Origin of the sequence: Collinsella aerofaciens (assembly GCF_040926265.1) — a bacterium.
GTDB lineage: Bacteria > Actinomycetota > Coriobacteriia > Coriobacteriales > Coriobacteriaceae > Collinsella > Collinsella aerofaciens_BB.
Genome location: NZ_JBCOIL010000003.1, coordinates 1 through 57,671, shown reverse-complemented (window position 1 = coordinate 57,671; position 57,671 = coordinate 1). Strand labels below are relative to the sequence as shown.

General features: G+C 60.6%; 49 protein-coding genes and 1 tRNA gene (1 of these 50 running past the window's edge). 5 read left to right on the top strand and 45 right to left on the bottom strand.

Annotated elements, in window-relative coordinates; all coding sequences use genetic code 11:
• The 14 genes from mltG to ileS form a co-directional block, all read right to left on the bottom strand.
• Positions 1-477: the 5' portion of an endolytic transglycosylase MltG gene (gene mltG, locus AB5767_RS01400; protein WP_368132313.1), read on the bottom strand. It extends 957 nt beyond the left edge of the window; the window shows 477 of its 1,434 coding nt (coding positions 1-477); the start codon lies at positions 475-477; its stop codon lies off the left edge, out of view.
• Positions 470-898 (bottom strand): Holliday junction resolvase RuvX, encoded by a 429-nt coding sequence (ruvX, locus tag AB5767_RS01395; RefSeq protein ID WP_035138185.1) that lies wholly within the window; start codon positions 896-898, stop codon positions 470-472. The genes mltG and ruvX overlap by 8 nt, the downstream gene beginning before the upstream one ends.
• Positions 899-915: 17 nt before the next feature.
• On the bottom strand, positions 916-3,573 hold the full coding sequence (gene alaS / locus AB5767_RS01390) for an alanine--tRNA ligase (protein WP_368132312.1): 2,658 nt from the start codon (positions 3,571-3,573) through the stop codon (positions 916-918).
• 152 nt (positions 3,574-3,725) lie between these two features.
• Entirely contained in the window at positions 3,726-5,132 is a 1,407-nt protein-coding gene (locus tag AB5767_RS01385) for an AI-2E family transporter (protein WP_368132311.1), read from the bottom strand.
• Positions 5,129-5,920, bottom strand: a complete 792-nt coding sequence (locus AB5767_RS01380) for an RNA polymerase sigma factor SigF (RefSeq protein WP_022094589.1) — start codon at positions 5,918-5,920, stop codon at positions 5,129-5,131. Before AB5767_RS01380 ends, AB5767_RS01385 begins: the two co-directional genes overlap by 4 nt.
• Position 5,921: 1 nt before the next feature.
• On the bottom strand, positions 5,922-6,299 hold the full coding sequence (locus AB5767_RS01375) for an ATP-binding protein (RefSeq protein WP_006233993.1): 378 nt from the start codon (positions 6,297-6,299) through the stop codon (positions 5,922-5,924).
• A complete protein-coding gene (locus tag AB5767_RS01370) occupies positions 6,292-6,879 on the bottom strand; it encodes a hypothetical protein (RefSeq protein ID WP_138374846.1) in 588 nt (195 codons plus the stop codon). The genes AB5767_RS01375 and AB5767_RS01370 overlap by 8 nt, the downstream gene beginning before the upstream one ends.
• Positions 6,880-6,979: 100 nt before the next feature.
• Positions 6,980-8,329 carry a replication-associated recombination protein A gene (locus tag AB5767_RS01365; RefSeq protein WP_368132310.1) on the bottom strand — a complete coding sequence of 450 codons (1,350 nt, stop codon included), beginning with the start codon at positions 8,327-8,329 and terminating at the stop codon, positions 6,980-6,982.
• Positions 8,330-8,389: 60 nt separating this feature from the next.
• Complete coding sequence (locus tag AB5767_RS01360) at positions 8,390-9,637, bottom strand: deoxyguanosinetriphosphate triphosphohydrolase family protein (RefSeq protein ID WP_368132309.1); 1,248 nt, start codon at positions 9,635-9,637, stop codon at positions 8,390-8,392.
• 31 nt (positions 9,638-9,668) lie between these two features.
• Positions 9,669-10,091, bottom strand: a complete 423-nt coding sequence (locus tag AB5767_RS01355) for a prepilin peptidase (protein ID WP_368132308.1) — start codon at positions 10,089-10,091, stop codon at positions 9,669-9,671.
• Positions 10,092-10,172: 81 nt separating this feature from the next.
• Positions 10,173-11,468, bottom strand: a complete 1,296-nt coding sequence (locus AB5767_RS01350) for a glycosyltransferase family 2 protein (protein WP_368132307.1) — start codon at positions 11,466-11,468, stop codon at positions 10,173-10,175.
• A gap of 82 nt (positions 11,469-11,550) precedes the next feature.
• Positions 11,551-12,564: an RluA family pseudouridine synthase gene (locus AB5767_RS01345; protein WP_368132306.1), complete on the bottom strand. Its 1,014-nt coding sequence runs from the start codon at positions 12,562-12,564 to the stop codon at positions 11,551-11,553.
• A complete protein-coding gene (lspA, locus tag AB5767_RS01340; RefSeq protein WP_368132305.1) occupies positions 12,564-13,091 on the bottom strand; it encodes a signal peptidase II in 528 nt (175 codons plus the stop codon). Before lspA ends, AB5767_RS01345 begins: the two co-directional genes overlap by 1 nt.
• A 294-nt stretch (positions 13,092-13,385) precedes the next feature.
• Positions 13,386-16,163, bottom strand: coding sequence for an isoleucine--tRNA ligase (gene ileS / locus AB5767_RS01335; protein ID WP_192924118.1), 2,778 nt, complete (start codon positions 16,161-16,163; stop codon positions 13,386-13,388).
• Positions 16,164-16,674: 511 nt separating this feature from the next.
• On the opposite strand from ileS, the gene AB5767_RS01330 reads away from it, so the two are divergent.
• Both AB5767_RS01330 and AB5767_RS01325 read left to right on the top strand, forming a co-directional pair.
• A complete protein-coding gene (locus tag AB5767_RS01330; protein ID WP_368132828.1) occupies positions 16,675-17,757 on the top strand; it encodes an iron-containing alcohol dehydrogenase family protein in 1,083 nt (360 codons plus the stop codon).
• A 511-nt stretch (positions 17,758-18,268) separates the two neighbouring features.
• On the top strand, positions 18,269-18,871 hold the full coding sequence (locus AB5767_RS01325; protein WP_368132612.1) for a Type 1 glutamine amidotransferase-like domain-containing protein: 603 nt from the start codon (positions 18,269-18,271) through the stop codon (positions 18,869-18,871).
• 198 nt (positions 18,872-19,069) lie between these two features.
• Here AB5767_RS01325 and AB5767_RS01320 read toward each other — a convergent pair whose 3' ends face one another.
• Together AB5767_RS01320 and ftsH are read right to left on the bottom strand one after the other, a co-directional pair.
• Positions 19,070-19,561 carry a 2-thiouracil desulfurase family protein gene (locus tag AB5767_RS01320; RefSeq protein WP_368132610.1) on the bottom strand — a complete coding sequence of 164 codons (492 nt, stop codon included), beginning with the start codon at positions 19,559-19,561 and terminating at the stop codon, positions 19,070-19,072.
• A 76-nt stretch (positions 19,562-19,637) separates the two neighbouring features.
• The gene (gene ftsH / locus AB5767_RS01315) at positions 19,638-21,530 is read right to left on the bottom strand and encodes an ATP-dependent zinc metalloprotease FtsH (RefSeq protein ID WP_368132829.1); all 1,893 of its coding nucleotides are present in this window, start codon (positions 21,528-21,530) and stop codon (positions 19,638-19,640) included.
• 122 nt (positions 21,531-21,652) lie between these two features.
• Here ftsH and AB5767_RS01310 point away from each other — a divergent pair, with 122 nt between their 5' ends.
• Positions 21,653-22,108, top strand: a complete 456-nt coding sequence (locus AB5767_RS01310) for a cob(I)yrinic acid a,c-diamide adenosyltransferase (protein WP_368132031.1) — start codon at positions 21,653-21,655, stop codon at positions 22,106-22,108.
• Between the two features lie 84 nt (positions 22,109-22,192).
• On the opposite strand, the gene AB5767_RS01305 is transcribed toward AB5767_RS01310, so the two are convergent.
• From AB5767_RS01305 to thyA, 4 genes are all read right to left on the bottom strand, one after another.
• Positions 22,193-23,542, bottom strand: coding sequence for an MATE family efflux transporter (locus AB5767_RS01305; RefSeq protein ID WP_368132029.1), 1,350 nt, complete (start codon positions 23,540-23,542; stop codon positions 22,193-22,195).
• Positions 23,543-23,666: 124 nt separating this feature from the next.
• Positions 23,667-24,581, bottom strand: coding sequence for a TrmH family RNA methyltransferase (locus AB5767_RS01300; protein WP_368132028.1), 915 nt, complete (start codon positions 24,579-24,581; stop codon positions 23,667-23,669).
• Positions 24,582-24,690: 109 nt separating this feature from the next.
• Positions 24,691-25,209, bottom strand: a complete 519-nt coding sequence (locus AB5767_RS01295; protein ID WP_368132027.1) for a dihydrofolate reductase — start codon at positions 25,207-25,209, stop codon at positions 24,691-24,693.
• A 9-nt stretch (positions 25,210-25,218) separates the two neighbouring features.
• On the bottom strand, positions 25,219-26,067 hold the full coding sequence (thyA, locus tag AB5767_RS01290; RefSeq protein ID WP_055309513.1) for a thymidylate synthase: 849 nt from the start codon (positions 26,065-26,067) through the stop codon (positions 25,219-25,221).
• Positions 26,068-26,233: 166 nt separating this feature from the next.
• On the opposite strand from thyA, the gene AB5767_RS01285 reads away from it, so the two are divergent.
• The gene (locus tag AB5767_RS01285) at positions 26,234-26,998 is read left to right on the top strand and encodes a NifB/NifX family molybdenum-iron cluster-binding protein (RefSeq protein ID WP_368132026.1); all 765 of its coding nucleotides are present in this window, start codon (positions 26,234-26,236) and stop codon (positions 26,996-26,998) included.
• A gap of 116 nt (positions 26,999-27,114) precedes the next feature.
• Here the strand turns inward: AB5767_RS01285 and ffh are convergent, their stop codons facing one another.
• The 24 genes from ffh to rimP form a co-directional block, all read right to left on the bottom strand.
• Positions 27,115-28,590, bottom strand: coding sequence for a signal recognition particle protein (gene ffh, locus AB5767_RS01280; protein ID WP_022093830.1), 1,476 nt, complete (start codon positions 28,588-28,590; stop codon positions 27,115-27,117).
• A gap of 10 nt (positions 28,591-28,600) precedes the next feature.
• Positions 28,601-29,518: a signal recognition particle-docking protein FtsY gene (gene ftsY, locus AB5767_RS01275; RefSeq protein WP_368132025.1), complete on the bottom strand. Its 918-nt coding sequence runs from the start codon at positions 29,516-29,518 to the stop codon at positions 28,601-28,603.
• Complete coding sequence (smc, locus tag AB5767_RS01270) at positions 29,518-33,054, bottom strand: chromosome segregation protein SMC (protein WP_368132024.1); 3,537 nt, start codon at positions 33,052-33,054, stop codon at positions 29,518-29,520. Before smc ends, ftsY begins: the two co-directional genes overlap by 1 nt.
• 10 nt (positions 33,055-33,064) lie before the next feature.
• Complete coding sequence (gene rnc / locus AB5767_RS01265) at positions 33,065-33,790, bottom strand: ribonuclease III (protein WP_117716046.1); 726 nt, start codon at positions 33,788-33,790, stop codon at positions 33,065-33,067.
• A gap of 3 nt (positions 33,791-33,793) precedes the next feature.
• Complete coding sequence (locus AB5767_RS01260) at positions 33,794-34,036, bottom strand: acyl carrier protein (RefSeq protein ID WP_006234023.1); 243 nt, start codon at positions 34,034-34,036, stop codon at positions 33,794-33,796.
• A 124-nt stretch (positions 34,037-34,160) separates the two neighbouring features.
• The gene (gene plsX / locus AB5767_RS01255; protein ID WP_195234545.1) at positions 34,161-35,180 is read right to left on the bottom strand and encodes a phosphate acyltransferase PlsX; all 1,020 of its coding nucleotides are present in this window, start codon (positions 35,178-35,180) and stop codon (positions 34,161-34,163) included.
• An 87-nt stretch (positions 35,181-35,267) separates the two neighbouring features.
• A complete protein-coding gene (gene rpmF / locus AB5767_RS01250) occupies positions 35,268-35,447 on the bottom strand; it encodes a 50S ribosomal protein L32 (protein WP_022094017.1) in 180 nt (59 codons plus the stop codon).
• A 64-nt stretch (positions 35,448-35,511) separates the two neighbouring features.
• Entirely contained in the window at positions 35,512-36,066 is a 555-nt protein-coding gene (locus AB5767_RS01245) for a YceD family protein (protein ID WP_368132023.1), read from the bottom strand.
• A complete protein-coding gene (locus AB5767_RS01240) occupies positions 36,066-36,563 on the bottom strand; it encodes an ATP synthase subunit B family protein (RefSeq protein ID WP_040358176.1) in 498 nt (165 codons plus the stop codon). The genes AB5767_RS01245 and AB5767_RS01240 overlap by 1 nt, the downstream gene beginning before the upstream one ends.
• A 68-nt stretch (positions 36,564-36,631) precedes the next feature.
• Positions 36,632-37,129: a pantetheine-phosphate adenylyltransferase gene (gene coaD, locus AB5767_RS01235; protein WP_349104232.1), complete on the bottom strand. Its 498-nt coding sequence runs from the start codon at positions 37,127-37,129 to the stop codon at positions 36,632-36,634.
• Positions 37,122-37,778 carry a 16S rRNA (guanine(966)-N(2))-methyltransferase RsmD gene (rsmD, locus tag AB5767_RS01230; protein ID WP_368132022.1) on the bottom strand — a complete coding sequence of 219 codons (657 nt, stop codon included), beginning with the start codon at positions 37,776-37,778 and terminating at the stop codon, positions 37,122-37,124. The genes coaD and rsmD overlap by 8 nt, the downstream gene beginning before the upstream one ends.
• Positions 37,775-39,952, bottom strand: a complete 2,178-nt coding sequence (recG, locus tag AB5767_RS01225) for an ATP-dependent DNA helicase RecG (RefSeq protein WP_368132021.1) — start codon at positions 39,950-39,952, stop codon at positions 37,775-37,777. The genes rsmD and recG overlap by 4 nt, the downstream gene beginning before the upstream one ends.
• Positions 39,953-39,962: 10 nt before the next feature.
• A complete protein-coding gene (locus AB5767_RS01220) occupies positions 39,963-41,624 on the bottom strand; it encodes a DAK2 domain-containing protein (RefSeq protein WP_368132020.1) in 1,662 nt (553 codons plus the stop codon).
• A gap of 27 nt (positions 41,625-41,651) precedes the next feature.
• Positions 41,652-42,041, bottom strand: a complete 390-nt coding sequence (locus AB5767_RS01215) for an Asp23/Gls24 family envelope stress response protein (protein ID WP_187361832.1) — start codon at positions 42,039-42,041, stop codon at positions 41,652-41,654.
• Between the two features lie 161 nt (positions 42,042-42,202).
• Positions 42,203-42,277 (bottom strand) — tRNA-Asn (locus tag AB5767_RS01210).
• A 160-nt stretch (positions 42,278-42,437) separates the two neighbouring features.
• Positions 42,438-43,787 carry an RNA polymerase sigma factor RpoD gene (gene rpoD, locus AB5767_RS01205; RefSeq protein ID WP_055286388.1) on the bottom strand — a complete coding sequence of 450 codons (1,350 nt, stop codon included), beginning with the start codon at positions 43,785-43,787 and terminating at the stop codon, positions 42,438-42,440.
• A gap of 110 nt (positions 43,788-43,897) precedes the next feature.
• Positions 43,898-46,006 (bottom strand): DNA primase, encoded by a 2,109-nt coding sequence (dnaG, locus tag AB5767_RS01200; protein WP_368132019.1) that lies wholly within the window; start codon positions 46,004-46,006, stop codon positions 43,898-43,900.
• Positions 45,999-47,006 (bottom strand): riboflavin biosynthesis protein RibF, encoded by a 1,008-nt coding sequence (gene ribF, locus AB5767_RS01195; protein WP_368132018.1) that lies wholly within the window; start codon positions 47,004-47,006, stop codon positions 45,999-46,001. Before ribF ends, dnaG begins: the two co-directional genes overlap by 8 nt.
• Positions 47,003-47,935 (bottom strand): tRNA pseudouridine(55) synthase TruB, encoded by a 933-nt coding sequence (gene truB / locus AB5767_RS01190; RefSeq protein WP_271757867.1) that lies wholly within the window; start codon positions 47,933-47,935, stop codon positions 47,003-47,005. Before truB ends, ribF begins: the two co-directional genes overlap by 4 nt.
• 15 nt (positions 47,936-47,950) lie before the next feature.
• The gene (locus AB5767_RS01185; protein ID WP_271757869.1) at positions 47,951-48,994 is read right to left on the bottom strand and encodes a DHH family phosphoesterase; all 1,044 of its coding nucleotides are present in this window, start codon (positions 48,992-48,994) and stop codon (positions 47,951-47,953) included.
• A complete protein-coding gene (gene rbfA, locus AB5767_RS01180; protein WP_117647311.1) occupies positions 48,987-49,397 on the bottom strand; it encodes a 30S ribosome-binding factor RbfA in 411 nt (136 codons plus the stop codon). The genes AB5767_RS01185 and rbfA overlap by 8 nt, the downstream gene beginning before the upstream one ends.
• Positions 49,398-49,408: 11 nt before the next feature.
• Complete coding sequence (infB, locus tag AB5767_RS01175; protein WP_368132017.1) at positions 49,409-52,123, bottom strand: translation initiation factor IF-2; 2,715 nt, start codon at positions 52,121-52,123, stop codon at positions 49,409-49,411.
• A gap of 91 nt (positions 52,124-52,214) precedes the next feature.
• On the bottom strand, positions 52,215-53,462 hold the full coding sequence (nusA, locus tag AB5767_RS01170; RefSeq protein WP_368132016.1) for a transcription termination factor NusA: 1,248 nt from the start codon (positions 53,460-53,462) through the stop codon (positions 52,215-52,217).
• A 1-nt stretch (position 53,463) separates the two neighbouring features.
• A complete protein-coding gene (gene rimP / locus AB5767_RS01165) occupies positions 53,464-53,958 on the bottom strand; it encodes a ribosome maturation factor RimP (RefSeq protein WP_368132015.1) in 495 nt (164 codons plus the stop codon).
• Between the two features lie 369 nt (positions 53,959-54,327).
• On the opposite strand from rimP, the gene AB5767_RS01160 reads away from it, so the two are divergent.
• Entirely contained in the window at positions 54,328-54,900 is a 573-nt protein-coding gene (locus AB5767_RS01160) for a hypothetical protein (RefSeq protein WP_195503198.1), read from the top strand.
• A gap of 104 nt (positions 54,901-55,004) precedes the next feature.
• On the opposite strand, the gene leuS is transcribed toward AB5767_RS01160, so the two are convergent.
• Positions 55,005-57,581 (bottom strand): leucine--tRNA ligase, encoded by a 2,577-nt coding sequence (leuS, locus tag AB5767_RS01155; RefSeq protein ID WP_368132014.1) that lies wholly within the window; start codon positions 57,579-57,581, stop codon positions 55,005-55,007.
• Between the last annotated feature and the right edge of the window lie 90 nt (positions 57,582-57,671).

Genomic DNA, 57,671 nt, shown 5'->3' with positions numbered 1-57,671 from the left:
GGCTGGCACGACAAAGAAAACGATCGCGACAAGCGCAAGCACGGCAACAACGCCACCGATAATCATAGGCACCGGGGAGCTTTTCTTTTGAGCACCGCGACGAGCATGCGTGTTGTAGCTCGAGCGGGTCGCCGGAGCAACGCCATGCGAACCACGAGCGTGATGCGAATGCGATTGGGGGGCCTGCGTTCGCTGGGTAGGTGCCTGCTGCTTAAAGCGGGTGCCGCCTGCAGGCTGGGCCGTACGAGCAGTGGGCTGCTGAACCGCGTGAGAAGCCGAATGCTGAACCGAACGAGCAGAAGGCTGCTGACCCGTCCGTTGAACAGGTTGGGCCGAACGAGAGAAGGACTGCGCCGGGCGCGCGGCAGGCTGAGCTGCGCGCTGCGTCGGCTGTGCCGGACGCTGGCCAGGCTGGGCAGGGCGCGACGCCGGCTGCTGTGTACGATTCGGCTGGCGCGGATCGGAAGCACTAGGCATGCGAAACCTCCTCGTTTTTACGATCGAGCCACGTCTGCAAAAACAGGCTGGCGGCAATCATGTCGATCTTGCCCCTCATCTGCTTTTCGTTGAGTCCCTGCTCGCGCAGGATACGCTTGGCCTCTTGCGAGGACAGACGCTCGTCCTCAAACTCCAACGGAAGATCGAGCTCGTCGGCAATCTTTTGCGCCACAGCGGCAACGCGCTCGGCCTGAGGGCCGGGCTCACCGGCCATGGTCAGGGGACGTCCGCTTACCAGGATGTCGGGCTCATAGTCCTCAACCAGGTAGCGGAACGTCTTGGCCATACCGGTGACCTCGGCAGCCGGAAGCACCTTGACAGGCATCGCCATCTTGCCATCACGGCTCGAGACGGCGATGCCAATCCTGGTCTCCCCTATGTCCAGCGCGAGCGCAACCACAGTGACTTCTTAGATTCTTAGGCGCCGAGCGCGGTCTTAGCGGCCGCGAGGGCATCGGCGATGCCGGCAGCATTCTTGCCACCGGCCTGGGCCATGTTGGGACGACCGCCACCGCGACCGTCGACCAGACCCGCGATCTGCTTGATCACGTTACCGGCGTGGAAACCGGCCTTGACGGCGTCATCAGAGCCGGCAGCGAGCAGGGCCGGAGTGCCCTTCTCAGTCACGCTGGCGACGACACAAGCGACAGGGCCGGCGACCTTCTGATGCACGGTATCCCATACGTTGCGCAGGTCGGCAGCCTCAAGGCCCTGGAGCTCAGCGACAACGAGCTTATAGCCGTCGAGCTCGACGGCGCCCTCGATGGCACTGGAAATGGCGTCGGAGGAGCCACCGGTCAGAGCCTTTTTGAGCTTATTGGACGTCTCGCGCAGCTCGGCCTGCAGGTTCTTCACACGAGCGGGAACCTCATCCACGCGGCACTTGAGCGCAGCGGCGGCGGCGTCAACGAGTGCCAGGCGGTCGGCCATATAGTCGAGGGCACCCTTAGAGGTCACGGCCTCGATACGGCGGACATTGGAGCCCGTGGAGGACTCGGAAATGATCTTGAACAGGCCGATCTCGGCGGTGTTGGCAGCGTGTGTGCCACCGCAGAGTTCGCGGGAGAACGGCTGGTCCTCAGCGCCCACGGAGACAACGCGGACGACGTCGCCATACTTCTCGCCAAACAGGGCGACAGCGCCGGCAGCCTTAGCCTCGTCGATGCCCATGACACGGGTCACGACCGGCTTGGAAGCGAAGATCTGCTGGTTGACCAGGTCCTCGACAGCCTTGAGCTGCTCGGAGGACAGGGCCTCGAAGTGCGTAAAGTCAAAGCGCAGGTGCTCGGGCGTCACCAGCGAGCCGGCCTGGGAGACGTGCTCGCCCAGGACCTGCTTAAGGGCGGCGTCGAGCAGGTGCGTGGCGGTGTGGTTGCGGCGCAGGAAGCCACGGCGCTCGGCGTCGAGCGCGGCGGTCACGGTAGCACCGACGGCCAGCGTGCCCTCGGCAATGTGGGCGACGTGAGCATACAGGCCGTTGTGGTTCTTGGTATCGGAAACGGTCAGCGAAACGCCCTCGGCGGAAAGCTCGCCGGTATCGCCCTGCTGGCCACCCATCTCGGCATAGAACGGAGTGCGGTCGAGAACGACCTCGACGTCCTCGCCGGCGGCAGCGGACTCGACGGACTCGCCGTTGCGCACGATGGCAACAACCTTGGCGCCCTCGATCACATCGTTGTCATAGCCGTCGAACTCAGTCGCGGCGACCTTGTCGGAAAGCTCGACCCAAACGTCGTTGAAGCTGCCCCAGGCGTCGCCTTTGGCATTGGCGCGGGCGCGGGCCTTCTGGTCCTCCATGCAGGCAGTGAAGCCGTCCATATCGACATCGTGGCCAGCGGTGCCGGCGATCTCGACGGTCAGGTCGATGGGGAAACCAAAGGTGTCGTGCAGCTTAAAGGCAACGTCGCCCGGAAGCACAGCGCCCTCGGCAAGCGCTGCCAGGGCCTCGTCCAGGTAAACACGGCCGTTGTCGAGCGTCGTGGAGAAGCGCTCCTCCTCGGAGGCGACGATACCCTTGACGAGGGCGACGTTCTTGAGCAGCTCGGGATAAGCCTCGCCCATCTGAGCGTTGACTTCGTCGATGAACTTGGTCAGGAAGGCGCCCTCGATGCCCAGCAGGCGACCGTGGAACACGGCACGACGGAGCAGGCGGCGAAGGACGTACTCACGACCCTCGTTACCGGGAAGGATGCCGTCCGAGATCATAAAGTCGACGGCACGGGAGTGGTCGGCGATGATACGCAGGGAGCGGCTGGCGCCGGAGTAATCGTCGGCGTCATAGGTCTTGCCGCTAATCTTCTCGCCCAGCTTGATGAGATGCTGCATCAAGTCGCCGTCGTAGTTGGCGGTCTTGTGCTGCATGATGGCGGCCATGCGCTCCAGGCCCATGCCCGTATCGAGGTTGCGGTGCGGCAGCTCCGGCATGGAGCCGTCCTCCTGGCGGTCGTACTGGGTAAAGACGAGGTTCCAGAACTCCAGGAAGCGGTCGCAGTCGCAGCCAGGCTTGCAGTCGGGGCTGCCGCAGCCGACCTCCTCGCCCATGTCAAAGTAAATCTCGGAGCACGGACCGCAGGGGCCGGTGGGGCCAGCGGCCCAGAAGTTGTCGTCCTCGCCCAGGCGGGAGATGTGGTCCTCGGCAACGCCCAGAGAACGCCACACGTCGTGGGTCTCGTCGTCCTCGGTAAAGACGGTAAAGTACAGGCGGTCGAGCGGCAGCTTGAACTCCTCGGTGATGAGCTCAAAGGCCCAGGCGCAAGCCTGCTCCTTGGAGACGCCGCCAAAAGAGAAGTCGCCGAGCATCTCGAAGAAGGACAGGTGACGGCCGTCCTCGCCGATGCAATCGATGTCGTTGGTGCGGACGCACTTCTGGCAGGAAATCGCGCCGATCTCCTTCATGGTCTTCTTGCCCTGGTAGTACTCCTTAAACTGGTTCATGCCGGCGTTGGCAAGCAGCAGCGAAGGATCGTCGGGAACAAGAGACGAAGAAGGATAGAGCTTAAGACCGCGCTCCTCAAAGAAGTTGAGGAACTTGGAGCGGATCTCGGCCGTAGTCATTGACGGGTAGTCAGCACTCATAGAGGGAATCTCCTCGGTTTCACATCGAAACAGTTCAAACGTAACGATATTACCATCCCACCGCGCAAGTGCAAAAAAGAGGGCCGGCACAATGCCGGCCCTTCAGCGAAATTGCATGTTAGCGCGTATGAATATTAATCCGAATTACCCCGCTAGTTGTCATCATCGTCCATGGAGCCGTCGATGCCGGTTTTGGTGTCGTCCGTGTTGGAATCGTCATCCTTGGCAAAGGGGTTCTTGAAGAAGCCCGTGGAATCGGGTTGCAAACCCAAGAGCTTGATCCAGGGATTATCGAACTCGGGCTTAGGCATCGCCTGGGCCTCGGGCGCAGTCTCGTTACCGATGAGCTCGGACTCATAGATGAAGGTGTCGTCACCGAGCGCGTCGTAAGCGGCGACCGGGTTGCCATCGGCATCGCGGTACGGCGTGCCCTTAAACACGGCGCCGTCATAGGCCACAATCTGTCGGCCGGTCTCATTCTCGAAGTAGTACACGAAGATGCCCTTGAGGGCCGCACAAAGCGGGATGGCAATAATCATGCCGATGGGGCCCATGAGTGCCGAGCCAATAACGAGCGCCGTGAGGCTCATGATGGGATGCACCTGCACCGAGCTCTGCATGACCTTAGGAGAAATCACGTTGTCGGTGACGTTTTGCGCGACCATCGTCACGATGAGCGTCCATAACGCCAACATGGGGCTGAACATGAAACCGAGCACCGTGGCGATTGCTGCGCTCACCCAAGGACCGACGACCGGAACCAAATGCATGATGCCGGTAAAGATAGCCATGAGCGCCGCATACGGATGGCCGATGATCATAAAACCGATAAAGGCGAGGAAACCACCGCAGATGGACGTCACGACCATACCGCGCATGTAGCCGCCGACAGAGCGAGAAAGGATGGCGACCATAAAGCGGTACGAGGTCTCCTTCTCCTGACCGATGATGGTGCAAATCTCGTGATGCATGCGAGGGTAGTCGCAGGCCATCCAGTAGGCAAGCACCAGACCAAGGAAAATCACGAACAACTGCGAGGCCGTATTGGTGATGAGCGGGAACACACCGCGGCCAAGCTCGGCAGCAATCTGAGACACATACTTCGATGCCACGGTAACCAGCGACGAAAGATTATCGTCCAAATACTCCTTGAGCGGCGTGTTATTGAGCGTCTTGGCATGCGAGATCATCTCATTGAGATCGCCACCCGCAACACGAAGCTGCTCGGGCAGGCGGCTCAGGACTTCCATGATCTGACCAAAGAGAATCGGCGACAAGATGCAAACGACACCGACGAGCACGGCAACAACAACAATAAGCGCGATAAGCGAACCGATGCCGCGATTCACGCCATGGTGCTCGAGCCAGTTGGTGATCGGGGACATCACAAAGGCAATGATGGAACCAACAGCGAGAAACTCGATAACCGGCGCCAGGATGCCCATAAGGTTAAAGATGACAGCGGCGATGACAATGCAGCCGACAACAGCCCAAATGCGAAGCGTCAGAATGCGGGTGTCGCGCAGCACGCGATCGGTTTGTTGAGGGTGTTCACTCATGAACGAATCATCACTCCGTCGGGGTCGATCTTGTCCTGAATCTTCTTAAGCGTGCGGCGCAGCAGACGCGAAACCTGCACCTGAGAAATACCCAGCTTCTTGGCGATCTCGATCTGGGTCATGCCCTTCACAAAGCGCAGCTCGATCACCTCGCGCTCGCGCGGCGAGAAATCACGGATGGCTTCCTCGATCACTAGGCGGTCATCGGTAAAGTCGAGCTCGTTGTCGTCGTCGGCGTAACGGTCGAGAATCGAAGGGGCATCGTCGGAATCGGACGCACCAGGAGCCTCGATGGGCACCGAGGTATAGGCCGAAGACGATTCCATAGCCTCGAGGACCTCATCGACAGTCACATCTAGATACTCAGCGATCTCCTCAACCTTGGGCGAACGCTGCAGCTCGTTGGTAAGTTTGTCAGTAGCCTGGTTGACCTTGGCCGAGAGCTCCTGCAGACGACGCGGTACGCGCACACTCCAGCCCTTGTCGCGAAAATGGCGTTTGATCTCGCCCAGGATAGTGGGTGTCGCAAACGTCGTGAACTCGAGTCCGCGCTCGGGGTCAAAACGGTCGATAGCCTTGAGCAAGCCCAGATAGCCGACCTGCATGAGGTCGTCGAGCGGCTCGCCGCGATTCTTAAATTTGTTGGCAAGAAACCTTACCAGGTTCATATGGGACATGACGAGCTGCTCACGGGCGTCCGGATCACCGGTCTCCTTGTAACGACGAAACAGCTCGCGGGTTTTCTCCTTGTCCCAAGCGGTCTTGCCGCTCCGGGAACGTTCGGTCATATTAGATATCCGCCTTGAGGTCGAGGGAAAGCGTCAGGGGCGCCGTAGTCTTTTCGTAGGAGTCGCACACGCTTGCGAGGATGAGCTCGGCATACACCGCAGCCTGGTCGTCTTCATCGACCGTAGCCTGATCGCCAAAGGTAATAGTCATGCCAACGTGGGTCTCATCGACATCGAATTTGATGGTGATGTCATCGCAGTCGACCGCGGTGCAACCAAAGATGAAAGCCTCCTCGGCAGCCATGCGGATGTCCTCGATGCGATCGACAGACATAGAGCACAGGGCACCAACGTTGGCTGCCGTCATGCGCACAAGGCGAGCGAGACGCGGGTCACCGGCAACGGTCAGCGTGATAGGGCAGGTTGCTTCGCTACTCATCGCAGGACTCCTCAGAGGTCTCGGCGGGCGTATAGGTGTAATACTGAGCCGGCTTGGATACAGACTTCTGACCATCATCGTCGCCCGCGGCAGCCTCGTCCTCGCCAATTAGGACGCGCTCGGTAGGCTGCTCGGCCTCCGCAGCGGCAGCGGCGAGCTTGCGATCGGCGTCGGCTGCAGGAGCCTTCACCTTATTGAAGAGCTTCTGCACAGCACCGGCGGCAGAGTCGGTCACGCTAGACACAGCATTGCTGGCCTCGGCCATGCTGCCCGTAACCTCAGAAATGTCGCGAACCACGGCTTCGACCTCTACGAGATTGGAGGTAAGGGCATCAACTGCCGTCTTGCTCGACTTAAGCAGCGGCTCCATCTGGGCAAGCGCCGGCGTAAGCTCATCGACAGCGCCATCGAGCTTTGCCACCACAGGCTGAGCCTCGGCGATGGTGTTGTTGAGGTCGTTCACGGTCTTATCGAGCGAGTCGACAACATTGCGGGTCTTGCGCAGGGTAAGCGCGAGCTCAGCGATGGCCCACACGCCGGCAACGGCGAGCAGCAGCAGGGCGATTTGAATGGGACTCATACAAGCCTCCCGGAAGAATCGAAATACAGACGCTTTTCATGGTACCCCAAAGGGGACCGAACATGCCAAGAGCAGCAACGTGGGACAAAATTATCAGCAGCTACTTCGGTGCATTCCCGCTGCGGTCACGTTCGCTTTGCTCCACGCGCCACTCTTCCCAGCCGCGCCCGGCAGGCTGCCAGAACGCACCGCGCTCCAGCCCCTCGGGCAAATAGCGCTGATCGACCCAGCCTTCAGGATAATCGTGCGGGTATTTATACACACCGTATTCATCGCTGCCCGGGCGATGGCGATCGCGCAGATAACTCGGCACCTCGCGAAGCCCACTAGAATGTATATCGGCCAGCGCCGCATCGATCGAAGCCTCACACGCGTTGGATTTTGGCGCCAAGCACACATAGAGTGCAGCCTGAGCCAGGTTAATGCGGCACTCGGGATAGCCAATGACCTCGGCAGACTTAAACGCGGCATGCGCCACCAAAAGCGCCTGCGGGTCGGCGTTGCCAACATCCTCAGAAGCGTGAATCATAATGCGGCGAGCGATAAACTTAGGATCCTCCCCAGCATCGATCATGCGCGCGAGCCAATAGATCGTGGCATCGGGGTCGCTACCGCGCATGGACTTGATGAACGCACTGATGATGTCGTAGTGCATGTCGCCGTTTTTGTCATACGTAAAGCCGCGACGCGGGTTGGCGATCTTTACGTCATCCACGGTGATGGGATAGCGCTCCCCCGCCGCGGGCGCTGGCGTTCCCTCGGTATCGGGACGCGTGACGGTAATCTCGCTCGCAAGCTCGAGCGTCGTGAGCGCCGAGCGCGCATCACCCGCGGCCAGCGTACAAATGGTCTTGACCGTATCCTCATCGGCCGAGAACTTACCGTTCAGACCATGCGGAGCCTCGAGCGCACGCTCGATCAGCGTGGCTATATCCTCGTCCTTAAGATGTTCAAGTTCCACAACACGACCACGCGAGAGCAACGCCGAGTTGACCTCGAAGTACGGGTTCTCCGTCGTGGCACCAATCATAATGACGGTACGGTTCTCAACCGCATGTAGCAATGCATCCTGTTGTGACTTCGAAAAGCGATGAATCTCGTCGATAAACAGGATAGTGCGACGGTCATACGTATTCAGACGCGTCTTGGCCTCGTCGATCACGCGACGCAGGTCCTTCACGGTGCCCGTCACGGCGCTGACCTCGACAAACTCACTCTTGGTATGGTTGGCGATAATGTGGGCCAGCGTCGTCTTACCCGTACCGGCAGGCCCGTACAGAATCACGCTCGAAAGCACGTCATGCTCGATCGCGGCACGCAACCATGAGCCCTTACCAACGGCCTTTTGCTGGCCCACGTACTCATCGAGCGAATTGGGGCGCATGCGCACCGCAAGCGGCGCATTCTGAAAGGAACGCTCACGCGTCGAAGCAGAAAAAAGGTCGTCCATAGCCATCCCGTGCATCAATCAAAAAAGTTATCCACTAACAGTATACCTAATAGATACGAACTACCGTTCGTTAATATAGGTACGGTGCGGAAACTTCAATCCCGGAAACAGCTTGCTCGTGAGCTCGCAGAAATAACCGTCCGTCATGCTCGCAATGTAATCCACGACCGCCTGGTCCTTATCATTCTGCCAGGCATAGGCGCGATCGTAGTAGGAAAGCTGCTGCTCGATGCGCGAAATATGGTGCTTAAAGATGTACGAGGACTCGTCACCACTGTTTAGATCCCGCAGGCAACGGTCGTAGAGCTTTTCGAACGCCTCACGCAGCTCCACCTCGGAATCGCCTTCGATACCACCCTTGCTATAGATCTTCTCGTAGTTCTCGCGCTTGGCTCGGCGGATTTCCTCAAACAGGTCCTCGCTCATCTCGATGCGCGGCTTACCATAGCTGTGCTCAACGATATCGATGGAAGCGTGCGTGAGGATCCAACTGTTGTAGGCACCGCCCCGGCCATCATCAAAAGCGTCGGGCGAAAGCAGGCCAGCCGCGATCGCATCCTGGCGGTCGCGACCGACGTAGGCAAGAATATCCGAGATGCGAACGACGCAGCCTTCGAGCGTCATAGGACGCAGATGCTCAATTGCGCTATAGCCCGTGGCAATGCAATCCTCAACCGTCTGGTCAAACTGGTCAAAAGAACTCATGTCCGAGAGCTCAAACACACGCTGCTCGTACTCGCCGTTATGGCATAGCACGCCGTCAAGCGTCTGGAGCGACACGTTGCGGCCATACAGCGTGTCGAGCACTCGGACCGACTGCACGTTATGGAAAAAATAACGCCCCGTACGCTCATGATAGATATCGTTGAGGAAGCGCTCGCCGGCATGGCCGAAAGGCGTGTGTCCCAAGTCGTGACCCAGGCCAATCGCCTCGATCAAATCGCAATTGAGCCCCAGGGCGCGACCGATATCGCGCGCAATGCGGGAGACAAGCTGCACGTGCAAACCGCGGCGTGACAGATCGTCATTGCTACGGAAGCTAAAGACCTGCGTTTTACCTGCATAACGGGTGTACGACGGAAGATGAAGTATCTTTTCGGTATCGCGCATAAATGCCGGACGCATGAGCGTGCCTTTGTCGGCAGCGCGATCAATACGACGAATGACCTGATCGTCGTTGCAACGATACGGGTTGACGACACCCGAGGCGCGGTCGGCGGCAATACGCTCGACAAGTTCGGGCGACAACGCCGCGGGAATGCGATCCATGCGCGCCTTGATGGCGGCTGTTTCTTGATTAATTGCCATGGCATGCTCCTTAAAAAGGGCGCGCAAACGGTTACACCGTACTACCCACGCACTCGATTATGGCAAAAATCGGCACCAAAAACGGGAGCAATGGCAGGGAGCGCGATTTTGTGAAGAGGCAGGAGAGGGCAAGGACCAGGAGCGCGACGGCAAATGCCACGATGCCGCCCAGAGGGTCAAGCGTGCAAAGCGCGAAGAGCGCCTTGACGTCCCCCATGCCGATGCCGGGGGCGTGGCGAAGGCGCCGCCAGAGCGACTCAGTGAGAACAAGGGCAAGGTAGACGATGACCGCAAGACCGGCGTGGTCAAGCGCTGTGTTCAAACCGAGGTCGAGCCAAACGCCCGCCAACGCCGTCACGGCACATGCGCCGGCAAGCCCATTGAGAAACCGTCGCTCTCGGGCATCAATTGCCACGCCGGCAAAGATGCAAATCCAAAACGGGATACAGACCATCGGACTCCTCCTCGAGCTGCATCGCAAAAGCAAAAACCACCACAAAGGTGCCTGTCCCCTTTGCGGTGGTTTTGGTGGTGGTTATTTGGCGCCTTGCATGACCTCGTCAAGGGTAACGTTGACGGCGTGCTGGGTAGGAACCCAGTCGACCTTCAGGAACAGCGCGGCCACCGTGATGGGGATATAGCTGAACATAAAGATCGGGAAGGTAAACAGGTTAGTCACCAGACGCCACTTTTGCGCGCAGTGAATGTGCTTGTACTCAAAGATAGTCGTGAGCAGCGCCAGGATAAAGAAGGTCTGATACATCATGGCGAAGGTCATAATGAGCGAAGCGGCGCACGCCTGCATCTCGACTTCGGTAGCCAAGAAACCATGCGAAAGGCCACCCACAATCAAGAACGTCGCATTGGCGAGCATCGAGATCAGCGATAGCAGCATACCCGGGGCGATCGTCATGAACATGTCGTAGGCGGCAAAGCGATGATAGCGGAACGTCGACTTGACCAGATGCTTACCGTAGGTAAAGAACACCTGGTAAAAGCCCTTGGTCCAGCGCATACGCTGCTTCCAGGATGCCTTGAACGTCACGGGTTGCTCGTCAAAGAACTCCGCCGGCGCATAGCCAATGCGAATACCGTGAATAGCGCAGAACGTAGTGAACTGAATGTCCTCGGTCAGCGTGTGGAACTGCCAACCGTGCATGCCCTCGATCACGCTCGCCGAAATAAGGTAACCCGAACCCGAGACAGCGCAGGACGTCTTGCAGATATTACGCGCGTTGTTGAGGAAGCGGGCCTCACGCAGATACCAGATGGCGTTGGCAGACGAAATCCACGAACTGCCGAAGTTCTTGGAGTTACGATAGCTCGTGACCACGTGGAATCCCTGGTCAAAGGCATCGTTCATCTTGGACACGTAATCGCGGGAGATGACGTTATCGGCATCGAAGATAAAGTAGCCCTCAAAGGTGTCGGGATACTCGTTAAGGATGCGATCAAAACCAAAGTCCATGACCCAGCTCTTACCCTTACGGGCCAGGTCGTTGCGCTCATAAACGATGGCGCCCGCCTCGCGCGCGAGCTGCGCCGTGTTGTCGGTGCAGGCATCGGCGACCACGAAGACCTCGATAAGCTCGGACGGATAATCCTGATCCTTGATGGAGCGAACGAGGTTGGCGATCACGGCCTCCTCGTTATGCGCCGCGATAAAGAAGGCATAGCGGTGAAGTTTTTTGGCCTTGGGAGGCGCGACCTCGCCACGAAGAGCGCCAATGACAAAGAAGACCACCTGGTACAGAAAGCAGACCGTGAGCAGCGTAACCACAATCTGGTTAAAGATCACGATGGGCGTGTTAGTTTGTAAAAAGGCGAGCATGCAGGCTCCCGAGAACGCGTTACGTAAACAACCGTATATCTTACCGCAGGCTTACCGAGTTCAAGAAACCACCTAATACCGGCTAGGCTTCGAGAAGGCCAAGCTGCGGGACGATGTCGTCGCCGGCGGCGGTGCGGCCAAGCGAGCGCGGGGCCAGGTCGTCAAGAACCGCAGCGAGATCCCAAGGCAGCTCGTCGCGGCATTCGATGCGCTCACCCGTCACGGGATGGTCGAATGCGACGCGCCAGGAATGAAGGAATTGCCTGGTCAGACCCTGATCGGCACGCGCATCGCACTTACCGTAGAGCGGATCGCCCACGCAGGCGTGGTTGAAATGGCGCATATGCACGCGAATCTGATGTGTGCGGCCCGTAAACAGGTGGCACTCGACGAGCGTATAGCCGTCGTCGAAACGCGTGGAATCGAAGCGCTCGAGGACCTTAAAGGTCGTGATGGCCTGGCGCGCAAAGGGGTCATCGGAAACCGCCATCTTGACACGGTCGCGCGTGGAACGGGCGATACCGGTATTGATGGTGCCCTCGTCCATGGCGATGTGCCCGTGGACAAGCGTGATATAGCGGCGGTCGAGCGTACGCGTGCGAATGAGATTTTGAAGCGCGCGCTGCGTGTCGTCGTCCTTTGCCGCAAGCATGAGACCCGAGGTATCGCGATCCAAACGATGCACGATCCCGGGGCGGTCCTCACCCTGTACGGTACCCAGATGGTCGATGCCGCAGTGGTAGACCAGAGCGTTCGCAAGGGTGCCGCTCTCGTGGCCATGGGCGGGATGGCACACCAGGCCCCGCTGCTTGGAGAGCACGATAAGGTAGTCGTCCTCGTAGCGGATATCGAGGGGAATGGCCTCGGGAATCACGTCGGTCGGGTCGTGCGGCTCGGGCAAGTCGACCGAGATGCGATCGCCGGCGCGTACGGCGTACTTTTTAGAGAGACAAGTCTCACCGTTGACGGCAACGGCGCCTCCCTCGATCAGATGCGCGCAGGCAGAGCGCGTGGGACAGCCATCGTTGGCGCCCAAATAGGCGTCAAGACGCTGGCCAGAGCAATCGTCGGCAACAAGAATATGGATGTCGGCCATTAACGCTCATTCCTTTCGCGAATCTTGCGGGCACGCTCCCCACGCTGTTTGGCTTTGCGTTTGGCGCGGGCTTCGTCACGGGCGTTGAGCTCAGCGGTCGCATCGACCTCGCGAGCAGCGGGACTCAAGAACATGTACCCGATGAGTGCGAGCACGACGCCCGCGGTAATGCCGATATCGGCCACGTTAAAGACAGGGAAGTCGATGAAAGTGGTGGCAATAAAATCGGTCACAAAGCCAAAAGCCAGACGGTCGATCGCGTTGCCGATGGCGCCACCCGCAACCATAGCCATGCCTACCACCTCAAGACGAGCGAGCTGAGGCGCACGGAGCAAGTACACGGCAATGGCGACAATGACCGCAAGCGCCAACACAGCGAACGCGACGCCATGACCCTCGCCCATGCTAAAGGCGGCTCCGATATTGCGGACAAATAGAAAGTCGATCACACCGGGGATAACAGTCACATGCAAAGCGTCGCCCACGGCACGAACCGCAAGCTTGGTCAGCTGGTCAACAAGCAGCACAACCAGCGCCACCCCACCAGCAACACCCAACCGCCAACGCAAAGGCGGCGTCATATCCCCAGTACGACCCAAATCAATCCCCTGCCCTCAGAACAATCGAATTCCGTTTAACGCAATTATCCATCTTATATTGCCACATGCAGAGCGCACGACATATCCACCAACACAAGCGAAATAACCAGCATAAAAAGAAAGCGGCATTCCGAAAAACAGAATGCCGCTTTTATTCAGCGGAGCAAATGGGCCGAAGGCGCCCAAATTCTACCTATAACTAAAATGCCGAGTTACCGTGCCTTAAAGGGCATTCGCACACCTCTCGCAGATATGTGCGTGGCCGTTGTACTCGCCGACGGTGGTGCGGTAGTTCCAGCAACGGTCGCAGCACTCGCCCTCGGCAGCTTCAATGGCAACGGAGAGTTCCTCGCCCTGGGTCAGCTCAACATCGGAGACGATGTAGAACTCGGCCAGGTCGACGGCCTTATCACCGGTCAGCAGCGCGTACATCTCGGCGGGAACGACCGCCTTGACGCGGACCTGCTGGCTCTTGGTGAAGGTGCCGGCAGAACGGGCATCCTCAAGGGCCTTGGTCACGGCGCTACGGAGCTCAAGCGAAGCCTCGAGCACGCCCTCGAACTCATTGGCCTCGTCGACCGTGATGGGCGACTTGTACCAATCGAGCAGCGCGGCGTACTTCTGGTGATCGACGCAGCCAGCGGGCGCATATGCCATGGCCTCGTCAACCGTGTAGGACAGGATCGGCTGCAGGTCGCGCATGAGCATCGAGAAGAGCTCGGCCAGCACGGTCTGGGCGCTGCGGCGCTCGAGCGAGCCGGGCTTATCGCAGTACAGACGGTCCTTCAGGGCGTCGAGGTACACGTTGGAAAGCTCGGTAACCACGAAGTCATAAAGCGCACGGTAAGCGCGCGGGAACTCGTAGCAAGAGTAAGCGTCGTCGACCTCGGCCTGAACCTGAGTCAGGCGGGCAACCATGAGCTTGTCGAGCGGCAGCAGGTCGGCAAAGGCGACGCCGTCGGTCTCGGGCTCAAACTGACCCTCGAGCTCGGAGAGCAGGAAGCGCAGCGTGTTGCGGAAACGACGGTAGGCATCGGACGTACGAGCGAGAATCTCGTGGTCGATGGAGACGTCAGAGCTGGTGTCGACGGAGGCAACCCACAGACGGATGATATCAGCGCCCATCTCGTCGCAGACCTTATTGGGGTCGATAACATTGCCGAGCGACTTGGACATCTTGCGGCCCTGACCATCGAGTGTGAAGCCCTGCGAGACGACCGCCTTGTACGGAGCATGGCCGTTGGCACCCACCGAGGTGAGCAGCGAGCTCTGGAACCAACCGCGGTGCTGGTCGGAGCCCTCAAGATACACGTCCGCCGGGTACTCAAGCTCAGGGCGATACTCGCAGACGGCCTTCCAAGACACGCCGGAATCCCACCACACGTCGAGGATGTCCTTATCGGCCTTGAGGTGATGACCGCCGCACTTGGGGCAGACGCAGGCCTCGCCCAGGTAGCTCTCGGGAGCGTCGGTGAACCAGGCGTCAGAGCCCTTCTCGTGGAAGAGCTTGATGACGGCGTCGAGCGTAGCGTCGTTCATGACCTTCTCGCCGCAGTCGGCGCAGGTGTAGCTGGGGATAGGCACACCCCAGTTGCGCTGACGGCTAATGCACCAGTCGGGACGCTGCTCGACCATGGCGCCGATGCGGTTGGCGGCGTGAGCCGGATACCACTTGACGTTCTCGCGAACCTCCTTGCCAGCCTGCTCACGCAAGCCGGTCTTGTCCATCGAGACAAACCACTGGTCAGTAGCACGGAAGAGCACCGGGTGTTTGCAGCGCCAGCAGTGCGGATAGCTGTGCGTGATCTTCTTCTCGAGGACCAGGGTGCCGCGCTCGCGCAGGAACTCGATGATGTGCGGGTTGGCCTCATCGGTATCCATGCCGCTGAAGGGACCACCGGTGCCAAACTCCTCGCCGGTGTAGAACTTGCCGTCATCATCGACCGGCATGCAGATGTCGGTAATGCCCTCCTTGAGGCAGGCAAAGTAGTCGTCGACGCCGTGGCCGGGCGAGTTGTGGACGATACCGGTACCGTCATCGACACCGACGTAATCGGCCAGCAGCGCCACGCCCTCAACACCGTCAAAGATCGGCTGCTTGTAGTGGATGTGGTGGAAGGTCTCGGCGGGAACCACATAGGGCTTACCGTCGACCATAACCGGGGTGTACTCCCAACCAAACTCCTCGCAGCACTTGGGAGCCAGGTCCTCGAGCATGACCTCGGCACGACCCTCGTGCTCAACGGCGACATAGGCGGCGCCGGGCTTGAGGGAAACCGCCTGGTCGGAGGGGATGGTCCACGGCGTGGTCGTCCAGATGATAAAGTCAACCGGGCCGTCGAAGTTCTCGAGGCCGGCGGGCTTGGAGGTCATCTCAAAGCGCACGAAGATGGACGGGCTCGTCTCGTCGGAGTACTCAATCTCGGCCTCAGCAAGTGCGGTGTGGCAGTGCTTGCACCAGTGAACCGGCTTGTGGCCGCGATAGATCATGCCCTTGTCGAACATGGCCTTGAAAACCTCGATGTCGGCGGCGTCATGCTGGTGATAGAGCGTCAGATAGGGGTTGTCCCAATCGCCGAGCACGCCCAGGCGACGGAAGCCGGCCTTCTGCAGCTCGATGTTCTCGACAGCGAACTTGTTGCAAAGCTCGCGGATCTTAGCCGTGGAGGTCTGGTTGAATTTCTCGGTGCCGAGCTTCTCCTCGACTTTATGCTCGATCGGCTGGCCATGGCAGTCCCAACCGGGGACATAGGGAACCTCATAGCCCTGCATCATCCAGTAGCGGTTGATCATGTCCTTGGAGATCTTGTTCATGGCGTGGCCGATGTGGATCGGGCCGTTGGCGTACGGAGGGCCGTCGTGCAGCACGAACTTCTTGTGACCCTCGTTCTTCTTCAGAACCTGCTCGTAGACCTTGTTGTCCTGCCAGTCCTTGAGTCGCTTGGGCTCGGACTTGGAAAGACCGGCACGCATGGGAAAACCGGTTTTGGGCAGATTCATCGTCTGCTTGTACTCGTTTGCCACGGTACCCCTTTCATGTCGTGGGCGCGCACGCCCGTTGGGCACCAAAAAAGCGCCCGTCCCTACAAGCTGGGACGAAGCGCCACAAAAACGGGCTGTATGCCCGCAAAAGCTCTTCGTTTAACCACCCAGCTTAGATGCCCTCGCCCGCGTATTCGCGCGCTCGCATCCGTTACTCGGCTGGCCTGTATCGACGACCATCTCGGCGATATCTACTAAGACGTGCCTGCGCGGCACGTCCGTTGGGACCGCAGCTCCGGGGTGATTTTCATCGGTCGCATGCACGGGTTCTCAGCGCTCCCCGCTCTCTGTGGCATGCGGACGGCCGACTACTCGTCCCCATCAACGCTTATGCGGAGTATGCTAGCACGTTCCGCGCCGGCGAAAAACCCTCAACACTGGTTTCATACGTAAGAAATTTCTCGCGGTCGTTAGCCTTCTCTAGGAGCAAAATACCTGAAAGCACTTTAACTAACGAAAGAAGGCTGCCATGCGCACGATTGGAATGAGCGACTACACCGTTGGCGAGGATTGCTTTACCGAGCTGCCCGCCGCACTGGCAGAGTACGGAGCGACCAAGGTCGCCATCATTGGCGGCAAGCGAGCCCTGGCTGCGGCGCTGCCGGGAATCGAGGCGGCACTTGAAGGTACCGATGTCGAGGCCCTGGAGACGCGCGTCTATGGCACCAACAGTACGCGTGCCAATATCGCCAAGGTCGTGAACTCCCCTGCCTGCCAGGAAGCCGACGTGCTCATCGCATGTGGCGGCGGCAAGGCACTCGACACCGTGAAGACCGCAGCCATCGAGCTCAAGAAGATCGTCTTTACCGTACCGACGATTTGCTCCAACTGCTCGGCCGCGACCGCCATTGCCGTTGTCTACAATGACGATGGCTCGCTCGAGGGCTATTCGTACCCCAACCGACCGGCGCACATCTTCATCAACCCCAAGATCATCGCCGAGGCACCGGCAGAGTACTTCTGGGCCGGCGTGGGCGATGCCCTGTCTAAGCAGCCCGAGGTCGAGTACGCCACGAGCGCCGGTGATTTGGAGCACACCGCCGGTCTTGGCCTGGCACTCGCCCACACCTGCTCCGAGCCGCTGTTTACCTATGGCGTCCAGGGTCTTGAGGACGTGCGCCAGGACCTGTCGACCGAGGCCGTAAAGCAGATCGCGCTCGACATCGTGGTCAACACGGGCTATGTCTCGAACCTGACCAACCAGAACGATTACTACTACAACTCGAGCGTGGCGCACGCGTTCTACAACGCCACCTGCAGCATTCCGCGTGAGGGCACCTACCTGCACGGCGAGGTCGTGAGCCTGGGCGTGCTCGTGCTGTTTGCCTATACGGGCGATACCGAGAACCTTGAGCGCTACGCCGCCTTTAACAAGCAGATGGGGCTGCCCGTGACGCTGGAGCAGGTCGGGCTTTCCGGGGCCGACATCCCGGCCCTGTGCGAGTACGCGCACGCCACCAACGAGTGGAAGCAGGGAAACCCCGAGCCCTTCACGGACGAGAAGTTCGCCGCCGCCATCAAGGCCGCCAACGCCTACGGCCACACCCTCTAGTTCTAACCCAAAACCACCACAAAGGGGACAGGCACCTTTGTGGTGGTTTTTTATTGCTCCACCATTCAGTTCGTACTCGAACCCGGTTCTTTACGAGAAAGGGTTCGGGTACGATTTTTTATCGGAAATTCTGCGGAAGGACTACTCAGAACGGTAAACAGGAACGAACAAAGGCAGGGTATCATCGTGGTGATGGCATCCTGCCTTTTGTTTTGCGGAACCAAGGTCGCTTTATACGAACTTGATCGCCACTTATATGGCGCATTGATGGCAATTGCTGCGTACGTGCGTACCGGGAGCCCGTACACCTCTGGCAAGGCGTAACACACTAGACTTTGTTCCAAAGTCCGTGTGCTAAGGGGGCAGGCCCCTTAGAATTCCTGTGGAGTGTGTACGCACGTACGCAGGAAAACGGCAAAATTTCACTATATAGGGGCGTTCTTTCATCGGAGCGTATGGTATACACGGCTTAGTTCAACAAATAAGAATTTATATATAAAGGAGAATACTGATGAAACTGTTTTTATGTTCGCACTTTTCAAGTGTAGGAAGTCTGGTAAAGGAACAAATTGATAATAAAAAAGTCGCATTTATCCCAACAGCCTCGCTGCGTGAAGGCTACACCGGTTATGTCGGCTCGGCTCGAAAATTATTCAAAAAGTTGGGAGCAATCGTAACTGAAATTGATATTTCAACGGAGGCTTATTCAACGATACAGTCTCTTTTTGAAGATGCGGATGTGTTCTATTTTACCGGCGGAAATTCTTTTTTCCTTATAGACCAGCTCCGTAAAACGGGAACGGATGAGCTGCTGAAGAAAGAATTGGCAAAGGGAAAACTGATGATTGGTGAATCGGCAGGTGCGATTGTATGCGCTCCAAGCATCCAAAATATCGAGCAAATGGATGAAAAGCCGGAGGACTACTCACAAGAAGATGATGCAGGGCTTAATTTGATTGATTTCTATGTTCTTCCGCATTTTCTTACAGCACCATTTAAGAAAGTTACCGAGAAAATAATAACTGAGTTTTCGGATTTGAATCTATGCCCAATTAACAATCGTCAGGGAATTGTAATTGATGGTGAAGGTTCAAAGGTTATTTGCAAAGACTAATTTAAACTTCCAGTTTGCTGCACTCGCTCCTAGCAGGGTTTGGGGCAGGAGGGGCGCAAGAGACGGGAGGGCCGTGTACGCGTTCCTACGCGAGGACCGCGGGGAGGGACTGCCTGGGTACGGCGCCTGTCAACTCGGTCTACGTCTTTGATGACCGGGTCGTACTCGATATCAAATTCACGGATGATGCCAAAACGGTCACCCGAGAGGAAATGTTGGGTTCGAGTGCTGTGGACAATGTTCCAACATGCTGGGATCGAACTCACTAGCCGGAATCACGCGGTACCCGTGACGCAGCAGCAGGTCGACGAAAACACCGTTGCCCGCGGTGAGCGTACCGCTAAAGGTGCCGTCGTAGATGTGACCCGCACCGCACGAGGGGCTGCGGTCCTGAAGGATGCACGCGACTATCTCTTCCGGTCCGCCTGCCTGCTCGCACATATCAAACGCGCGCTGAGCACCCTGGCGAAACTCGCGATCGACTGAGGTACCCTCGCAGGTACGGACCTCGCCGTTCACAATCTCGGACGGCTTGCGCGGCGTGGGCAGGCCCCCAAAGACCTCAGGGCACACGAGGAGGACCTCGGTCCCCGTGCGCTCGCAAGCCTCGACCAACGCGCGGTGGTAGTTATCGAGCCCGTTATACTTGCAGCTCTCGCCCATCAAGCAGGCACTTACCACGATCTTCATATACAACTCTCCCCACGCAAAACGCCCCATTTGAGATAAACACTCAAATGGGGCGATTGACACTGCGCAACCAGTATTACTGCTGCTTTGGCATCAGCGGATTCTCGCGCGTGAGGAGATTCATGAACTCCTCGCCCGTGATCGTCTCCTTCTTGTACAGATAACGAGCCAGCTCGTGGAGCTTGAACTTGTTCTCCTTCAGAATCTGCAAAGCGCGGTCGTGCGCATCCTCGATCAGCTTGGCGACAATCGCGTCCACGCGCTCGGCCGTACCGGGGGCGCAGGTGAGCGACGTGTCCTGGTTAAGGTACGCATTCTGAACGGTACCGAGTGCCATCATGCCAAACTCATCGGACATACCAAAGCGCGTCACCATGTTACGGGCGAGCTTGGTGGCCTGCTCGATATCGTTGGCGGCGCCGGTCGTCATCTCACCAAAGATGAGCTCCTCGGCTGCACGGCCACCGCAATAGACGGCGAGCTTGTCCAGGACTTCCTGGCGCGTGGTCAGGAAGCGCTCATCCTCCTCGACCTGCATGGTGTAGCCCAGAGCACCGCTCGTGCGCGGCACGATGGTGATCTTCGTGACCGGTGCAGAGCCCTTCTGGCGGGCGGCAACGATGGCATGGCCGATCTCGTGGTAAGAAACAACCTGCTTCTCGTGGTCGGACAGCACCGTGGACTTACGCTGCTGGCCGGCGATGACGACCTCCACCGACTCCTCAAAATCGTCCTGCGTAGCGCGCTTGCGGCCCTCACGGACGGCACGCAGGGCGCCCTCGTTGATGATATTGGCCAGGTCAGCGCCCGAGGCACCGGGCGTGGCGCGGGCAATCGCGGTCAGGTCGATCGGCGGCTCGGTCTTCACGCTCTTGGCATGCAGCTCGAGGATGTTCTTGCGGCCGGTCAGATCGGGCAGCTCAACGGGGATGCGGCGGTCAAAACGACCGGGGCGCAGTAGAGCGGGATCGAGACTGTCGGGACGGTTGGTTGCGGCAAGGACAACGATACCCTTGTGGTTATCGAAGCCATCCATCTCGGTCAGCAACTGATTGAGCGTCTGCTCGCGCTCGTCGTTGCCGCTAAAGCCGCCGCCATCGCGCTTCTTACCGATGGTATCGATCTCATCGATAAAGACGATACACGGGGCCTTTTCCTTGGCCTGCTTAAACAGGTCACGAACCTTTGCAGCGCCGCGACCAACAAACATCTCAACGAACTCAGAGCCCGAAATGCTAAAGAACGGAACACCGGCCTCGCCGGCAACAGCCTTGGCAAGCAGGGTCTTACCGGTACCCGGAGGGCCAACAAGGAGAGCACCGCGCGGCAGCTTGGCGCCGATCTCCTCGTAGCGTTGCGGCTTCTCCAGAAAGTCGACGACCTCCTTGAGAGACTCCTTGGCCTCTTCCTGGCCGGCGACGTCCTTAAAGGTCACGCCCACGTCCTTGGAGGCGATCACGCGCGCGCCGGACTTACCCAGTCCGCCGCCGCCAAAACCGCCGCCGCCAAAGTTCATCGACGGGCCGTCATCGCCCATAGCCTTCTTCATGCGGCGGTTGAGCCACCAACCGATGAGGAAGAAAATCGCCATGGGAAGAATGAGTGTGAGCAGGTAGTAGGTCATCAAACCCGAGTTCTTATCGGGAACGACCGACTCCAGCGAAGCGCCAGACTCAAGCACGCGATCGGTAAAGCCCGCATCGTTCGGCACACCGGTCGTCTTATAGGCGAAGTTCTCGTCCTCGCCCTTCTTGGTGTAATAAATCGAGTAATCGTCCGTGTTGTACTCGACCTTGTCGACACTCTTCTTATCGAGCGCCTTGACAAACGTCGAGTAATCGGTCTTCGTAATCTGCTGCGTGTGACCGATGTTGGGGAACAGAACGGTCGAGAGCACGAGGTAGACGACGAAGGCGATGAGCACGTAGAGGATCATATTCCGTCTACGCTTGTTGTCATCCATCTCCATCTGCTTGAACTCCATCTACTGGGGTTGATAATGCTTTCTAGAATACCCAACCCGGACGGCGATAAACCGACGCCGGGCACGAAAGGACAGAGATGGCATCACTGTAAGTCGGCAAGGTTCAAATCTATACAGGCGACGGCAAGGGCAAGACGACGGCTGCGCTGGGGCTCGCGCTGCGCGCGACGGGCTACGGACTCGACGTTCTTAGGATGCAGTTTGCCAAGAAACTTCACTGCGCCGAGCATGATGCGGCGCCCCGTTTGGGTCTGCGCATCGTACAAGCCGACCGCGACACGCCCGAGGCCTGCGCGGCGCAGATCATGGAGCTCGCATGCGAGCAGATATCACAGGTCGATGTTCTGATTTTGGACGAACTCGGCGAGGCCATGCGCCGAGGTTTCGTGACGCGCAAGGATGTGGAGGGGCTGATCGCACTGAAGCCTACCACCACAGAGCTCGTGCTCACCGGCCGCGGGCTGCTGCCGTTGGCCGACCTCGCGGACTTAGTCACCGAAATGCGCCCCGTCAAACACCACTTCGACGAAGGCCTCTTAGCCCGCCAAGGCATCGAATACTAATTGATCCGAAGGGGACGGAGGAAAACGGATCATCGACATCGCGACGGAGAGCAATGATCCATTTTCCTCCGCCCCAAGGGATCATTAGGCGGTGGCGCGGCCTAGCCAGTTGCCGCTGTGGTGGTAGATGGTGAACATCGTGGCGGTGATGAGCCAGGTTACGGGGTAGACCAGCAGCAGGTGCTCAAGCGACGGATCGAACGGCATAATCGCAAACACCCAGATCACCCTGAGCACGACGGTGCCAAAAATCGTGAGCAGCATCGGCTGCAAGCTCACGCCGGCACCGCGGATGGAACCCGAGGCGTTCTCGATAATCGAGAAAATCGCATAGAACGGCGCAATGAAATGGAGGATGGTCGTGGTGTACGCCGAAATCGAAGCATCGTCGACAAACAAACGCGACAGCGGACCCGAGAACACCAGCAGCACGGCAGACAGGCCACCAATGAGCATAAACGACAGCACGAGCGACGTATGGTAGCCCTTGCGCATGCGCTCGTAATTGCGCGCGCCAAAGTTCTGCGCCGAGAACGTAGTGATCGATACGCCGAGCGCCTCGGTCACCATCCAGATAATGCCATCCAGGCGCCCAGATAGACCCCAAGCAGTCGTGACATCGGCGCCAAACGAATTAACCGACACCTGGATCAGCACGTTCGAAATCGAATAGGCAGCCGATTGAAAACCGAGTGGCAGACCACACGAGATCATACTCTTGCAAATACCGCGATCGATGCCGAGCTTAGACAGCGAAAGACGCCATGCACCCGGAGCGTGCATCATACGAATCACGATCATCGTGGCGTTGGAGCAAATGGTCAGCGCCACCGCGATGCCGCAGCCCAGAGCCTCCATATGAAGCACGGCAACGAAGATGACATCCAGCACCGCATTAACAAGGCAGCCGGAAGCGATGATCACAGCAGGCCCGCGCGTGTCGCCCACGGCGCGCAGCAATGCCGTTCCCATATTGAGCAGCAGTGCCGCAACCATCGCGGCAAAATAACAGCGAGCATAGGCCACACCCTCGGCCAATAGTTCATGCGGCGTGTTCATAAGCACCAGCATGGGCTCAACGAACACTATGCCAAGAATCGAGAAAACGATACCGCCCACCAGCGCGAGCGTCATGGCTGTATGGACCGAACGACCCAGTCGCTCATCATCGTGCTGGCCAAAATACTGACCGGTAATGACCGCGCAGCCGGCGCCGACGCCAACGCAAAAGCCAATGCAGAGCTCGGTGAGCACCATCGTGGCTTGAATGCCACCCAGCGCGAGCTTGCCGCCAAACTGGCCAACGATATACGTACCGATAAGCGTGTAGGCCTGCTGAAAAAACGAACTACAAAAGATGGGAACGCACAGCGACAGCAGCTGTTGCCAAATGACACCCTGCGTTACATCGATAGCCGTAGATTTCTTAGCCACACGCCCTCCCCGCCAGCGTACGTCAAACAACATAACGGCAATTTAAGACCAAAGCCAATACTAGTTTAGCACCGACTGGCGGCGACCGAAACACCCCGAATTAGAGCACGGTGCGGAAAACTGCCTAGTGATACAAACCTGGCTGGTAGTGATACTCATTACTCACGTGCGGGCACAGCTGCCAAAAGGCGACGGCGCTCGCCGCGGCCACGTTGAGCGAATCGACCCCGTGCGCCATCGGAATACGCACGGCTCGGTCGCAGCCCGCAATGGTCTTGGCGCCCAAGCCAGCACCCTCGGTGCCCATAAAGATTGCCAGGCGATCAATCTCCTGCAGCGCGGGATCGTCCAACGATACGGAATCGTCCATCAACGCCATGGCGGCACACGAAAAGCCGGCATCGTGCAGCGCCGCCAGCCCATCATGCGGCCATACGCGCGCCTCGCTGCCAATGCGCGTCCAAGGCACCTGGAAAACCGTGCCCATGCTCACGCGGGCCGAGCGACGGTACAGCGGGTCACAGCAAGTGGGGCTCACCAAAATGCCATCGACGTTCAGCGCAGCCGCCGAGCGGAAAATCGCGCCAACATTGGTGTGGTCGACAATACCCTCAAGCACGCACACGCGCACCGGACGATCCCCCGCCGCCTCGACGACGCCGCCCAAGAACTCATCAACCGGAATCTGACGCGGGCGACGGAACGCCGCCAGCGCGCCGCGCGTCACGTTAAAGCCCGTCAACTGCTCCATGAGCTCCATGGAGGCCACGAACACGGGAACCGGACCCGCTCCCTCGCGCACGACAAGCTGGTCAAACAGCGGCATCATCTGGTCGAGCCAGCGCTCGCCCAAAAGAAAGCTCACCGGCTGGTATCCGGCACGCACCGCGCGCTCGATAACCTTGGCGCTCTCAGCGATAAAGATGCCCTTTTGCGGCTCCAGCACACAGCGCAGCTCGCGCTCGGTCAGCCGCACGTAGGCATCGAGCCGCTCGTCCTCGAGCGAATCAATTCGCAGAACCTCAACGGCATCAGTCATAGCAGCCAGCCCGCACCCTTCTTTACAGCACATCTATACCAAACGAGGCGACGCTAAGCGCCGCCCCATGCATTCAATCAACCCGATGATACCGTTCACGCCAGACGATTTACGCCTCAACGCGACGATACGTCACGAACTCATAATCGACGCCCTCGTCACCCTCACCGGCGGCAATCGTCGCGACCCCGCTACGCTGCGCAATCTTCCACGCGGGATCGGCGTCCAAGTCGGGAAAGTACGTGTCCACGACATGCACGCAGTGGTCATGAGTGACCTCGGCCTCCACGCAGTACGGCAAAAACTGCCGATAGACATCGCCGCCACCGATCACCCAGGCAACGGGCTCATCGGCAACCGCAGCGAGCGCTTCGTCAACGCTATGCACCACGTCGACGCCCTCGCGGGTAAAGCCTATATCGCGCGTAAGCACGATATTGCGGCGGTTCTTGAGAGGACGCCCGCCGGGAAAACTCAGCAGCGTCTTGCGTCCCATGATAACCGGGCAGCCCTTGGTGCAGGCCACAAAATGGCGCATATCGGCGCGATTGGACACCACCATATCGCCCTCGCAGCCAATACCCCAGTCGTCACACACGGCGACGATGGCAGAAAGCTTACACGTCATGCGCGTCACCTACACCGCAATGGGGATGTTCTTGACCTGAGGGCCGTGCTCATAGCCCTCGACGATCAGGTCATCGGTCGTAAACGCATAGAAGTCATGCACATCGGGGTTGAGCGTTACCTTGGGTGCCGCAAACTGCGGACGCTCGATAAGCTCGCGGACGATATCGACATGACGATCATAGATATGGGCGTCGGCGATCACGTGCAGCAGCTCACCGGGAATCATATCGACCGACTGCGCGACCATCATCAGCAAAATGGCGTACTGGCACACGTTCCAGTTGTTCGCGGCCAAAATGTCCTGGCTGCGCTGGTTGAGAATCATGTTGAGCGTCGGCTTGTCGTCCTGAGGACGCTGCGTCACGTTATAGGTCACGCTGTAGGCGCATGGATAAAGGTGCATCTCGGACAGATCGCTAAACACGTACGTATTGGTCATAATGCGGCGACTATACGGCGTGTGCTTAAGGTCGTACAGTACACGGTCCATCTGGTCGAAGTCGCCCTCGGCGTAATGGCTCTTCTGACCAATCTGATAGCCGTAGGCTTTACCGATGGAACCGGTCTCATCGGCCCACTCATCCCAGATATGGCTGTTGAGGTCATGCACGTTATTAGACTTCTTTTGATAGATCCACAGAATCTCGTCCATGGCAGACTTAAGCGCCGTACGGCGCAGGGTGAGCGCGGGGAACTCCTCGCGCAGATCATAGCGCGCCGTGACACCAAAGTTTTTAATGGTATAGGCAGGGGTGCCGTCCTCCCACACCGGGCGGACCTTTTGGCCCTCGGTGGTGGTGCCATGATCCAAGATATCGCGGCACATGGTTACAAACTGTTGATCAGCTTTGCTCATTGACCCTCCTGTCAGTCGCCTACAAGCGAGATTCATTGTAGTCCAGGCGCACGCGGCCCCACAGCCCAAACATAAGCCCTCATTTTCTGACATATGCCAGAAATTCCTTGCGCAAATCCGCACGTTCGCTATTCTATTGTTGACATATGTCAGATTTGGAGAGTGTATGGCTGGAAGACGCGAAAAACTGCGCCGCGTCGGGATCATCCCCGAATACCGCGGCTTTACCCCCGATGGCCTGGCCAGCGGTGATGCCATCGACATGACCGTCGACGAGCTTGAGGTGCTGCGCCTGTGCGACCTGGAAGGTCTCAACCAAGAGGCGGTCGCCCAGCAGATGGGCATCGCCCGCGCAACGGTGGCGGCCATTTGCAGCCGCGCGCATCGCAAGGTGGCCGAAGCGCTGGTCAACGGACGAGCGCTCGTCATCGAGGGCGGCAATATCGCGTACTCCCCCATCGCCACGACGACGGCCGCATGGCCAGCAAAGGAGGTCGGCACCATGAGGGTGGCAACGACGTACGACAACGGCAACATCTTTATGCACTTTGGCCGCAGCGAGCAGTTCAAGATCTACGACATCCAGGATGGCAAGGTGCTCAACGAGCAGGTCGTAGGCACCGGTGGCACCGGCCACGGCGCCTTGGCGGGCCTGCTTGCCAACGGTGGCGTTGACACGCTCATTTGCGGCGGTATCGGCGGCGGCGCTATCAACGCGCTTGCCCAAGCCGGCATCACGGTCTATGCGGGCGCCCAGGGCAGCTGCGATGCCTGCGTCGAGGCCCTCATTGCCGGCACGCTCGCACAGAACGGCGAGGCCACCTGCGACTGCCATGGACATGATCACGAGCACATCCACGAGCATGGCGAGTCCTGCGGCTGCCACGGTCACCACAACCATGACGGGCACGAAGGCTGCGGCTGCCACTAGCGGCAAGCACCTCGTCGAGAACGCGCTTCCACGCGTGCGACAACCAGCGAACAAACGGCGAAGGCCGCCTGGAATACCATCCAGGCGGCCTTCGCCATACACGACTCAACTAGTCGTTACTTCTTGTTGCGCATCTGTGCTTCCATCTGGCGCAGCAGGTCCATATCGGACTTGGGGCCGCCCGTTCCCAGGCCGCCCATGCCGCCCAGCCCCATGGCATCCAGACCGGGAATATTGGGCATGCGCATCTTTTTGCCCTTCTTACCCTTCTTGCCCTTCTTGCCGCCGGCCTGTGCCTGATTGGCCATCGTGCGCATGCGGCCCATCATCTTGTTCATCTCGCCCCACTGCTTCATAAGGCTATTGACCTCGGTGGGGGTCACGCCGGCGCCCTTGGCAATGCGGGCACGGCGCTGGCCGTTGATGATGGAGGGGCGAAGGCGCTCCTCCTTGGTCATCGACATGATGATGGCCTCGTTCTTATCGAAGATACCTTCGTCCAGGTTGCCACCCATCTGGTTAAGCGCACGCTGGCCACCGGGGAGCATGCCCAGAATGCCCTTCATGCCGCCCATCTTCTTGACGGCCTTCATCTGGTCGAGCATGTCGTTCATGGTAAAGCCCTCGCGCAGCATGCGCTCGGCAGCCTCGAGCTGCTCGGCGTCGGCTGCCTCCTGGGCCTTCTCGATGATGCCGACAACATCGCCCATGCCCAAGATGCGCTTGGCCATGCGGTCGGGATAGAACGGCTCCAGCGAATCGGGTTTCTCGCCCATGCTAACAAACTTGATAGGCTTGCCGGTCACCTGGCGCACGGAAAGCGCGCCGCCGCCACGGGCGTCGCCGTCGAGCTTGGAGATGATCACGCCGTCAAAGTCGGTGCGCTCGGCGAAGGTCGAGACGACGTTGACGATATCCTGGCCGGTCATGGCATCGACGACCATCAGCACCTGATCGGGCTTGACGGCCTTCTTGATGTCCACGGCCTCCTGCATCATCTGCTCGTCGATCTGCAAACGACCGGCGGTATCGACGATGACCACGTCACGCAGGTGGTCAACGGCCTCCTGAATGGCGCCCTTGGCGATGTCAACCGGGTGCTCGCCATCGCCACGGAAGACCGGCACGCCAATCTCTCCGCCAAGCGTGGCCAGCTGGTCGGCAGCGGCGGGACGGTAGACGTCGCACGCGGCGAGCAGCGGTGAGCGGCCCTGCTTCTTGAGCAGGTAGGCCAGCTTTACGGCCGCCGTGGTCTTACCGGAGCCCTGCAGGCCCACGAGCATGATGACATTGGGAATGCGATTGCTAAAGACGAGCTTGCTCTCGGTTGAGCCAAGCATCTCGGTGAGCTCGTCGAGCACGATCTTGACGACGTTTTGCGCCGGCGACAGCGACTCCATGACCTCGGCGGTCATGCAGCGCTCCTTGGTCTTGGCGACGAACTCCTTGACGACCTTAAAGTTAACGTCGGCCTCGAGCAGCGCCATGCGAATATCGCGCATGGCCGAAGTAATATCGGCCTCGGTCAGCTTGCCCTTGCCGCGCAGGCGGTCAAATGTGTCGTTGAGGCGATCGCTCAGGGAATCAAACACTAGTCACTCCTTAATTGGACTCGCCCACCAGGGCGCGGCAGAAATCTTTGGCATTGAACTCCTGCAGGTCATCGACCTGCTCGCCCACGCCCACGCGCAGGATCGGGAGCTTGAGTTTCTCGGCCACGGCCATGGCGATACCGCCCTTAGCCGTGCCATCGAGCTTAGTCATGATAATACCGTCCAGGCCCAGCGCCTCGTTAAACTCGAGCGCCTGGTTCAGACCGTTTTGGCCCGTCGCGGCGTCGATCACAAGCACGACCGAAACCGGCATGGGACCGGCGGCCATATTGGCGGCGCGCTTACGGGTCACATTGACCACCTTGGCAAGCTCGCGCATGAGCTCAGGGCTCGTGTGCAGACGGCCGGCGGTATCGATAAGCACCAGGTCGCTGCCGCGCTTGTCGGCCTCGTCGAGCACGTCGTAGCAAACACTTGCCGGGTCGGAGCCGCGGTCGCGCTTGATGACGGGGACGCCAGCGCGCTGGCCCCACACATCGAGCTGCTCGATAGCGGCAGCACGGAAGGTATCGGCCGAACCGATCACGACGTTCTTGCCGCGGGCGGCCATGGCGCTCGCGATCTTACCGACCGTCGTGGTCTTGCCGGCACCGTTAATACCCACAAACAGTACGCAGCTCGGCGTGTCGGCGAACGGATCGCGCTCAACGGGAACAAAATGCTGCTCGAGCTGCTCGGCCAGGGCGCGACGGAGTTGCGGGGCGGTCTTGAGGTTCTTCTTGGCCGCGGCATCGCGCAGGTCATCGGACACCTTGATCGCGACCTCGGCACCCATGTCACCCATAACGAGGGTGTCCTCCAAGTCCTCCCAAAAATCCTCGTCGACCTCGCCGCCAAAGTAAAAGACCTCGTTGAGGGCCTCGCGACTGCGCTCAAGTCCGCGCGAGAGAGCGTCAAAGAATCCCATTATGCATTCACGACCTTTCCGGTTTCGCGATCGAGTTTTTGCGAGACGACGCGACTGACGCCGTCGGCTTGCATCGAGACGCCATAGAGGACGTCAGCGTCCTCCATAGTACGGCGCTGATGCGAAATGACCAAGAGCTGCGTATCGGACCGCAACACATCGAGCGCGCCGATGAGCTTGGACAGGTTGGCGTCATCGAGTGCCGCCTCGACCTCGTCCAGCACATAGAACGGCACCGTGCGCGTGCGGTACACAGCAAAGAGGAGGGCGAGCGCCGTCAGGCTCTTCTCGCCGCCCGACATGAGCATCATCTTGGTGATGCGCTTGCCGCGCGGCTGCGCCACGACCTCGATACCCGTCTCGGCAGGATGCTCGGGATCGGTCATCTCCAGATGAGCCTGGCCGCCCGGGAAGAGCATAGCGAAGATCTCGCGGAAGTTCGCGTCGACCTTCTCAAACGTCACCAGGAAGGCCTTCCGCATCTTGCGATCAATGGCCACCGTGATCTTGGTGAGCGCCTTGCGTGCGCTCTCCAGATCGGCCAGCTGCTCCTCGATGTAGTCGGCGCGGCGCTTGAGCTGCTCGTACTCCTCCATGGCAACTTGGTTAACGGGACCAAGGTTGTTGATCTGGCGCACAAGCTGGTTGAGTTCGCGCTCGGCGGCATCGCGGTCCGTGGGCGCCGGAAGCATGAGCGCTTCCTCGAGCACCGTCGTGCCATCGGCGGTAATGGCCTTGATGGCAGCCTCGACCTGCACCTCGAGCTTGCCACGCGCGACCTTGAACTCGTTTTGCGTGGCAGAGGCGGTATCGACTCGCTCCTTAGCGCGGGCAACCTCTGCCTTGGCATCCTCGATGGTCTTCTTGAGCGAAGCGGAGTCCGCCTCCTCCAGAGAGGCCTGGTCACGCAGGCGCGCTGCCCAATCCGACGCGCGTTCCAACAGGGCAGAATAGCGTTCGTGCATGGGATCGACGCGCAGGCGCAGCAGCTCGAGCGAGCGCGAGGCCTGGCGTGTTCCGCGGATACGACGGTCGATGCCCTCAAGACGATGCTCCAGGTCGGGCACGCGGCCCTTCAGCGAACGCAGGCGTTCACTCGTCTGGGCTAGGCGAACCTTGGCGTCGGCGAGCTTGCCGGCAGCCTCGGAATCGTCACGGCGAACGCGGTCGAGTTCGTCGTTGGCCTCGGCAATCTGCAAGCCCAGATCGCTTGCCTGCGCACGGGCCTCGTCACGCGAACGGGTGAGCTCGTCCACGCGCGGGCGCGCGGCGCGAACGGCCTCGGCAGCCTGCTCACGGCGCTTGGAGATACGCACGCGCTCGACCTCGGCATTGTTGGCGCTTTGCTCCAGACGGCCGATCTCGGACAACAGGGAGCGGCGCTCGCCCTCAAGGCGGGCAATCTCACCGGCGGCATCGCCCTCAGCGGCACGCGCTTCCTCAACGGCCGCATTGGCCTCGACGACCTGATCCGACACATGCTCAAACACAGCGGCCAAATCGGGCTCAAGCCCCTCCAGCTCGCGAATGCGACGCTTACGCTCCAGAGCACCCGACGCCTCGCCGGCATCGAGGCCCACACGCACCAGGCCGCCACAGGCGACGCGGGCGCCATCGGGGGTCACGTAAGTCACGCCGTCAACGACCGGCGCCGAAAGCGCGGCAGAAAGATCGTCCACTACGTAATAGCCGCCGAGCAGCGCCTCGACGACGGGTCCGTAGCCTGCGCGCACGGACAGACGATCAACCAGGCGGGTACCGGCAGCGCCCTCAGCGGCGGTAGAGCCGCTCACGCCGCGCGCCACCAGCAGTGCCTCGCCCGAGGCCTTCTTTTGGTCCAGAGCCGCACGACCGGCACGCTCAAGCGTGGCGGCGTCATCAAACAGCAGCGCATCGATATCGCCGGCGAGCAATTGCTCAACCAGGCCCTCAAGCTCGCGAGGGGCTTCGAGCACATCGCCCAGGCGACCCGTTACGTCATCGCCCAGCGCACCCACCAGACGGCTCACCAGCGGCGAGCTGTCGGCCATGCGGGCATCAAGCTTCTTTTGGCTGGCAAGCTCCGAGCGCACCTCGGATAACTTGTTGCGCGCCTCGCTCTCGCGGGCACGCAGGTCCTTCAGCGCCGCACGGGCGACCTCGGTGGCCTCACGCGCATCGACCTGGGCCTGGCGCGCTTCCTCAAGAGCACCCTCAAGCTCCTCTGCGCGGTTGCGACGGCTCTCGAGCGAGGCCGTGACCTCCTCGAGCTGCTCGTCAATCTGCTCCAGGCGCGAGACATACATGTTGTCCTCGACCTCGGCGTTGCTCAGCGAGTCCTTCACCTTGGCGAGCTCGAGCGCGGCGTTGTCGGCCACGCGCTGCACATCGCGTTGCTCACGCGTAAGCTGCGAAATCTGATTGTCGAGCGCCACGCGCCGCTCGTGGAGCTCAGCGGCAGCAGGACCAGCGGCGTCAACGTCCTCCTGGGCCTGCATGTGCGCACCGGTCACTTCCTCAAGCTGCGCACGCGCGTCCTCGAGCTCCTCGACCACGCGACGACGCTGATGCTCGGAGCTCGAGATCTGCCCGCGCATGTCGGACAGGCGCGACACCATGTTGTGGCCCTTTTCCTCGAGCAGGCGCATGTCGGAGTTAATGCGGCCGACCACATCTTGCATATGACGGCGTTGCTCGCCCAGATCGCCCACAAACAGGCCCTTTTCCTCGAGCATGACCTGGAGCTTCTCGAGCTCACGCTCCTTTTCGCCCATGCGGTACTGCGCAAGCTCCAGCTCGGCCGCGCCCTCCTTGGAGCGGCTCTCCAGGTCGTTCCACTGCGACTGCAGCGAACGCAGCTCATCGACGGCTAGCATCTGCGTAAGCTCGTTCGCGCGCGAGGACAGCTCTTTGTACTTACGTGCGCGATCGACCTGACGCTCCAGTGGTCGCAGCTGACGGGCGATTTCCTTATTGATGTCGCGGGCACGCGTCAGGTGCTCGTCCATTGACTTAATCTTTTTGAGCGCACGCTCCTTGCGGCGCTTGTGCTTGGAGATGCCGGCGGCCTCCTCGATGAGGGCGCGGCGCTCCTCGGGGCGGCTCTGCAAGATGGCGTCGAGCTTGCCCTGGCTGATGATGGAATGCGTATCCTTGCCCAGGCCCGAATCGTGCAGGATGTCCTGAATGTCCATCAGGCGGCACGGACTCGAGTTGATGAGGTACTCGCTTTCGCCCGAGCGATACATGCGACGGGTGATGGCGACCTCGTCAAAATCGACGGGCAGCATATGGTCCGAGTTATCGAGCACCAGCGTGACCTCGGCGACACCCACCGGCTTGCGCGCTGACGAGCCAGAGAAGATGACATCCTCCATGGCCTGGCCGCGCAGCTGCTTGGCGCTCTGCTCGCCCAGGACCCAAAGAATCGAGTCGGAGATGTTCGATTTTCCCGAGCCGTTGGGGCCGACGATGACGGTCAGGCCCGGCTCAAACGTCATATGGGCGCGGTCGGCAAACGACTTGAACCCTTTGAGCGTGAGGGACTTGAGATACACGGTTCCTCGCTTACACGTGCTTCTTGTTCAGAATCACGCCGTTGGTGGTGTAACCCATGCGGTCGAGCGCTTCGAGCGCGGCAGCACCCTCGGCTTCCTTCTTTGAGGAGCCGGAGCCGCGACCCTGGCGAATACCATCGATCAAAACCACAGCGGTAAAGGTGGGCGCATGCGCCGGGCCCTCGGAGCCAACGAGCTTGTACGCCGGGGGCTCGTGACCGTCGGCTTGCACGCACTCCTGCAAAAACGATTTGGGGTTCGCGGGGTGCTCGGCACGCTCGGAAGCCAAATGCGGCTTAAGCGTACGGTGGATAAACTCCGCTGCGGCATCCCAGCCGGCATCCAAGTACAGTGCGCCCACGAGCGACTCGTAGACGTTCTCGAGCGCAGAATGCAGGCCGCGCGCACCGGTACCGGTCTCGGAGGCACCAAAGATGATGATGTCGTCGATGCCCAGCTCGTGAGAAACCTCGGACAGCGTGGCGCCCGAGACGAGCGACACCTTCAAGCGGGTGAGCTTGCCCTCGTCAAACTCGGGATAGGACTCAAACAGGGAGCGTGCGACCACGGCGCCCAAAATGGAATCGCCCAAGAACTCAAGGCGCTCATAGCTGGCAGAAACCGGCTGGCCCTCGACTGCCGAGGGATGCGTAAGCGCCGCGCGCAGCAGCACTTTATTATTGAACTCGTGGCCCAGAATTTCCTGGGCGCGCGTAAGTCGTTCAGACAAAGCCAAGACCTAGGCCTCCTTGGCAGCTTCGATAGCGTCGACGGCGTCGGCGACAGAGTTGAGCGAGAGCAGAGTCTCGTCATCGATCTCGAGGTTGAACTCGTCCTCGATAGCCGTAACCAGCTGCAGGCGCTCGAGCGAGTTGGCATCGAGGTCGTCAAAGGTGGTCTCATCGCTAATTTCGGCAACATCGACGCCCAGAACGTCAGCAGCGACCTCGGCGATCTTGTCGAAGATTTCGGAGCGGTCCATAGCGCTTCCTCTCATAGTGCATGAATACCAAAAGAATGGTACCGCCCGGGCGGTACCAAGACACGGTTCTGATTCTACCCCACGACGTGCGCCGCGAAGCACATAACAGCACTCTAACTCGCTCTTATAAAACGATACCGTCCATAGAGTTGGCGACATTCTCGACCAGCCCGGCGCGCACGGCTTCGGCCGCCGCGAGCGTACCGTTTTTAACAGCCTCGACCGAGGTGGCGCCATGGCCGATCAGGACCACGCCGCGCAGGCCCAGAAGAATCGCGCCGCCCTTGGCGTCGCCAGAGAGCTTGGCCTTAATCTCGCGCATTTGCTTTTTGATGAGCAGCGCGGCAATCTTGGTGCCGAGCGATGACATAAAGACGCCCTTGAGCTCCTGTAGCAAAAACTTGGCAGCACCCTCGGTGGCCTTGAGCGCAATATTGCCCGACATGCCATCGGCAACGACGACATCGAAGTTACCGGAGGTGATGTCCGTTCCCTCGCAGTTACCAACAAAGCCGGGAACGGCGGCTTTCATGGCCGGGAAGCAGGCCTTGGTAAAGTTGGAGCCCTTCTCGTCCTCGGTGCCGTTGGCAAGCAGGCCCACGCGGGGATGCTCGATGCCCAGGACGACGCGGGCATAAGCACTACCCATCTGGGCAAAACGTACCATGTCATCGACCTCGACATCGGGGTTGGCGCCCATATCGCACAGCACCGTCAGACCGCCGGCGCGATTGGGCAGCGCATTGGTCAGACAGGGGCGCACCGGCTGCTTCTTGCCTTCGGCCTGATACCTAAACGGCGTCACGTAGGCGGTGGCAGCGGCGGTCATGGCGCCGGTGGAGCCGGCAGAGAAAAACGCGTCCGCATTACCCTTCTTGATGGCGCGACACGACAGCACGATCGACGACTTGCGTTTAGTCATCACGGCGCGAATGGGATCGTCATCCATTGCGATAACGTCGGGTGCCTCAAGGGCCTCAACACGTGCATGGGAAGCGGCAAAAGGGTTGACGATTTCGGCGGGGCCAGCTGCCAAGACCTCGATATCGGGATCGGCGGCAAGCGCAGCCTCGATACCATCGAGAACAACCTGAGGTTTCTCGTCTCCGCCCACAACGTCTACACAAACGCGAACGTTACTCATAAACATGCTCCTTATACAAAAATGGCCGACTCATTGAGCCGGCCATTGTGGTTCCATTTGGAACGGCATCGCATCCAGAGTATACCGTTACTCGGTAACGATAACCTCGCGGTCCTTGTAGAAACCGCAGCTGGGGCACACGTGGTGCGGAAGCTTAACAGCGCCGCAACGGGGGCACGTGGACTGAGCCGCAGCCGAGATCTTCATGTTGGCGGAACGACGGGTGTGAGTGCGGATACGACCCTGCTTTTGTTTAGGTACGGGCATAGTGACCTTCCTTATGAACTATCCAGTGTGGCGATTACGCGCAAGTAGCGATACTACCACAGTTTTACTCATCAAGCTTGAGATTCTTCAATGCTGCAAATGGATTTTCCGTGGCTTCGGCCCATTCTGCCTCTGCCTGGGCGGCGCAATCGCATTGCTCCACGTTGAGATTGCAACCGCAAGTGGGGCACAGACCGCGACAATCGGGCTTGCAGAGCACCACAAACGGCGTGTCCATAACGACCGCGTCATTGATGGGCTCACCCAGATCGATGATGCGGTCCTCACCCAGAAGCTCGTAGCCGTCCTCGTAGGCCTCGGGATCCTCGGGCTCCTCAAAGAGGTAGAACTCCTCGATCTCTCCGGCGATATCAAACGAGGCGGGCTCCAGGCAACGGTCGCACTCACCGGTGACGTGCGCGCGGACCATGCCCGTGAGCAAGACACCGGTACCGGCATTGGTAAAGACAACGTCGTAGTCGATGCCGTCCTGAAGCTGGTACTCCTTCTCGCCCACCGTGTAGGTGGCGACATCGACCTTACCGGTCAGCGGATACGAATCTCCAGGAAACTCGAGCTGCTCGGAAAGATCGACGGTAACGCTCGGGAACTCAGCCATTACCACTGACCATTCTGTTGGGCGGCACCCTCGTTGAGCTGCTGACGGCAACGGGTAACGGTGCCGGTCAGGCTCTTGAGGTTCTCCTCCAAGTGCGTAAAGACCTGCTCTGCGTAGTCCTCGGCAGCATAACGCGTCTCGCGCTCGTACTGCTGGGCACGATCGCGGATGTCGTCGGCCTGCTGCTGCGCAAGACGGACGATCTCCTGCTCACCGGCAATGGTGAGGGCCTGCTGCTGAGCGTCGGCGATGATGGAATCGGCCTGAGCGGCGGCGGAAGCCATAAGCTCCTCGCGCTCCTTAAGGATACGGCGGGACTTCTGCCACTCCTCGGGATAGCTCATGCGGATCTCGTCGAGGATGTTGAAGAACACGTCGGCGTCGATGACCTTGAACTGAGCGTTCTTGCCGAAAGGCGGCTTGGCTTCCTCGATCAGCCCTTCGAGCTCATCGACCAAGCTGACGATCCTATCGCCAGGAAAATTCTCGCCCGGCATCCGGTCTCCTTTCATAGGTAACATATCATCGTGCTAGTTTACCACATGCCACCAGGCAATAAAAAACGTCACGAAAAGCGATGTCTGAGCGCTTCGACCACGTTGGACGGGACAAACGTCGATACATCGCTGCCGAGCGAGGCGATCTGGCGAACAACCGAGCTCGAGATATAGCCGTACTGCGGCGCACTCATGACAAAGATGGACTCCAGCTCGCTATCCAGGCGATAGTTAAGGTCGGCCTGCTGCAGCTCATATTCAAAGTCGGTCATGGCGCGCAGGCCCTTGACCACGGCCCCCGCCCCCTGCTCGCGAGCGAAGTCGACCAAGAGGCCGGTAAAGGGCAGGACCTCGACGCCGTCGATATCACCGAGCGCCTCGCGGGCCAGCGCCACGCGCTCATCGAGCATAAACGTGGTGCCCACGCCGTTTTTACCCTGCGACTCGGCAACAGCGACGATCACGCTAGGAAAGATGCGGCGGGCGCGGCGGATCACATCGATATGGCCAAACGTGATGGGATCAAAAGTGCCCGGGACGATCACGCGGTTGATGGTGTCATTCATGGGCGTCCTCCTGAAACGTCGTGGCATCATTGTTGTCAGCATCGGTGCCGGCGCTATCGCCCTCACCATCGTCATCGCCGACCCAACGGAGCAGGTCGACCGAGGTAATGCCGTAGCGCTTCTCACGTACAGTCTCAAAGTCTGCCGGATGCGCGCCCGCATCGGCGGCGGCATGCTCAAACAGGGCAAAAGCGCCAGGTGCAAACAGACCCTGCTGAGCCAGGTTCTGCAGCAGTTCCTCGACCGGCTCGGCACCAAAAGCATAGGGCGGGTCGAGCAGGACCAGATCAAAGGGGCCGCCCGGCACACGACCGCGCGAGGCACTCACCAGCATGTCGCCCGTGACCACACGCCAACGTGAACGGTCACGGCAGAGCGACTCGATATTCTTGGTAATGAGCCGCGCGGCGTTGCGATCGATCTCAAACGTCGTGAGCGAGCGGGCCCCACGAGAGAGCATCTCTAACCCTAAGGCGCCGGAGCCGCCAAAGGCGTCCAGCACACGAACCTCGTCCAGATCGAAGTCGAATGCCGACATGACCATAGATGCGCACGCCTCACGTACGCGATCAGTCGTGGGGCGGGTAACATCGCGACCACGGGGCTCCTCGATCTTACGACCGCGCCATTCGCCGCCGATGATTCTCATCCTCCGCTGACCTCCTTAAATATGTGTCGATATCGCATGGCGACCGCATCGCGCAGGGGGCGCGTCGCCACGGAGTCAAGGGTGCAAGCATACCGCAAGAGCTCGACCGCGTCCAAATGGGCCCACTCGATCAGCTCCTCGTCGGCATCCAGATCGACAAAGCGCAAGGTCACGCCGCCGTGCTGGCGGTACCCCAGGATTTCGCCCTCGTGACGCAGACGCAGGTCCATCTGGGCGAGCGTAAAACCGTCCGAGGTCTTTTCGAGCGACTGCAGGCGGTCTTGTGCCGCCGACGCGCCGCCGTTGCCCTTGGAGTGCGTCATGACCAGGCACGTGCCCGACACGCTGCCACGGCCCACGCGACCGCGCAGCTGGTGCAAAGCAGCCAAACCAAAGCGCTCGCCGTTCTCGATAACCATGACGGTAGCATTGGGCACGTCGACGCCCACCTCGACCACCGTAGTCGAGACGAGCACGTCAATCTCGCCACGCTTGAAGGCATCGATGACCCGATCCTTCTCCCCCGCCGGCATACGGCCGTGAAGGCGCTCGACGGTAAGCCCCGGCAACGCAAGACGCAGTCGGTCGAGCTCGGTTGCCGTATCGTGAAGCGGCACGGGGACCGTCACGCGGCCCTCGTCGTCGCGGGCAATACCGGGCACGTCTTCCAGCTCATCGGCCGAATCGCTCGGCTCCACGAGCGGGCAAATCACGTAGGCCTGCTGACCCTTTTCATGCGCCTCGCGAATGGCGCCATAGGCGAGGTCGCGGCTCGACTCGGTGAGCACGTGTGTGGTCACACCGGCACCCGGAACAGGCCGGTGGCGGATGATGCTCGTATCCAGATCCCCGTAGACCGAAAGCGCCAGCGTACGCGGGATGGGCGTTGCCGTCATAACGAGCAGATCGGCACCGGGGCCCTTCGCGCGCAGGGCGTTGCGCTGGCCCACACCAAAGCGGTGCTGCTCATCGATGACCACGAGCGATAGATGCTTGAACGCAACGTTATCCGAAAGCACCGCGTGGGTGCCAAAGAGCACGTTAAGCTCGCCCGATTCCAGCTGTGCATGGATGCGCTCGCGCTCTGCAGCCGGCGTGGCACCCGTCAGAAGCGCCCAGGAAATGCCGGCCTGCGAGAGCAGAGGGCCGGTCTTATCGGCATATTGGCGCGCCAGCACGCCCGTGGGCGCCATAACGCAGGCCTGCGTGCCGCTATCGGCAGCCACAGCCAGTGCGCAGGCGGCAACGGCGGTCTTACCGGTACCGACATCACCCAACAGCAGGCGGTTCATCACGCGCCCGTCATCGCACATATCGCGCAGGATATCCTGGAACGCGGCCTCCTGCTCGTCGCTCAGCGAAAACGGCAGGGCTTGCTTGAGCGCGGCCAGGTGCTCGCCCGCGGTGTGGGCATAGGGCACCACATCGACCAGGCCGCCGTCGTTGCGCAGACGCAACGCCAGCTGCAGGTAGAGACACTCCTCGTAGGCAAGCCGTGCGCGCGCGATATCGCGCTCGGCCATACTCGATGGAAAATGGATCGAACGCAACGCGCGGGCATTGCTCATGAGCTTCCGCTTTGCGCGCAACGGCGCGGGAATCGGATCGAACGGATTGCCGACGACCTCGAGCGCGCCGCTTACGATGCGGCGCATCCACGCCTGGCTCACGCCATCGCTCACGTAATGGACCGGCAGAATGGTGCCTGCGGCGCGCCCGTCCTCGAGCTTTTCAAAGTGGGGCGAGGCCATCTGCTTAAAACCGTAGGCAAACTCGACCTTGCCCATCACGGCCAGGCGGTCGCCCTGCTTAAGCTGCTGGGCAATCCAGGGCTGGCGGAAAAAGGCGACCTGCAGCACGCCCGTCTCGTCAACGAGTGAGACCTCAGTCACCTGCATGCGCGGACGCGGCTGCTTTTGGACGATACGGTCGACCGTGGCGATGATGGTGCACACGGTACCGATGGGCGCCATCTCGATAGACCAAGAACGGGTAAAGTCGAGGTATCGATGAGGGATATGGAGAAGGAGGTCCCCCACCGTCCGAATTCCCAGACGGCGAAGGGCCTCCTCACGTTTACCCGAAACATATTTGAGTCGCGCGATATCCTCGTCGAGCGCATTGCTCTGGGCAAAGCGCTCCGAGACGCGCGGCACGGAGCACAGCTCGGACATGGGCAGTTGCCTACTCGATCGAGAAGATCACGGGATAGAGCGGCTGCTCGCCACGATGGGCGTCGATCTCCAGATCGGGCTGAGCCTCCTCGATAGCGTCGACGATCTCCTGGAAGGCCTCATCGGACAGCTCCTCGCCGGCCAGAATCGTCAGCGCATCGCCCTCCTCTTCCTCCTGCATGCGGTTGATGCAATCGAGCGTGACCTGCTTCACGTCAGAGCCGACCACATCGATGGAGCCGGCAATGATGCCCATGACGTCACCGGAGTGAATCGGCGAGCCGTCGGAGGCGCTGGAGTCGCGCACGGCGCGGGTGACCTCGCCATCGCGGACCTCGCTGATGGCGTCGACCATAGCGGCGACGGCATCCTCGAGCTCGGAATCGGGCAGGACCGCGAACAGCGCGGAGAAGGCCTGCGGAACGGTCTTGGTGGGAACGACGGCGACCTTCTTGTCGGTGCAGGCTGAGGCAGCGGCCTCAGCGGCCATGCGAATGTTGCCGTTGTTGGGCAGAATGATGACCGAGGTCGCGTTGACCTGGTCAACAGCGCCCAGCAGGTCTGCAGTCGAGGGGTTCATGGTCTGACCACCCGACACGATCACGTCGACGCCGAGGGACTTGAGGATGTCTGCCTCGCCGGACCCAGCGGCAACGGCGACAAAGCCCAGCGCCTTGGCGGGCTCGGCGGCCTTTTCCTGGTCCTCATGAATCTTGGCGGTACGGTCGTGGGCCTCCATCTCCATGTTGTGGATAAAGACCTCGTAGATCTGACCAAGCTGAAGCATGTGCTCGAGCACCAGGTTGGGGGTGTTGGAGTGCACGTGGATCTTGTAATCGGGGTAGGCGCCCACGAGTAGCTCACAGTCGCCCATGGAACCCAGGAACTTAAGGCACTCATCCTCGTCAAAGGGAGCGTCAGCCTTAAAGAGGAACTCGTTGCAGTAGCGGAACTCCGAGCCCTCCCAGTCGTCGTTGGCCTCGATCTCAACGCGATTGAGGGCCGCGTCGCGGGCAGAGCCAGCGGAATCAAACGTGGCGGAGAAATCCTCGACCACGGTGCTGCGGCCAAGAGCGGCGGCAACAAAGTTCTCAAGGAAAATAGCAAAGCCAAAGGCGCCGGAGTCGACCACGCCGTTCTCCTTCAGAACGGGCAGCAGGTCGGGCGTGCGAGCGACGGACTGGTAGGCCTCGACGACGATGGCATCGAGCGCGTCCTCGGCCGAGAACTTCTTCCTTTCGCACTCGTCGGCCTTGGTCGAGACATCGCGCAGCACCGTGAGAATCGTGCCCTCGATGGGCTTACGGACGGCCTGGAAGGCGACCTTGACGGCGCGGCGGAACGCATAGGCGATGTTGGCGGACGTGATGGGCTCATCAGCAGAGACGAGACCCTCGGCCACGCCGCGCAGGATCTGAGAGGTGATGACGCCGGAGTTGCCGCGGGCACCCATCAGGGAGCCGTGGGTGATGGCGCCGGCGATGGCCTCCATATCGGCATCGGCGGGAAGGGCGGAAAGCTCCTTGGTCACCGAGGCGAGCGTGAGCGACATGTTGGTACCGGTGTCGCCGTCGGGTACGGGGAAGACATTGAGCTTGTTGATCTCCTCGGCCTTGTCGGAAACAGCAGCCGCAGCGATCGGAAAACAGGTGCGAATGGTCTTTGCAATCATGGGTATTTGAATCTCCGTTTTCGGATGCTAGTTCAGACGGCTCTTGAGCGCGTCGATGTGAATGCCGATCTTAAGGCTGGCGGGATCGATCTGGGCGATCTCCTGCAGGGTGAAGGCAACGGAGCTCGAAAGATTGTGGCAGACGGACTTCATGTTGACGCCGTTCTCGAGCACGACGTGAAGATCGACCGTAAGGCCGTTCTCGTCGGCGGAGACAAGCACGCCCTTGCGGAGGCGCTGACCGGCAAGCAGGCGCACGCTCTCGGCGCCTTGGAGCTGCTCAGCCATACCGACGACGCCATAGCACGTCATCGCGGCATAACCGGCAATATCGGCAATAACGTCGTTCGAGACGCTCAGGCTGCCGTTAATGGTCTCAGACACAAGAATCTCCTTATCTGGTGCTCGCGGCACCATGTCGTGGGAGCAATCATTGCAATATTCTACAACGACCGCGCCATGTTGAGGTGGTGGGTCGCGGGATTACATCCTCGACACGAAATGTTGATATGGCAACGTTCGAGTCAAGTGGTCGCGGCATGAAAAAACCCGCCGCATAAGCGACGGGTTTTACAACCTGGCTCCCCGGGTAGGACTCGAACCTACAACAGCGCGGTTAACAGCCGCGTGCTCTACCATTGAGCTACCGAGGAATAGTTGCGTGCTCTCAAGCAACGAAGTTTATTATACGGACGAATCAGCTTAGGGCAAGAACTTTTTTGAGATTTTTTCCGACCTAGTCATTGGGGACGTCCCCAATGACCACATGAAAGCGCCCCCAAGCGGATGTGCTTGAGGGCGCTTCTTGCTTGACTAGCTTTCGATATAGTCTTTGAGCTTGCTGCTGCGGCTCGGGTGGCGGAGCTTGGCCAAGGTCTTGGACTCGATCTGGCGGATACGCTCGCGCGTGACGCCAAACTCGCGGCCGACTTCCTCGAGCGTGCGGGGATGCCCGTCGACAAGGCCAAAGCGCAGCTCGATAACCTTGCGCTCACGATCGGCAAGCGAGTCGAGCACCTGGGTGAGCTGCTCCTGCAGCATGGAGAAGCTGGCGGCATCGGGCGGAACGATAGCCTGGGAGTCCTCGATGAAGTCGCCCAGCTGGGAATCCTCTTCCTCGCCGATGGGGGTCTCGAGCGACACGGGCTCCTGCGAAATCTTCTGGATCTCGCGGACGCGGTCGGCGCTCATGTCCATCTCGGCACCGATCTCCTCAGGGGTCGGGTCGCGACCCAGGTCCTGAAGGAGCTGGCGCTGCACGCGGACGAGCTTGTTGATGGTCTCGACCATATGCACGGGAATACGGATGGTACGGGCCTGATCGGCAATGGCGCGCGTAATGGCCTGACGGATCCACCACGTGGCGTACGTGGAGAACTTAAAGCCCTTCTGGTAGTCGAACTTCTCAACGGCGCGGATCAGACCGAGGTTGCCCTCCTGGATCAGGTCAAGGAACAGCATGCCGCGGCCGACATAGCGTTTGGCGATGGAGACGACCAGACGCAGGTTTGCGCTGATGAGTGCCTGCTTAGCTTCGAGGCCGACGTTCTCAATGCGCGTAAGACGACGCATCTCGGCACGCGTGAGCTCGAGCTCACCGGCATCGGCGGCCTCGAGCTTCTCGGTGGCCTCAAGACCGGCCTCGATCTTCATGGCCAGATCGACCTCTTCGGAGGCGGTCAGCAGGTCGACCTTGCCGATCTCTTTGAGGTACATACGAACCGGATCGCCGGTCAGCATCACCGTGGAGGCATCGATGCCACGCACGCGGGAGCGTGAACGGGACGTGCGCACGGTGCGCTTCTTCTTGCTCTTGGAAGAACCCATCTCGGCATCGGCCTGACGGGCCATCTTGAGCTCATGATCGTCGAGCGAGCCGGAATCGTGCTCGTCGTCGTCATCGAAATCGTCGGTATCGGTATCGTTATCGTCATCGTCGACGTCCATGGGGGCGTCGTCGTTACCGCTCGCGGAGATAATCTGGATGCCGCTGTTGCGCAGCGCGGAATACACCGCAGTGAGCTGCTCGTCAGAAACATCGATATCCTTCAGGGCGACCTGAATCTCGTCCTCGGTTACCGAAGTCCTGTTTGAGCCGTTGCCCATGAGCTTTGCAACGTAGGATTCCAGCCCAGTACCCGTGCTCTCAGTCTTTTTTGGCACAGATTCTCCCTTCATAGTCCACAGGACTCAATACTTTAGCACACACATTGACGTCTATACCCAAAAAGAGGACTGGATATAGGCGAGAATACGCTGGTTGACCACAACATCTAGGCCTGTTCGGTTCCTGCGGTCTCCAAACCAATCAAACGGAACGGGTCCGCCACGCCGCCGATCGACTTTTGCAGCTCGCGTTGACGCTGCGAATCCTGCGCAGCCTGCACGGTCAGCGCGCGACGGGCCTCATCATCGAGCGAACGGTCCTGTCGCAGCTTGGCCTGTGCGGCACGCATGCGGCGCTTGATGGTGTAGAGCTCGAGCGTATCGAGCATAAACACGATGTTCGTCTCAGTGGGGTGCTTGCTCGTCGCCGAGATGCGCCCGGCACTCACAAGCGTTGCCGCATCTGGACACACTGAGCGCGCCGCATCCATGCAGGCTGCAGGATCGGTTCCCGGCGGCGTTGCCAGAACGGCCCATGCGATGGACTCGTGACGTGGGTCAACCCACTCGATGGAGCAGATGCGGTCGGCATACGTGCGGAACAGGTCGGGGTAGCTCGTGAGCATGGTCAGCAGCTCGCGCTCCCCTGCCAAGGACTTGCGCTCTAGATCGGTCAAAACCATCGGCGCCGCCGCAGCCGGTGCGTTCGAACCATCAGGCACAGGCACAGCGCCCATACCATCAGGCACATCGATCGGCGGCAAGTCGTCAACGACCTCCACTGGTGCAGCGCCATAGGCATCGAGCGGGACGTAGTCGTACGGCTCTTCTTCGACCGGCGCGGACACCGGCGGCGTAGCGCCCGATGCCCAAGCACCGCGACCGGCATCGCAAGAACCCGACGTCCGACCGCCCGCGCTACCGGACCGCTCAGCCTGTGCCCGCTGGCGCTCATAGTTCTGCTCACGACGTCGTTCCGCATCCTCGCGCTTGGCGACATCGCGAAACACACGGCCCGAGCTCGCACGCACGGTCTCCAGATCCAAACCCAACAGGTCGGCAATCTGGATAAAGTACGTGTCGATCATATAGCTGTTGCGCAACGGATAGATAAGCGTCAGCGCATCCTCCAGCGCCTTGGCGCGACCGCCCGGCGTGGTGATGTCGCTCGACTCCTGCAGCGAACGGTAAACAAAGTCCATAAGCGGCTCGGCAGCGTCGATGCGCGTCTGCAGTGCCTCGCCACCATGCGCCGTGATGAACTCCATGGGATCGTTACCGTCGGGCAGCACCACGCAACGCAGATCCATAGAATCCTGCTCGATAAACTGAATCGCACGGCGAGCAGCCTTTTGGCCGGCGGCGTCACCATCGAACATGTACACGATGCGCTTGGCAAAGCGGGTGAGCGTCTTGACGTGATGCTCCGTGAGGGCGGTGCCCAGCGTGGCGACAACGTTTTTAATCCCCGCCTCCCAGCAGGCGATGCAATCGGTATAACCCTCCACCACGATGGCGGTATCCTGCGCGACGATAAACTCCTTGGCCCAATTAAAACCGTAGAGGTTTCGCTTTTTATGGAACACACTCGTCTCGGCGGTGTTGAGATACTTGGGTTGGCCGTCACCCATGATGCGACCGCCAAAGGCAATGTTGTGACCCTGCTCGTCAAAGATGGGGAACATTACGCGGTCGTAGAAGCGGTCGGCAAGCTGCCCGCGCCCGCGGCTCACGGCAACGTTGGCGTCGATCATCTCCTGCGGGGTAAAACCCGCCTGGGACAGGTGCGACACCAGCGCGTTACGGCCCGGTGCAAAGCCCAGGCAGTAGCGGCGGCAGACGTCGCCGCCCATACCGCGGCTGGCAAAGTACTCGCGCGGACGGCTGTCCTTACCGCGCATAAGCATGGTGTGATAGAACTGGGCGGTTTCGGCACACAGGTCATAGATGCGGGCGCGCTTGGTGCCGCGCTCGCGATAGGCGCCGGTATCGTGCAGCTCAATACCGGCACGGTCGGCCAGGTAGCGAATCGACTCGGGAAAGCTCAGGTTCTCGCGCTTCATGATATAGGTGAAGACGTCGCCACCCTCGCCACAGCCAAAGCAATGCCACACCTGCGTGGCGGGAATAATGTGGAAGGACGGAGTCTTTTCGCCATGAAAGGGACAGCAACCCCAAAACTCATGACCGCGAGGCTTGAGCTCAACCGTTTCCTGCACGATGGCGACTAAGTCGGACGCAGCGCGTACCTGGTCTTTCTCCTCATCGCTAATCACGGATGCTCACCCCCTGCTCGCCCAAGTTGTGACGAATATCTCCGATATTACCCTCGACGGTCGCGATCAACTCATCCAGCGAATCGAACACGCGCGACGGACGCAGCCAGCGCGTAAACGCCAGCGAAACGGAAGCGCCGTACAGGTCGCCCGTATAACCAATTAAATTAGCCTCGAGATGCGCCGAAGCGGCATCGTCGGCATACGTCGGCGGCAGTCCGACGTTCACGGCAGCGGGCCACGCGGTGTCATCGACCAGCACCAGACCCTCATACACGCCATCGGCAGGCACCTGAATGCCGTCGGGAACCTGCAGGTTTGCCGTGGGAAAGCCCATGCCAGAACCCTCGTGACGGCCGCGAATTACACCGCCACGCACCATATACGGACGACCGAGCAACTCAGCAGCAAGCTCCACATGGCCCTGTCCCAGCTCATGACGAATGCGCGTGGCGCAAATGGCCTCACCGCCCTCGCAAAGAAGGTCGTGACCATACACGTCAACGCCGTGCTCGGAACCCCAGGCGCGCATCTCGGCAACACCAGAAGCACCACCACGACCTAGCCTAAAGTCACTGCCAACGCGAATCGATCGAATGTCGACCAGACGCGACACCAGCGAGAGAAAATCAACATGGTCAAGCGCCGCAACCTCAGGCGTAAAGGGAACGGCCACCACCGCATCGACCCCGGTTTGAGCCAGGGCATGCAGACGGTCGGCCGTCGTCATCAATTTTTGGGCGGGCGAAGGGCTCACCACGACGTCCGGGTCGGGATCGAAGGTAACTACGACCGCCTTGCAGCCATGGGCACGGGCATCACGGACAAGCGCTTCGATAAGTTCCTGGTGTCCACGGTGAACGCCATCGAACACGCCGATGGCAATCGATGCGGCACCCAAGTGCTCGCACTCATCAAACGTATCGGCAGTAACGATGCGAGCCTCGTCCGACTCGCCCGCGAAAAAAATACGCGCGAGCTCGCGAGCGGAAAGCATCATCGAACACCGCCGATTGCTTGCGGAAACACGTGCTCCATAACAAAGCGGCCACTCTCAATGCGAGCGAGCGCCTTGAGTCCCCCATCGAGCACCAACGCAAACGGCGCCTTCGAGGCATCGAAATCGGCAAGCGCACGCTCAACGGGAATGCGTCGGCCGCAGAGCAGGTCGTCGGCAAGATTGCCCGGCAAGTCAACACGCGTGGCGCCCAGGGCTGCAATGGGATTCAGGGCAAAGCTAGCCGCGGACTCGGGAGAAAGCTCCTCCACCGCATGACAAGCGCCAATGGAAACAGCACCGGATGCGGTGCGACGAAGCGCGGAAATATGCGCGGCGCTATCACAAGCACGGCCCAGGTCGCGAGCGAGCGCACGGATATAGGTGCCCTTGCTCACCGAGAACGCCACGGTCCACACGCATGTATCACCCTCGCCGCCCACGGCAATCAGGTCGGCGGCATAGACCTCGACGGGGCGCGGAGGTAGGTCCACCGCATTGCCCTCGCGAGCAGACTTGTAGGCGCGAACGCCATTGACCGAGATAGCCGAAAACGCCGGCGGCACCTGCATCTGCGGGCCCAGCATAGCGGCCAAGTGCTCACGGGCATAGGCAGGATCGCGGAGCTCGTTGGCAACAGCCACTGTGCGAACCGCCTCGCCCTCCGCATCATCGGTATTGGTCTCGGCACCAAACGAGATGTCGGCGACATAGCTTTTGGTATCGAGGGTTAGCATGCCCAGCAGACGAGTAGCCTGGCCCACGCCCACCACCATGACGCCGGATGCCATGGGGTCGAGCGTGCCGGCATGGCCGACGCGCCGCTCATGGAGGGCGCGTCGGCATTGCGAGACCACATCGTGGGACGTGCAGCCCACCGGCTTATCGACGGCGAGCAGCATATTCAGTTGAGAAGGCGTACGACGAGCCATGTACCATCCAAAATGTTAGAGCTCGACGGTCACCGAAGCGGGATCCTCCCCTACCAGCTCGGCCAGCATGGGAAGTGCCACGGCGAGCGTCTCGCGAATCGTTCCGTTGTTGGAAAAGCCGGCGGCGGCATGATGCCCGCCACCGCCAAAGTTGGCAGCGATCTCGGACACATCGAGGTCACCCTTGGAGCGCAGGTTGCCGCGTACCTTGGTATCGCCCTCAATGCCCTTCAGAAACAGGCAGACCTCCACGCCCATAACCGAACGCACCACATCGACCAGGCCGTCGCACTCATCCGAAGTGACGCCGCAGGCCTCGAGGTCGCTCTGGTACGCATAACTATATGCCACGCGACCGTGCGCCACTGTTTTGATGCGGCCCATAACGATGGACTTGAGATGCAAGAACTCCACGCGCATGCTCTGGTAGACCTCGAGCGCAACACGCGCCGGATCGGCACCGTGCGCGACCAGGCGCGAGGCGGCATGGAACGCAGCAGCATCGGCGTTTTGATACTGAAAACGGCCGGTATCGGTAACCAAGCCACACAGCAGGCAGGTCGCAACGCCATCACGTGCGACAATGCCGCAATTGTCCAAAAAGCGGTCGATGATCATGGCGCAGGCTGCGGCGCCGACGCACCTCAGGCTCAGCTCGGCAAATTCCTCGCGCGCCGGATGGTGATCGAAGCACACCACATGCGACGAGCGGCGGAGCACCTCAGCTGAGTTGTTCAGACGCTCGACGACCGGCACGTCCACCGAGATGAACAGGTCCGGATTGTCGGTATACGCAGATGCCGGCACCAGACGGTCGGCACCCTCCATAAAGCGGTAGATGCGCGGAACCGGGTCATCGTCTGCCAGCAGCAGGGCAATGTCCTTGTTGGGGAAAAACTTCATAAGCGATAAGCCCAGACCCAGCACGGAGCCCAGGGCGTCGCCATCGGGAGACGTATGTCCCGAAATCGCAATGGAGGACGCATCCTCGATGAGCTCGAGGATGCGTCGCTGAATATCTGCAGACTCGCACGATGCGAGGTCGGCGGAATTACTCATCTAAAGCTGCCTCCTGGGCGGCATCCGCTATGGGATAGCCGTCCTCGTCCTTTTCGATCGCAAGCGTGGCGGGAACGTTTTCCAGCGCGCGCGTGATGCGCTCGGCCTCATCGGTCGAGCGATCGATGCGAAAATCGAGCTCGGGCGTGACGCGCCAATCGAGCGAGCGGGCCAACAGGCTACGGATGCGACCCTTGGCGCTGGCGAGCGCCTCCATGACCTCGTCGTAGCGGCTCGCGTCGCACGACACGTACACGCGCGCGAACGAACGGTCCACCGCGACCTCGACCGCGGTCAAGGTGACCAGGTCGAGACGCGGATCGGAAACCTCAAAGAGCAGGATATAACCGAGCTTCTCGCGAAGCTGTTCGCCCAGACGGCGGGTTGCCTGCGTTTGCTTCATAGCGCTACCCCCTACTCGGTACGGGCAACCTGGTCGATGCGGTAGCCCTCAATGGTGTCGCCAGGCTTGATGTCCTGGAAGTTCTCCAGGCCAATACCGCCCTCGGAGCCGCTCTTGAGACTCTTGGCCTCGTCCTTGTAGTGACGCATCGAAGCGATTTTACCGTTGAAGACCACGATGCCGTCGCGCACCAGGCGTACGGAATCGGTCGCGGCGATTTCACCCTCTTCGACGCGGACACCGGCGGCGATGCCGACTTTGGGCACCTTGAAGGTGTCCAGGACGGTCGCGGTACCCGTGGAGACCTCAACCTCGGTGGGCTTGAGCATGCCGATACGGGCAGCGTCGAGGTCCTCGAGGCACTTGTAGATGACGTCGTAGCAACGGATCTCGACGCCCTCGCGCTCGGCGGCGGAGCGGGCCTTGCCGTCGGGACGAACGCCAAAGCCGATGATGATGGCGTTGGAGGCGTCGGCCAGGACCACGTCGGTCTCGTTGATGGCACCAACGGCGGAGTGGATCGTGTTGATGCGCACCTCGGACTGATCCATCTTGTCGAGGGAGTCCTGAAGGGCCTCGATGGAACCCTGGACGTCGGCCTTGATGATCAGGTTGAGCTCCTTGACCTCGGCGTCGGCGATGGTCTCGAAGAGGTTCTCGAGCGTGACGTGCTTGACGCGACTCTGCTCCTCGATACGGGCCTTGAGCGAACGCTCGTCAGCCAGCGCACGAGCCTCGCGCTCGTCCTCGAATACGCGGAACTCGTCGCCGGCGTTGGGGACGGACTGCAGGCCCAAGATCTCGACGGCGTCGGAGGGACCGGCCTCGGTGACGGCGTTGCCCTTGGGGTCGAGCATGGCACGGACGCGGCCATAGGTGAGGCCGGCGACCAGCGTGTCGCCCACGTGCAGGGTACCGCGGGTCACGAGCACGGTGGCAACCGAGCCGCGGCCCTTGTCGAGCTTAGCCTCGAGGACGTTGCCCGATGCGAACGTATCGGGGTTGGCCTTGAGCTCGAGCACGTCGGCCTGGAGCAGCACGGTCTCGAGCAGGTCGTCGATACCGATCTTCTGCTTGGCCGAGATGTTGACGAACATGTTCTGTCCGCCCCACTCCTCGGGGATGATGCCGTACTCGGTGAGCTCCTGGCGCACGCGGTCGGGGTTGGCGCCCGGCTTATCGATCTTGTTGACGGCGACGACGATGGGTACGCCGGCGGCCTTGGCGTGGTTGATCGACTCGATGGTCTGGGGCATGACGCCGTCGTCGGCAGCCACGATCAGAATGACGATGTCGGTCACCTTGGCGCCGCGGGCACGCATGGCCGTAAAGGTGGCGTGACCGGGGGTATCGATGAAGGTGATCTTACGGTCGTTGATCATGACCTGCGAAGCGCCGATGGCCTGGGTAATGCCGCCCGCCTCGCCGGCAGCGACGCCGGTGTGACGGATGGCGTCGAGCAGGCTCGTCTTGCCGTGGTCGACGTGACCCATGACGGTGACGACCGGGGCACGCGGTTTAAGATCGGCGGGGTCGTCGTAGAACGAGAAGGTGTTCTCCTCCTCGGGGGTGATGATCTTGATCTGGCGACCCAGGTCGTCGGCAACGAGCTCGACGAGGTCATCGGACATGGACTGCGTCATGGTAAGCGGCGTGCCCAGCAGGAACAGGCGCTTGATGATGTCGTTGGCCGGAACGTCGAGCGCCTCGGCGAGCTCCTGGACGGTAACGCCCTGGGAGACCTTGATGGCGTCGAGGTCCTCGGGGTTCACGCCCTGGGCCAGCGCCTCCTCAATCTTGCGCTCTTCCTGAGCCTTTGCGGCCTCGCGCTCGCGCTTCTCCTTGCGCTTTTTGCGGCGACCAGTGGACTCGCGAGAGGCCTCCTCGACGGCGGCACGAGCCTCCTCGAGCACCTTCTCGCGGCTGTACTCCTCGGCCTCGCGAGCCATGCGGCTGTAGTGGTCCTCTTCGTTGTTGTGACCGCCCTTGCGCTTCTTGCCCTTGCCCTGCTTGTCGGGGTTGGGGAAGTCCATGCCGGCAGCGACGTTGTTGCTGGCGTTGGTGCGATGGCTGTGCGGACGGCTCTCGGAGGCGTTGCGCTCGGAGTTGTTGTCGGAAGCGTTGCGATCGTTACGACGGCCACCGCGACGGTCGTTGTTGCCGCCACGACGGTTACCGCGCTCGGCGGCGCGCTCGGCCTTGGCCTTGTCCTCGGCGTCCTTCTTCTCCTTGAGAACGGTCTCCTGTGCGGCGATCTGGTCGAGCAGCGAGCGGAAGCGCGAACCGGAGTCGGAAGCGGGAACGGCGCGGCGCTGGGCCTCGCGGGCAGCCTCCTCCTTCTCGCGGGCAAGGCGCTCCTGCTCGGCCTTCTTCTTGGCCTCGGCCTCGGCGCGGGCAGCCTCCTCGGCAGCCTGGGCTGCGGCAAACTGGCGGCGCTCCTCCTCGCGGGCCTTCTCGGCGGCGATGCGCTCGCGCTCGGCCTCGGCGGCGCGTGCGGCCTCCTCGGCGGCAGCTGCCTGCTCCTCGGCCTGCTTGGCGGCCTCGACTTCCTGAGCGCGGGCCTCGATCACCGAGGCGAGCTGCTTGCGGACCATAGCGACATAAGCGTCCTCCAAGGTGGAGGAAGCGGACTTAGCGGGAATCTTCATATCGGCGAGATGACCCATCAGTTCCTTGGAGGTCATGCCGAACTCTTTGGCCAGGGTGGACACACGGACTTTTGCCATATGACTTCACCTACCCTTTCTGGCACCTTGGGTGCCTAGAGACTGAACGAGCGTGGGAGACGCGCCGGGACCCGCCCGGCGCAACCGCGCGCTAGATCAGGTCCTCCGCATCATCGAAGGCGTCGGTGTCGTGGACACCGCAGAAACGGGAGCCAGGACGAGCCTGGTTGCGGCACTGGATGCCGTCCTCGGACACATACTCGCAGCGGCGGACGTCCTCGTCCTCCTCGTCACCGATCAGGTCGGCGGCGGGCTCCTCGTGAACGGGAACGTTCTTGAGGATGTCGGCGGCAAGCGTCTCGGACTTGATGTCGATGTGCCAGCCGGTCAGGCGCGCAGCAAGGCGGGCGTTCTGGCCCTCCTTGCCGATGGCGAGGGACAACTGGTCGTCGGGCACGATGACACCGGCGTAGGCCTTCTCCTCGTCGATGAGGACGCGGGTGACCTTGGCGGGCGACAGGGCGTTGGCGACGTAGACGGCAGGATCGGCATCCCACAGGATGACGTCGACGCGCTCGCCGCGGAGCTCGCCCACGACAGCGCGAACACGACTGCCCTTGGGGCCGACACAGGCGCCCACGGGATCCAGACGATCGTCGAGCGAGTGGACGGCGACCTTGGAGCGCTGGCCGGGCTCGCGGGCGATCGACTTGATCTGGACGGTGCCCTCATAGATCTCGGGCACCTCCTGCTCAAACAGACGACGCATGAGCTCGGGGTGGGTACGGGAGATGACAATCGGCGGACGGCTGTGCTCGCCACGAGCCGGCTGCAGGTTGGAGTTGGGGTCGCGAACGTCGATGATCACGGCCTTGATGTGCTGGTTGTGCAGGTAGCGCTCGCCCATCGGGCGCTCGTTGCGCTCGTTCTCGTAACGGCGCTGGTCGAAGTGCGGCAGCTCAGCCTCGACGCCCTCGCGGATCTTGACGATCGTGAAGTCGGGCGTGGACTGCAGCACGGTACCGCTGATGAGGTCACCGATGCGGCCGGAGAACTCCTCGTAAATCTGCTCGCGGGCGGAGTTACGCACGATGGCGTTGATCTCGGCCTTGGCGTGCTGGGCAGCGATGCGGCTCGTGTTCTTGGGGGTGACGTCGATCTCCTCGAACTCGGTGAAGTTGCCCTCCTCGTCCATGGAATCGTCGATCGGCTCCAGGCGGTAGACGTAGATCTTGCCGGTGGTGCGGTCGATGGTCACCTTGGCGCCCCACTCAAGATGCAGGATCTCGGCATAGCTCTTGGCGAGCGACTGCTCCAGGCGGTCGATCAGGTAGAGCTGGTCGATGTGCTTCTCCTGGCAAAGCTCCATCAGGGCGGACATCATGTCGGATGCTGCCATCTTACTTTCCTTCCTTCACGGGCTTGAAGTCGTAGGTGGGCTTCAACTTGCACTTTTTAACATCAGAGAAATCGAGGGTAACGGACTCGCCGTCCTCGAGCTCGAGGGTCACGTTCGTCTCGGTGGCGGCGGCAATCTTGCCGGCGTACTTGCGACGGCCCTCGGTGGCGGTAGAGGTGAGCTCGCAGTTCTCGCCCACAAAGCGGGCAAAGTCACTCGGGCGGCGCAGCGGGCGCGCCATACCCGGGCTCGACACCTCGAGCGTATAGCTCGAAGAGATGGGGTCGAGCTCCTCAATCACATCGCCGACCCACTTGGTGTTGGCCGTGACGTCGTTGAGCGACAGGCTCTGACCCTCGGCACCCTCGATACGCACGCGCACGCAGGGGGCCTTGGTGGCACCCACGAGCTCGACGTCGACGATGTCGACATCGTGCTGGGGGGCGACGGCCTCGAGCGCGTCGATGATCGCCTGCTCGGTCTTGGTCTTGACCATTGCGGCACCTCCATCCATACAAAAAAGAAGCGGGGCCGAAACCCCACTTCTTTCAATTACAACTTCATTTGCAAGCAAACTATAACAATAGCTGCGGAAACGTGCAAGCACAGTACGAATCTGCAGGTCAGCGTGCGCACAGCTTCTCCACAAGAATAGGACAATTGGTCGAGGAACCCCATGCGGCGCACCCTCAACAGCCCCAAAACGGGCCATGCGTCCCAATCCACAGGCCCGTTCGGACCCCAAGGGCATTCCTCCCCGAGCCCCTATCGTTCAGACTTACGCTAAGGGACATTCTGCAACAAGCCAGCCAGCAAGTCGCGCAAGGACGAACCTTTTCAAATCCTCTACGGCAAGGAGGCGCCTATGAAACGCCTAGACACCCTCTGCATGACTGCGCTCGCCATCGCAACATGCTCGTTGGTCCTCGTGGGCTGCGGCAACGCAAATGGCAAAACCGGAACATGCGAACCGAACCCTGGCAGCACCAAAGCCATCGAGAAAACGACGCCATCGGAGAGCTTCGACAAAATAAACGAAGACATCGTCGATCCCCAGGGCCTGGGTCCCGATTCCCAAGAACAGTTCCCCATCGACCTTGAGGCAGACGAAAACGTCCACGTCACCTGCGTGGGCAAGGACACCGACGGCTACGGCGACGCCGCGCTCGTCTTTACGGTGTCCAACAACACCGGTGTCGACATGATGTTTGGCGATGTGGACTCCTATGCCTACGTCAACGGTAAGGTCCGCGACGTACGCATGCGCCAACCGGTCGCCGCTGGAGAAGAAACGCGCGCCATGCTCACCTTTGTGGGCACCTTCGACGATCCGGACTTTGATGTGAACAACGACCTCAACGATATCTACCTCAACATTTGGATGTTCGAAGAGGCAACGGGCAACGTTTACTTTAGGGACCTGGTACACATCCCATAGAAGAAGGTGCGACGCGCTGACTAAGCAGGGCATAAAACACAAGACGAGGGACGACCCAACCGGATCGCCCCTCGTCTTTTATGCGTCAGCTTTGCGCGCAGTACTTACTTGACCACCAGGTTGACCAGCTTGCCGGGCACGCAGATGGCCTTGACGACCGTCTTGCCCTCGAGCCACTTGGCGACGGCGGCCTCGGCGGCAGCCTGCATATCCTCATTGGAGGCATCGCGGGCCACGTCGACGCGGCCGCGGACCTTACCGAGCACCTGGACCACGATCTGCACCGTGTCCTCAACGGACTCGGCCAGGTCGAACTCGGGCCAGGAGGCGGTGTAGGCGTTGCCCTCGCAGCCGAGCGCCTCGTGCCACAACTCGTCGGCCCAGAACGGGCAGATGGGGGCAAGGACGCTCACGATGTCCTTGGCCACGCCGTAGCACAGCGCCTTGTCGCGGGCGGCACCCTCGGTGGCATTGAGGTAGGCGCTCGCCGCGTTGACGAGCTCCATGACGGCCGAGATGGCGGTGTTGAACTGGCCGCGATCGAAGTCCTCGGTGCACTTGGCGATGGTGCGGTGACGCTCGCGATAGAGCTTCATCGCGACCTCGTCGAGCGCGGACTTGTCGAAGGCCACGTTGGCGTCGCCGGACTGGACGAGCTGCCAAACGATACGCCAGGCGCGCTTGATGAAGCGGTTAGCGCCCTCGACAGCCTTGGGATCCCAGTCGAAGTCCTTCTCGGGCGGGGCGATAAACAGGATCGCCAAACGCATGGTGTCGGCGCCGTAGGGCTCGATGACCGAGCTCGGGGGCACGACATTGCCCTTGGACTTGGACATGGTGTCGCCGTTCTCGTCCTTGACCATGCCCTGGCACAGCAGGTTGGTGAAGGGCTCGTCCACACTCAGCAGGCCCAGGTCGCGCAGTGCCTTGGTAAAGAAGCGGCTGTAGAGCAGGTGCAGAATGGCGTGCTCGATGCCGCCGATGTAGTTATCGACGGGCATCCAACGGTCGGCGGCCTCACGGGAGAAGGGCAGCTCGGTGTTGTGCGGATCGGTATAGCGCAGGTAGTACCAGCTGGAGCAGGTAAAGGTGTCCATGGTATCGGTCTCGCGCTTGGCCGGGCGACCGCAGACCGGGCAGGTGGTCTCGTAGAACTCCTTGCACTCGGCGAGGGTCTCGCCGGCGCCCAGGTCCAGGTTCTCGGGCAGCGTCACCGGCAGCTGATCCTCGGGCACGGGCACGATGCCGCAGTGCTCGCAGTGGATGGCCGGGATGGGGTTGCCCCAATAGCGCTGGCGACTGATGAGCCAGTCGCGCAGACGGAACTCGACCTTGCGACGGCCGCAGCCCATGGCCTCGAGGTCGGCCACGATGGCAGCCTCGCCCTCGGAGTGCTTACCGCCGCGCATGCCGGTGTACTTACCGGACTGGACGAGCGTGCCCTCAGCAGCGTGGGCGCAGTCCCAGTCGACGGTCTCGGCATGGAAGGTATCGATGGTCTCACCGCTGGCCTCGACGGCAGCGCGGTCGTCATCGTCCAGGATGATCGGCACGATCGGAAGGTCATACTTGCGGGCAAACTCAAAGTCGCGCTGGTCGCCGCAGGGAACGGCCATGACGGCACCGGTGCCGTAGTCGGCAACGACATAATCGGCAACCCACACGGGGACCTTCTCGCCGTTGACGGGGTTCACCACATAGCGGCCGGTAAAGGCACCGTGCTTCTCGATGGTGCCCTGGGCACGCTCGACGGCAGAGATATGCTTGGAGTCCTCGACGATCTTGGTGACGGCCTCCTCGTACTCCGTGCCCTCGACGAGCTCGTGCAGATGAGCGTACTCGGGAGCCAGGACAAAGAAGGAGACGCCAAAGAGGGTGTCGGCACGCGTGGTGAAGACGGTGATCTTGCCCTCGTCGCCCTCGATGGGCTCGCCATCCCGGTCGCAAAGGGTAAAGTCGACCTCGGCGCCCTCGGAGCGACCGATCCAGTTAGCCTGCATCTGCTTGACGCGCTCGGGCCAGCCGGGGAGCTTCTCCAGGTCGTCGAGCAGCTCCTGAGAGTACTCGGTAATCTTGTAGTACCACTGCTCAAGGTCGCGTTTCTCGGGCTCGGTGCCGCAGCGCCAGCACTTGCCCTCGGTAACCTGCTCGTTGGCCAGAACGGTCTTGCAGGTGGGGCACCAGTTGACCGGATTCTTCTTGCGGTAGACCAGACCCTTTTCCCACATCTTCTCAAAGATCCACTGGCCCCAGCGGTAATAATCGGGGCTGCAGGTCTTGACCATGCGATCCAGATCGTAGGAGAAGCCCATGCGCTTCATCGTGGCGAGCGCCTGATCCATGTTCTTATACGTCCAGGCGGCAGCCTGCGTGTTGTGCTTGATGGCGGCGTTCTCGGCAGGCAGGCCAAAGGCGTCAAAGCCGATGGGGTGCAGCACGTCGTAGCCGCGCATGCGGGCCTGGCGGGCCATGGCATCACCGATGGTGTAGTTGCGCGCGTGGCCCATGTGCAGGTCGCCCGACGGATACGGGAACATCTCGAGCACGTACTTCTTGGGCTTGCTGTCGTCGGTGTCGACGGCAAAGAGGTTGGAGTCCTCCCAGGCCTTCATCCACCTGGACTCAATGGCCTGCGCGTCGTAGGCAGGGATCTCGTCCTTATGATCTGTGCAATCGCACATATCAGCTCCTTTAATCTTAGCTGGGGCCGGTCGGCTAGGCTTTGCTCGCTGCTGCGGACAGTCCTGCTCGCACGAAGGCCACATTAAGTG

Bases quoted from the DNA above. Each gene is read 5' to 3' on its own strand.
- AB5767_RS01355 (WP_368132308.1), bottom strand. From the start codon at position 10,091: ATGGTCTGTATCCCGTTTTGGATTTGCATCTTTGCCGGCGTGGCAATT.
- ftsH (WP_368132829.1), bottom strand. From the start codon at position 21,530: ATGGAGATGGATGACAACAAGCGTAGACGGAATATGATCCTCTACGTG.
- ftsY (WP_368132025.1), bottom strand. From the start codon at position 29,518: ATGGGATTCTTTGACGCTCTCTCGCGCGGACTTGAGCGCAGTCGCGAG.
- AB5767_RS01365 (WP_368132310.1), bottom strand. From the start codon at position 8,329: ATGGACGACCTTTTTTCTGCTTCGACGCGTGAGCGTTCCTTTCAGAAT.
- truB (WP_271757867.1), bottom strand. From the start codon at position 47,935: ATGGCTCGTCGTACGCCTTCTCAACTGAATATGCTGCTCGCCGTCGAT.
- AB5767_RS01160 (WP_195503198.1), top strand. From the start codon at position 54,328: ATGAAACGCCTAGACACCCTCTGCATGACTGCGCTCGCCATCGCAACA.
- AB5767_RS01300 (WP_368132028.1), bottom strand. From the start codon at position 24,581: ATGACTGATGCCGTTGAGGTTCTGCGAATTGATTCGCTCGAGGACGAG.
- AB5767_RS01245 (WP_368132023.1), bottom strand. From the start codon at position 36,066: ATGGCTGAGTTCCCGAGCGTTACCGTCGATCTTTCCGAGCAGCTCGAG.
- plsX (WP_195234545.1), bottom strand. From the start codon at position 35,180: ATGAGTAACGTTCGCGTTTGTGTAGACGTTGTGGGCGGAGACGAGAAA.
- AB5767_RS01345 (WP_368132306.1), bottom strand. From the start codon at position 12,564: ATGGCCGACATCCATATTCTTGTTGCCGACGATTGCTCTGGCCAGCGT.
- alaS (WP_368132312.1), bottom strand. From the start codon at position 3,573: ATGAGTGCTGACTACCCGTCAATGACTACGGCCGAGATCCGCTCCAAG.
- ribF (WP_368132018.1), bottom strand. From the start codon at position 47,006: ATGATGCTTTCCGCTCGCGAGCTCGCGCGTATTTTTTTCGCGGGCGAG.
- leuS (WP_368132014.1), bottom strand. From the start codon at position 57,581: ATGTGCGATTGCACAGATCATAAGGACGAGATCCCTGCCTACGACGCG.
- AB5767_RS01330 (WP_368132828.1), top strand. From the start codon at position 16,675: ATGCGCACGATTGGAATGAGCGACTACACCGTTGGCGAGGATTGCTTT.
- recG (WP_368132021.1), bottom strand. From the start codon at position 39,952: ATGTCCGAGCTGTGCTCCGTGCCGCGCGTCTCGGAGCGCTTTGCCCAG.
- AB5767_RS01375 (WP_006233993.1), bottom strand. From the start codon at position 6,299: ATGAGTAGCGAAGCAACCTGCCCTATCACGCTGACCGTTGCCGGTGAC.
- AB5767_RS01285 (WP_368132026.1), top strand. From the start codon at position 26,234: ATGGCTGGAAGACGCGAAAAACTGCGCCGCGTCGGGATCATCCCCGAA.
- rpmF (WP_022094017.1), bottom strand. From the start codon at position 35,447: ATGCCCGTACCTAAACAAAAGCAGGGTCGTATCCGCACTCACACCCGT.
- AB5767_RS01385 (WP_368132311.1), bottom strand. From the start codon at position 5,132: ATGAGTGAACACCCTCAACAAACCGATCGCGTGCTGCGCGACACCCGC.
- AB5767_RS01350 (WP_368132307.1), bottom strand. From the start codon at position 11,468: ATGCTCGCCTTTTTACAAACTAACACGCCCATCGTGATCTTTAACCAG.
- AB5767_RS01240 (WP_040358176.1), bottom strand. From the start codon at position 36,563: ATGCCGGGCGAGAATTTTCCTGGCGATAGGATCGTCAGCTTGGTCGAT.
- infB (WP_368132017.1), bottom strand. From the start codon at position 52,123: ATGGCAAAAGTCCGTGTGTCCACCCTGGCCAAAGAGTTCGGCATGACC.
- thyA (WP_055309513.1), bottom strand. From the start codon at position 26,067: ATGAGCAAAGCTGATCAACAGTTTGTAACCATGTGCCGCGATATCTTG.
- AB5767_RS01320 (WP_368132610.1), bottom strand. From the start codon at position 19,561: ATGAAGATCGTGGTAAGTGCCTGCTTGATGGGCGAGAGCTGCAAGTAT.
- AB5767_RS01260 (WP_006234023.1), bottom strand. From the start codon at position 34,036: ATGGACCGCTCCGAAATCTTCGACAAGATCGCCGAGGTCGCTGCTGAC.
- nusA (WP_368132016.1), bottom strand. From the start codon at position 53,462: ATGGCAGCATCCGACATGATGTCCGCCCTGATGGAGCTTTGCCAGGAG.
- AB5767_RS01295 (WP_368132027.1), bottom strand. From the start codon at position 25,209: ATGACGTGTAAGCTTTCTGCCATCGTCGCCGTGTGTGACGACTGGGGT.
- AB5767_RS01380 (WP_022094589.1), bottom strand. From the start codon at position 5,920: ATGACCGAACGTTCCCGGAGCGGCAAGACCGCTTGGGACAAGGAGAAA.
- AB5767_RS01325 (WP_368132612.1), top strand. From the start codon at position 18,269: ATGAAACTGTTTTTATGTTCGCACTTTTCAAGTGTAGGAAGTCTGGTA.
- rsmD (WP_368132022.1), bottom strand. From the start codon at position 37,778: ATGAGAATCATCGGCGGCGAATGGCGCGGTCGTAAGATCGAGGAGCCC.
- rimP (WP_368132015.1), bottom strand. From the start codon at position 53,958: ATGGTCAAGACCAAGACCGAGCAGGCGATCATCGACGCGCTCGAGGCC.
- AB5767_RS01370 (WP_138374846.1), bottom strand. From the start codon at position 6,879: ATGAGTCCCATTCAAATCGCCCTGCTGCTGCTCGCCGTTGCCGGCGTG.
- rbfA (WP_117647311.1), bottom strand. From the start codon at position 49,397: ATGAAGCAAACGCAGGCAACCCGCCGTCTGGGCGAACAGCTTCGCGAG.
- AB5767_RS01215 (WP_187361832.1), bottom strand. From the start codon at position 42,041: ATGGTGCCGCGAGCACCAGATAAGGAGATTCTTGTGTCTGAGACCATT.
- AB5767_RS01220 (WP_368132020.1), bottom strand. From the start codon at position 41,624: ATGATTGCAAAGACCATTCGCACCTGTTTTCCGATCGCTGCGGCTGCT.
- AB5767_RS01185 (WP_271757869.1), bottom strand. From the start codon at position 48,994: ATGAGTAATTCCGCCGACCTCGCATCGTGCGAGTCTGCAGATATTCAG.
- AB5767_RS01360 (WP_368132309.1), bottom strand. From the start codon at position 9,637: ATGGCAATTAATCAAGAAACAGCCGCCATCAAGGCGCGCATGGATCGC.
- coaD (WP_349104232.1), bottom strand. From the start codon at position 37,129: ATGAATGACACCATCAACCGCGTGATCGTCCCGGGCACTTTTGATCCC.
- ileS (WP_192924118.1), bottom strand. From the start codon at position 16,163: ATGAATCTGCCCAAAACCGGTTTTCCCATGCGTGCCGGTCTTTCCAAG.